Source organism: Anaerococcus sp. Marseille-Q5996, from assembly GCF_946893725.1.
GTDB lineage: Bacteria > Bacillota > Clostridia > Tissierellales > Peptoniphilaceae > Anaerococcus > Anaerococcus martiniensis.
The window spans coordinates 230,686-288,356 of sequence record NZ_CAMPPE010000002.1 but is presented as its reverse complement, the minus strand read 5'-3'; the positions used below and the strand labels follow the sequence as shown (position 1 = coordinate 288,356).

Below are 57,671 nucleotides of genomic sequence, written 5' to 3'. Positions count from 1 at the left end.
ATATCCAGTTCTAAAAGATATTATGGTTAATAAATTAGATGAGAATAATTTGAATAATAATCTTAATATAGTGGAAAATGAATTGGCTATTATATTAGTAATAGGAGTTAATGGGGTTGGAAAAACTACAACAATAGGTAAACTTGCCCATAGTTTACAAAATGATGGAAAATCTGTTATGTTGGCAGCAGCGGATACTTTTAGGGCAGCAGCTATTGAACAACTTGGAGAGTGGGCGGATAAATCAAATGTTGAAATGATTTCCCATAGTGAGGGGGCTGATCCATCTGCGGTAATTTTTGATGCTATAAAGTCAGCAAAGAGTAAAAACATAGATGTTTTAATATGCGATACTGCTGGACGTCTACACAATAAGAAAAACTTAATGAAAGAGCTTGAAAAAATAAATAAAACTATAGATAGCCATGCTGGCAGTGCAACTCGTGAAAATATCCTAGTATTAGATGCAACAACAGGACAGAATGCAGTTAATCAATTAAGAGAATTTAAAAATGTGACTAATATTTCAGGCTTAATACTTACAAAACTTGATGGAACAGCCAAGGGAGGAATTATTTTCCCTCTACAAGTAGAACTTAATGTTCCAGTAAAATATATTGGACTTGGAGAAGGAATTGATAATTTAGAAAAATTCGGCTCAGAATCTTTTGTAGAAGCCATGTTTTAGTATTGATATTTTGATAAATCTATAGTAAAATATTACAGTACTACAAAAATATACACACACTCGGATGGATATTTCGTTGCCAATTGTGGTTAAATGTCCAAAAGAAGAGGGTGGAAGAAGAAAACGGAGGAATATATATGACAGTAGTTTCAATGAAAAAATTACTAGAAGCTGGTGTACACTTTGGACACCAAACAAGAAGATGGAACCCTAAAATGGCTAAATACATCTTCACAGAAAGAAATGGTATCTATATCATCGATTTACAAAAAACAGCAACTCAAATCGAAGATGCTTATGTGATGATTAGAGACATTGTTGCAGATGGCGGAGATGTTTTATTTGTAGGAACTAAAAAACAAGCTCAAGATGCTATCGAACATGAAGCAAAAAGATCTGGCCAATACTACGTATCTAATAGATGGTTAGGTGGTATGCTAACAAACTTTGATACAATTAGAAAAAGTATCGAAAAATTAAAAAGATATGAACAAATGGAAGAAGACGGTACATTTGATCTTCTACCAAAAAAAGAAGTACTACAATACCAAAAGGAAATGGACAAATTAGAAAAAAACCTTGGCGGTATTAAAGATATGGAAAAACTTCCTGATGTACTATTCGTTGTAGACCCAGGTGAAGAGTCAATTGCAATTCACGAAGCTCATATATTAGGAATTCCAGTTGTAGCAATCGTTGATACAAACTGTGACCCAGATGAAGTTGACTTAGCTATCCCAGGAAATGACGATGCTATTCGTGCTGTTAAGCTTATAACATCAGTAATGGCTGATGCAGTTGTTGAAGCAAATCAAGGAAGCGAATTTGATCCATCTGAAGAAGATTTCATAGCTGAAGATGATGAAGAAGAAACTTCAGTAGAAAATAATGAAGAAGTTGAGGAAAAAGAAGAAGCTCCTCTATCAAATGATGAATTAGAAAAAGCAGCAGAAGAAATCGAAACAGCTGCTCATGAAGAAACAGAAGAAAATTAAGGAGATATAAGATGGCAGTAAGTGCAAGTTTAGTAAAAGAATTAAGAGAAATGACAGGCGCTGGAATGATGGACTGCAAAAAAGCCTTAGAAGAATCTAATGGCAACCTCGATGCAGCTGTAAAACTTTTAAAAGAAAAAGGACAAGCTACATTAGATAAAAAAGCAGGCCGTGTTGCAGCTGAAGGTGTTATTGGTTCATACATTCACAACAACAAAATTGGTGTTATTGTAGAAATCAATACAGAAACAGACTTTTCTGCAAATACTGATTCAGTAAAAGACTTTGCTAGAGACCTTGCTATGCACATAGCTGCAGCAAATCCTTTATATATTTCTGAAGAAGATGCAAACGAGGATGATATTGCTGAACAAAGAGAAATCTTAGTAAATCAAGCAATCAATGAAGCTTCAGCAGACATGCCAGAAGATAAGAAAAAAATGATAGCTGAGAAAAAAGTTGAAGGTAGACTTAAAAAATATCTTTCAGAAGTTTGCCTATTAGACCAAGCTTACATCAAAAACCCTGACCAAACAGTAGAAGAATTATTAAGAGAAACAGCTAGCAAAGTTGGAGAAAACATCAAAATCAGAAGATTTGCTAGATTCGAAGTTGGTGAAGGAATTGAGAAAAAAGAAGAAGATTTCGCATCAGAAGTAGCATCACAAATGAATGCATAATTTAGTTTACTCCTTTAGGGATTAAATTAAAATAGAGTATAAATAGTCAGTAGATTACTGGCTATTTTTTATTAAAAATTTTTAAAAGGAATTAATATGTTCAAGAATTTTTCTTGGTTTTTTAAATACGCTAAAAAGAATTATGTTATAGGTTCTATTTCATTAATACTTAGCGATATTATATCATTATTTTTACCATATGTTACGGGAATTCTAATTGATTTAGTATATACTGGAAATCTAACTATGGATAAGTTTATACAGATGATTGCTATATCTATAGTCCTAATTATATTAAAATACGTTACAGCTATTGCCTGGTCATATAATATATTTAAAGCTTCAGCCTTAATGGAATACACATCTAGAGATAAATTGATGAGCAAATTTTTAAAACAATCACAAAGATTTTTTGAAAATAATCCTACCGGCTCACTAATGAGTAAGTCTACTCAAGATGTGAGTCAAGTAGCACAATTTGCGGGATTTGGACTATTGGCTTTTTTTGATGCAGCACTATTTCCATTATTTATAATTGCGATGATGATTATTACTATAGATTTTAAAATGACTATATTCTCTATAATTCCATTTTTTGCATTAGGATTTGGTCTTACTCGCATCATGAAGAGAATATATGCTAGAAGTAAGGCTGTAAATAAATCATTCGATGATTTGACTGATGAAGTTTTAGAAGATGTGCAAGGTATTAGAATTATAAGAGTTTATAACATATGTAATTTACGTGAACAAAGATTTAATAAAAAAGCTCGTGAGTTAGCAAATAACAATGTAGAGCTAGAAAAAGTTAGAGCTTTAATTGAACCTTTTGAAAAAGTCTTAACTTCTTTATCATTTGTAATAGCAGTTGCTTATGGATCTTATTTAATCTCTAAAGGAAGTTTAAGTGTAGGACAATTAGTTTCTTTCACTTATTATCTAAACATGTTGATTTGGCCTATGTTTGCCGTTGGAGAATTTTTAAATCTTCACCAACAAGCCAGCGCTGCTATGGATAGGATATTAGAAATATTAAATTATAAGGAAGAAATTGAAAATTCTGAAAATAAAAAAGAAGTTTTGGACTCTTTAGATATTAAATTTAATAAACATTCATACAAATATCCTTCAAGTAGTGATTATACGCTAAACAATATCAATCTTAAAATTGATAAAGGTTCTTCAATTGGAATAATTGGAAAGACGGGGAGCGGTAAAACTACACTGATTAGACAACTATTAGATATATATAATGTTAATAAGAATTCTATTATAATTGGCAGTGATTCTTACAATAATATTTCTGCTAAATCATTTAAGGATAAGATTGGATACGTACCTCAAAGACATATGATATTTTCTGATACAATTTTAAATAATATTAAATTTTCTAATCCAAACGCAAGTGATGAGCAAGTAAAAAAAGCAATTGAAATTGCTGATTTTAGTAAAGATGTTGATGAATTTTCGGAAGGTTTAGAAACTTTAACTGGTGAAAAAGGAGTGTCTCTTTCTGGTGGCCAAAAACAGAGATTAGCTATTGCTAGAGCAGTAATATCAAATCCACAAATTTTAATTTTAGATGATGCTATGAGTGCGGTAGATGCAAATACTGAACAAAATATTATTAATAATCTAACAAAAATTAGAAAAGACAAAACGACAATTATTATAGCTCATAGGATTAGCCAAGTACAAAACTGCGATCAAATAATTGTCTTAGAGAATGGGAAAATTGTAGACCAGGGTAACCATGAATCACTGATGAGTAGAGATACATGGTATAAAAAACAATACGAAAACCAGATAAGTGGGGGTAATTTGAATGATTAAAAAAGATAATTTTGCATTAAATTTATTAAAATCATACGCAAATAAACAAAAACCTGCTTTTATTAAAGGATTTTTATTTTCTTTTTCTAGAACAATTCTTGAAATAATATCTCCCTTGTTAATCGGATATTTAATTAATAATGTTATCGAAGAAGGTATGTCTAGGGATTCTTTACTTCTAGTTATGGCTTTACTATTTCTTTACTTTATAATAAATGCTCTTGCAGGATACTTTTTAAATAAAACTTATGTTTCCTTTGAAGTTGCTGCAAATAATGTAGCTTTTGATATCCAAAATGATGTTTATAAAAAGGTTAACTCATTTCCCATATCCTATTTTGATAATATACCTGCAGGTAAAATATCATCTAGGATAACGAATGATACTAATAAAGTTAAAAATATGTTCATACTAATTTTTTCTGATATTATAACAGCTTCTATACTAATATTAGGATTAATTATTGTAATATTTGTTACTAATCCTGTTGCTGGATTAATGCTACTTATATTAGCTCCATTAGTATACATTATTACGAAATCATATACTGCCTACACTAGAAGATATACTGGTGAAATTAGAAAAAGCACTTCTGAAATAAACGCTCAAATTAATGAGTATATCCAGAACATGGAAATTATACAAGTCTATAACAAAGAAGATTATATTAAGGATAAATTTAATAAAACTAATAATCATATATTTTCAGAAGCACAAAAGCTAGCAAAAGTTAGATCCTACTCAGGATTTAGAGCGATGGATATAGTTTCTTATATTGCATCTTTAATAGTTTTAATTTATTTTGGTCTAGGACAACTTACTGATTGGTATGAGGTTAGCATTGGAAGTCTTTATGTTATATTTGATTATACGACCAGACTTTTTGATGAGATAAGATTTTCTATTATGAGATTTGGTGAAGTACAAGAATCTATGGCTTCTGCAAATCATATTTTTGAATTATTAAAATTAGAATCTCAGGAAGAATTAACAGAAAATATTGATAATATTGATAAGGAAATAATTTTTGATAACGTTAGATTTTCTTACACAGAAGGAGAAGAAGTTATAAAAGGAATAAGCTTTCAAGTTGATAAAGGTGAATCGATTGCCTTTGTAGGACAAACGGGATCTGGAAAATCTACTCTTATAAACTTATTGCTTAACTTTTATAAAGCAGACAGTGGTAAAATAACAATCGGTGGTAAAGACATTTCTAAAGTGAATAGAGAAGAACTAAGAAAAGATATGTCTGTAATTTTGCAAGATGCTTTTCTATTTAAGGCAGATATTGCACAAAATATTAGTCTAGGTTTAGATTTTAGTGATGAAAAAATAAAAGAATCCTTAAGAGCGGTTGGCGGACAAAGGCTAATTGATAAGGGTATTCATAGCGAAGTCTTAGAAAATGGATCTAATCTATCACAGGGCGAAAAACAACTTATTAGCTTTGCTCGAGCTTATATTAGAAATCCTAAAATACTAATATTAGATGAAGCAACAAGTAATATAGATACAGAAACTGAAACTATTATTCAAGAAGGAATCAACAAATTAAAAGAAAATAGAACAACTTTTATAATAGCTCACAGGTTGTCAACTATTAAGGATGTTGATAAAATAATTGTTTTATCATATGGAAATATAGTTGAATCAGGTAATCATGATGCGTTGATGGATTCGAATGGCTATTATAAACAAATGTATGATAAGCAAATAAAAGAAAATCAGAGTCTTTAGAATAATTCTAAAGACTTTTTCTATTTATTGTTCGTATAATTATCAATTTATGGTATAATTATAAAGGAATGTATTTTCCAAGAATTTAATAGGAGGTGATAATAAATGGATAATCCAATTGTTATAATCATTACTGTCGCCTTCGTATTGTTAGCTTTTATTTTAGGCTTCCTTTATCAAAAGAAATCTAGTGAAAAGAAGATTGGCGCTGCTGATGAACTCAGTCGTCAAATCATCGAAGATGCTAATAGACAAGCAGAAACACTTCGTCGTGAAACTCTTGTTGAAGCAAAAGATGAAATATCTAAACTAAAATTAGAAAATGATAAGAAGTTTAGCAAAAGAAGCGATGAACTCGATAAAAAAGAGGCTCGCTTATTTAAAAAAGAAGAAAGTCTTGACAATAGAGCTTTATTGATTGACAAAAAGGCTGATCAAATCTCTAGTGATCAGAAGAGGTTAAAACAAAAAGAAGACAGCATTGATAAACTGATTGAAGAACAACAGTTGAAATTGCAAAATATTGCAGGCCTAACAAATAGTGAAGCTAAAGAAATAATTCTTAATGACGTTAAAAAAGATACAATCCACGAAACAGCAAAATTAATCAAAGAAGCTGAAGAAAAAATTAAAGCTGAAAGCAAAAAAATGGCTACAGAAATTCTTGCTACTACAATTCAAAGGTATGCTGCAGATCAAGTAGCTGAAAATACTGTTTCAGTAGTAACTTTACCAAATGATGAAATGAAAGGTCGTATAATAGGTCGAGAAGGAAGAAATATCAGAGCCTTTGAACAACTATCAGGTGTTGACTTAATAATAGATGATACACCAGAAGCGGTAGTAATTTCATCTTTTGAACCAGTTCGTAGGGAAATTGCAAAAGTTGCCTTAGAAAGACTTATTCAAGATGGACGTATAAACCCTTCTAGAATTGAAGAAACTTTGCAAAAAGCTGAAGATGAAGTGGAACAAAGAATAATTGAGGATGGTGAACAAGCTGTTGAGGCAGCAGGAGTTCGTAATCTCCACCCACAACTTGTAAGACTTGTAGGTAAAATGAAGTTTAGAACAAGTTATGGTCAAAATATTATGAAACACTCCGTAGAAGTTGCACAACTTGCAGGTATGCTTGCCGAAGAAATAGGCGCAGATCCTCAAACAGCTCGTCGTAGTGGGCTTTTACATGATATTGGCAAAGCTATTGACCAAGAGATGGAAGGTACACACGTAGAGTTGGGTATAGAATACGCAACTAGATATGGCGAAAATAAATATGTTATAAACGCCATTCAATCACACCACGGAGAAGTTGAACCAAATTGTGTAGAATCGATTCTGGTACAAACAGCTGATGCTATATCAGCAGCAAGACCAGGTGCGCGTCGTGAAAGTTTAGAAAATTATATTAAACGTTTAGAAAACTTAGAAGCGATAGCAAATTCTTATGAAGGTATAGAAAAATCATTTGCCCTACAAGCTGGTAGAGAACTAAGAATTATGGTTAAACCAGATAGGATAACAGATGACGAAATGATTGTAATTGCTAGAGAGATTGCAAAACGTATCGAAGAAGAATTAGAATATCCTGGTGAAATTAAAGTAAACGTCTTAAGAGAATCAAATGCGATAGAATATGCAAGATAATTTATTAGAAATACTAATGAAACTTTAAACTAAACTGCCTTAATTGGCAGTTTTTTAATTTGTATAATAGTTAATATAGAAGAGTGAGATTTTATTTTAAAGCGGCATACGAAAATGTACATCTTAAGATTAAAATTTTTTAGTTTGATTATCGGTTTATATGAGAGGAGAGAATCACACTTATAAATTATTGCACAAAATAATAATTTTGTGCAATAATTGTAAATGATTTAAATAGAGGTAAGATTATTATATATGAAGTTAGAATTTACAAAACAATAAGGATTTTTTCAGATGACAAGCACAAAACCTATTATACTAACCGATTACTTAAATTATTTAAAATCAATTCGTGGTCTTTCTCCAACCACTATCAAAGAATATTCCTATGACCTAGAAGTATTTTTTGAATATCAAATCATTAGAAAATTATATTATGGCGACAAGCAATCTTTTAAAAATGATTTTAGCCCTTTAGATACAAATAAAGTAATTAATGCAGATTTTCTAGGATCTTTAAATATAACTGATTTTTACTCATATCTTTCATATTTAGATAACGAAAAAGATGATAATCCTACTACTAGGTCTAGAAAGATTTCTGCTCTTCGCTCATTTTATAATTATCTATATCAAGAAATTGAAGTAATTGATAAAAATGTAACAGTTAAACTTAAAAACCCAAAAATAAGCAAAAGACAACCAGTCTACCTTACCTTAGAAGAAACAGAACGTTTATTAAATGTTATAAACACGGAGAAAAACGACTTTTTAAGAGCTCGTGATCTGGCGATAGTTTTTACTTTTCTTACAACTGGAATGCGTCTATCAGAGCTAGTTAGCATCAACGTTTCAGATATAGAAAATGATCATTTTAAAATTGTTGGTAAAGGAAATAAAGAACGCACTATCTATCTTACAGAAAACGCACTTAAGTTAATTCACCACTATTTAAGGGTTAGGAAAGAATATTTAAATGAATTATATATAGATGCCTTATTTATATCCACTCGTAAGCAACGAATTTCTAATAGAGCTGTGCAATCTACAATAGAAAAATATTTAAAAAAAGCAGGATTTGATACTTCAGTTTATTCAACTCATAAGCTACGCCATACTGCAGCAACCCTTATGTATAAATATGGTAACGTAGATATTAGAGCTTTAAAAGATATACTAGGTCACACTAGTATTTCTACTACTCAAATCTACACTCACCTTGAAGACGAGGATTTAAAAAATGCAGTAAATAAAAACCCTCTTTCAAATTTAGATATATAAAAACTAGGGTACCTATATGTATCCTAGTTTTTTAAAATTGCTTAAAACGCATTTTAGAGCGTGCTTTCCATGGTAATAATTTAAACCACCTTGCAAATATGCCACATACGGTTCTCTAAGTGGTCCATCAGCAGATAGTTCTGAAGTCGATCCTTCGACAAATCCACCTGCAGCCATAATGACCGGATCTTCATATCCAGGCATTGGAAATGGTTCCGGAACTAAATTTGAATCCACAGTCGCTGCTTCTTGGATTGATTTACAGAAAGTAATTACTTTTTCTGAATCTTTAAATATAATGGATTGAACTATATCACTTCTTGGATCATCAACTTTTGGTATTACATTATAACCATAATCTTCAAAAACTTTTCCAAACAATAAGCCTACTTTTATAGCTTCCTTTACTATATGTGGAGCAAAATATAGTCCTTGCAAGACATTTCTTGTAGTACCAAAACTTAAACCTTCATCTTTTCCTATACCAGGTGCAGTTAAAGTGTTGGAGCAATACTCTATTAGCTCAGACTTTCCACATATATAGCCACCTGTTATAGCAATTCCACCGCCTAAATTTTTTATTAAGGATCCTGCTACAATATCAGCACCTACTTCAATTGGTTCTTTATCTTCTGTAAATTCTCCGTAGCAATTATCTACAAATACTATTGTATCAGGATTTACTTTTTTTATTTCTTTTACAGCTTTCTCGATTTCTACAATGGTAAATGCACGTCTTTGAGTATAGCCAGTTGATCTTTGTATTAGAGCTAGTTTTGTATCTTTATCAATGACTTTTGAAATATTTTTATAATCTATTAAATTATTTTCATCTAAAGTTAACTTATCGTATGAAATTCCCTTAGATATTAAATTTCCTTTTTTATCACCTGCAATACCTATAACTTGTTGCATTGTGTCATAGGGATCATCAGTAATAGCCACCATTTTATCACCGTGATTTAAAAGGGCAAATAATACCAATGATAGTGCGTGAGTTCCAGCAACTATGCTAGGTCTTACTAAGGCATCTTCTGATTTAAATATATCTGCAAAAATCTCTTCGACTTTCTGACGTCCAGTATCGGCATATCCGTATCCTGTAGCAGAAATAAAATCTTGGGTATTTAAATTATGTTTATTAAAAGCTTTTAGGACTTTTAATTGGTTAAATTCAGATATTTCTTCCAATTTGTTAAAATCATCACGTAAGCTTTGTTCAGCATCTTTAATTAATTCATCGAATGCTGGATTTAGATTGTAGTGTTCATATATTTCATTAAAATTCATATGTTTCCTTTATAATGCTGATAATAATATCAGCAGCATCGTTTTTATCTATATTATCCATAATAATTTCATGGGTAAATTCGTACTCCAAATAACGTTTCATCCATGTGGTTTGTCTTTTGGCATAGTGCCTAGTATTTTTTTGAATTGAATCTATAAGTTCATCAATATCAATTTCCCCTTTAATAAAAGGAAAAATTTCCTTATATCCAATTGCAGCCATAGATTGAGAATCTTCATTTAAATTGTAATTTTTCACAACTTCAATAAATTCTTCAATTAGACCTTCATCAATCATTTTTATGACTCGATTGTTAATTTTTTCATAAATACCAATTCTATCATTATAATTTAAAAAAAATAATATTGGATTAATATCTTTATTTAGTTCTCTTTCTCCTAGGCGAACTTCTGAGGGTGCCTTGCCAGTAGCTTCATATATTTCTAAGGCTCTGATTATCCTATTTATTTCGTTTGGATGGTATCTTTGAGCAGTTTTTGGATCAATATTTTTTAATTTATTATAAAGATACTCATTTCCCTTTTCATCTGATATTGCTTGTAAATTATCTCGTAGGCTTTGATTTTTAGAAACCTGCCCATAATTCATTTCAAACAAAAGAGAATCAACATAAAATCCTGTACCACCTGCAATAATAGGTACCCTTCCTTTTGAATTTATACTGCGAATTAATTCTTTTGCCCTGGTTGAAAAATCTTCCACACTGAAATTTTGATCAGGATTTATAATATCAAGCATATGGTGGTTTATTCCATCAAATTCTTTTGTTTTATTAGTTCCTATATCCATGTATCTATAAACCTGTTGGCTATCTGCAGAAATTACTTCTCCATCAAAAGCTTTGGCTATTTTTATAGCTATATCACTTTTACCGCTTGCAGTTGGTCCTGTTATAATTATTACATTATCTGTCAAAATATTTCTCCAGTGTGTCTTCTTCTAGTTCTAAGATGACCGTTTTACCATCATAAGATTTAAAGGGATTATCTAGCATAAATAGGTCATTAATAAGTTGCTCAGCCGTTTGTTTATTTATTGTATGACCTTTTCTAAATGAAGTTTCTTTTATTAGCTTATATAACTTTTTATAAAAAACTTCATTTTTTTCTTTAATATCCATATCAATTAAATCCATAATTAAGCTGTCATTCTCTGCATGTTCAAAAAGTTGTGGAACAGCCCTTACAATAATTTGATTTTCTCCAAAGTCTTCAATATCAAAACCCAATGAAGCTAATAAATCCTTCTTGCTTTCATATTGAAACCTCTCATCTACTTTGAGGTTTATAATTAATGGTTCTAATAGGATTTGTGAAACTATTTGTGATTCTTTGATATTCTTTAAGTATTTTTGAAATTTAATAGCTTGGTCAGCTCGTCTGTGGTCGATAAGATATAATTTATTATTATTTACCTTAAATAATGAATATCTGTCAAACATACTAGTTAGGTATAAGAAAGTATTTCCTTCTAAAAATGATCTTTCTTTTATTTTTTCGGTATCTATATTATCCTTACTAATAAATTTAGTATTTTCATTTCTTTCAATATCTATTTTTTTATCAGTATCAAAAAAATCATTTTTTTCTTCATAGGATGCCTTTTCTTCTCTGACAATATTAAATCCACTGTAAGAATCTAATAAATTCTGATAATTTGATAAATCAGGTATAGAATTGTCTTTTTTTTCTGCTATATTTATAGAATTAGGGCTAATATTTTCTCTAAGAGCTTGATGAACTGTATCTTCTATTTGCTTGATTAATTCATCTTCATAATTAAATTTTATAGTCCTCTTGTTCGGATGTACGTTAACATCAAGATTTTTTGGGTTTGTGCTTAAAAATAAGAAAATTGCAGGAAATCTACCTTGGGGAATCAATGACTTGTATTCTTTTTCAATTACTTTTGTAATCAGGCTGCTATCTATTAGTCTATTATTAACATACAAGTATTGAAGATTTCTGCTTCCCCTATAATAATTTGATGAGGAGATAAAACCTTCTATTTTATAGATACTATCTGAACTATTAATTTTGATTAAATTTTCTTTTAAATTTTCATCTAATAAATTAGATATTCTAATATCCAAAGGCTCATTTGCATTTGTTTTAAATTCTACCCTACCATCTTTTATATATTTTAGGGATAAACTATTGTAACCTATCGCAAGAGAATACATAAGTTTAGATATAGCATTTGACTCAGCTAAATCAGATTTTAAAAATTTCTTTCTAACTGGCACATTGTTAAACAAATTCATAACTTCTATACTAGTGCCGTTATTTGTAGCTATGGACGATTCTTCTATATTAGTATTTAAAAATTCTAATTTTTTTCCAACCGGATCATTTTCCGTTTTAGAAATTGCCTGCATTTGACTAACTGTTACTATACTTGCAAGAGCTTCACCCCTAAAACCTAAAGAATATATGTCATAAAGGTCTGAAAAATCTTTAATCTTAGATGTGGTATGCTTTTCAAATGCTAATCGCATCTGATCATTTGCTATTCCCCTACCATCATCAGTAACTCTGATATATGATTTTCCTCCTTTTTTTATTTCAACAACAATATTTTTTGCACCCGCATCAATTGAATTTTCTACCAATTCCTTAACGACAGAAACAGGAGATTCTATAACTTCTCCTGCTGCAATTTGTTCTATTGTTCTATCGTCAAGTTTTATAATTGGCATTATAGTTCATTTATCCTTTCAACTAAAGTGTTTAATTTGTTAATGGCTTCAATTGGTGTTAGTTCATTTATATTTATATTGGCTGAAATTTCCTTTATGTTGTTAATTTTATCATCATTTATCTGAAGTAAAGTATTTTTTATATCAGAGGATTTATCCAAATTAAATACATCACCAGTATCTAGTTTTTCCATAAATTTTTGAGCATTTGTTATAACTTCATCAGGTAGACCACTAAGCTTTGCTACTTCAATACCATAGCTGCGATTTGACTTACCTCTTTTTATTTTTCTAAGAAAAACTAAATTATCATTTTCATTTAAAATTTCTATTTTAAGATTAACAACATTTTCAAGTTCATTTTCCAAAATCGTAAGCTCATGAAAATGAGTTGCAAAAACTGTTTTAAATTGCTTTTTCTTTGAGATATATTCTACTAGGGCCATAGCAATACTTAGACCATCATCTGAAGAAGTACCCCTACCTACTTCATCTAAAATTACAAATGATTTTGATGTGGCATTTTTAAGTATATTAGAAACTTCATTCATCTCTAGCATAAATGTAGATTCACCTTTTGAAATGTTATCGCTAGCTCCAATTCTAGTGAAAACTTTATCGCAAATTCCAATTTTTGCGTAAGATGCCGGAACAAATGACCCCATTTGAGCAAGTATTATAATAATTGCCATTTGTCTCATATAAGTTGATTTACCAGCCATATTTGGTCCAGTAATGATTTGAATGATATTGTTTTTATCACCTATTTTAGTATCATTTGCAATAAATTCATTTTCTTTTAAATTATTTTCAATGACAGGATGTCTTCCATCTTTTATAATTATTTCGCTATCATTAGTTAGTTCAGGTCTTACATAATTATTAGAAACAGCTACTCTAGCTAGGGTATTAAGACCGTCTATATTTGCTATCATTTTAGCAAGGGATTGCAGCATCAAAGTTTGGTTTAATATGGTATCTCTAATATTATTAAATATTTGATACTCTAAATCATTTACCTTGTCTTTGCCACCAAGTATAAGATTAGATAGTTTTTCTAAGCTTTCTGTTGTATATCTTTCTTGATTTTTTAAAGTTTGTTTACGAATATACGAATCAGGTACCTTGTCTATGTTGCTTTTGGTAATTTCTATAGAGTATCCATTATTTTTATTGAATACTATTTTGTAATTTTTTATACCGGTTTTTTCACGTTCACTAATTTCATATTGACTTAGTTTTTCAAGGGCGTTTGTAGATTCGTTCTTTAACCCATCTAGATTTTTATCAAATCCAGCTTTAATAATTCCACCTTCAGTAATTGAAATAGGCGGTTCATCTACTATTGCTTTTTCCAAAATTTCGTACAAATCAATTACATTAGGCAGATTAATACCTAGATTTTTTATATTTTCATCATCAATATTTTCTAAATATGATTTTAAATTCGGTATATTTTTTAGAGAATTTTTAAGAGATATCATATCTCTAGCATTTGCTCTTTTGTATGAAATTTTACCAATAAGTCTCTCTAAGTCGTAAATATCATCTAGAAAGTTAGAGATATTTTGAGATTCAATTGGGTTTTCATAGAAAAACTCGACTATATCTAATCTTCTATTAATCTTTTCAATATCAATTAATGGACGTTCTAGCCATTCATTAATTATTCTTGATCCCATAACAGTATCTGCTTGGTCTAGGATTTTTAAAACTGTATCATCCTTAGTGTTGTTATTTAAATTTCTATGCAGTTCTAAATTTGTACGGGTATTTGCTTCAAGTTCCAAAAAGTTAGAAATTTCTAATACTTCAATATTATTGATATGTTTTAAATTATCATCGTAAAATTTATATATATAATCTAGAAGATTTGCCAAAGATACAATTGATAATCTTTTATTTTTTATTTTACTGAGCTTATCATCTCCTAAATGGTTGATAATTGTTTCGATACTTTTCTCATATTGGCCCCTATTATCGATGTAATTTATATAAATATTTGTATTTTGATTTAAATATCTAGAAAGCTCTCCAAGTTTATAATCCTCATTAATTATTATCTCTGAAGGATTTATTTTCTCAATTTGGTCGATTGATTGTTTTGCTACAAAATCATCTGATCCCTTAAGTTCTATTGTAAATATAGCACCTGTTGATATATCACAATATGATAAAGAAAGTCCAAAACTATTTTGAAAGATAGATAACAGATAATTATTTTCACGGTTTTCAAGGGATTCCATATCAGTAATAGTTCCTGGCGTAATTACACGAGTTATTGCACGTTTTACTAATCCCTTTGCTTGTTTTGGATCTTCTACTTGATCACACAAAGCAACCTTATACCCTTTTTTTACAAGTTTATTTACATAATTATCTATTACATGATGAGGAACACCACACATTGGAGCTTTTTTTTCATGACCACATTCTTTTCCAGTTAATGTTAGCCCCAAAGCCTTGCTAGTTATTATCGCATCATCAAAAAAAGTTTCATAAAAATCCCCTACCCTATATAGGAGCAGAGCATCTTTAAAGTTATTTTTGACATCTACATAATGTTTTAGCATTGGTGTTAGTTTCTCGTATGTAAAATTATCTTTCATATTTTTCCTCTTCTATTAAACATTATACCATAAAAAATGCTCACCCCTGAGGTGAGCATCTACTCTATATCTATAGTCTTAACATTTCTGATCCATGAGGCAGATGAATCTGCACTGGAGTCTATTAATAATAATTTTCCATTAATAGGATTCAAATCAAAAACTGGACTACCATCTATCTTATATACCAAGTAAATCCTTTCAGGCTCTAAGGCAGCAGACATTGAAATTCTTTTTTGCTTTCCATCATTATCTTCGATTGATATAAAAGCTCTATCTTTTAGATTGATATTTAAATCACCTATAATTTTATCAATGGAAACACCTTCAATTTCTACTTTTTCAAGTCCATTGTTAATGTTTACTGTTTTTTTCTCGCCACCTAAATCTCTTATTTCTTTTAAAGTTAGGGAATCTAGTTGGTCTCCACTACCTTTTACAATTAATATTTCATTATCATATTTAGCTATAGCATTTTCTATATTTCTATTGCGTATATAAGCCCCTATAAGAATAATAGATAAAATTGCTATAGATGATATTATAATCCTATACTTGTTTTTCTTTAACTTTTTATTAATTTTTCTTCTATCCATTATCTACCAGTGGAACCAAATCCACCTTCACCCCTATCAGATTCATCCAGATGATCAACAACTTCAATATCGAATTGTTGATACGGTTGTATAACAAGTTGTGCTAATCGATCTCCATTTTTTATAATTTGAGCTTCATCCCCATAATTATAAAAATATATCATAATCTCGCCCCTATAATCAGAGTCAATAACACCAATTGTATTAGCAAGCATCAACTTTCTTTTTACACCTGTGGATGAACGTGGATACACAGCTCCAAAATATCCTTGAGGTATTTGTATTTTGAGACCTGTATCAATCTTTACAGTTTCTTTTGGTTTTATTTCTATATCTTCTTTATTTGAACAATATAAATCTATGCCCGCTGACTCAGCTGTAGCATATCCTGGTATTCTATTATCTGTTACAATTTTTAATTTTTCAGTCATATTATCACCTTCACTAAAGATTAATATACCAATTCTTGGCCAAAATTACAAAGGAAAGTATAGTTAATTTAAGAAAAGAGGTATATATGGAAAAAATAACTCAAAGATTTTTAAAATACATTTCTTATGATACAAAAAGTGACCCAGAAAACGGAGAAAATCAAAAACCTTCTTCACCAGGTCAATGGGATTTAGCTAATGAATTAAAGAAAGAATTAGAAGAATTAGGTCTAGAAGCTACTATCAATGATGAGGCTTTTGTTTTTTCTGAAATCAAAGCAAATACAGACAAAAACTTACCAAAAGTGGGTTTTATCTCACATATGGATACTTCACCAGAAATGCCAGGTAAAATAGATAATCCACAAATAATTGAATACAAGGGTGGAGATATAAAACTAAATGATAAACGTTCATTAACTGTAGAAGACTTCCCAATTCTAGAAGACTTAAAAGGATTAACATTAATAACAACACGTGGAGAAACTCTCCTAGGAGCTGATGATAAGTCAGGTATTGCTGCAATTATGAATATGGCAGAGTATTTTGTAAATCATCCTGAAATTGAGCATGGTGATATAAAAATAGCCTTCACACCTGATGAAGAGATAGGAACTGGAGCTGATACGTTTGACGTAGAGACTTTTGGTGCTGATTTTGCTTATACTATAGATGGTGGATATCTAGGAGAATTAGAATACGAAACTTTTAACGGTGCAGGTGCCAAAGTAAAAATAAAAGGAAAGTCAGTACACCCAGGTTCTGCTAAAGACACTATGATTAATTCTACATCAATTGCTTTTGAGTTTGATAGACTACTAGGAGATGTTAAGCGTCCAGAACATACAGAAGGCTATGAGGGTTTCTATCATTTAATTGGCATAAATGGAGATATTGAAAATACCAATATGGAATATATTATCCGCCACCATGATAGGAATGAATTTGAATCAATGAAAAATCAATTTATTTTAAATAAAGATTATCTTAACAACAAATACGGTGATATTATTGAAGTAGAAATCAAAGACAGCTATTACAATATGGGTGAAATCTTAAAAGATAAACCAGAAATCGTTGGATATGCAAAAACAGCTATGGAAAATTTAGGAATCGAACCAATTATTAGTCCAGTACGTGGTGGAACAGATGGGTCTAAACTATCATTCATGGGCTTACCTTGTCCAAATATTTTTGCTGGCGGGCTAAACTTCCATGGAGTATATGAAATTCTCCCTATTGAATTTTTAGAAAAATCATCAGAAACAATAATTGAAATAGTAAAAGTGATTGCTAAAGATTGTTAAGTATTATATAATGATGTTGGGTATAATATTATAAAATGTATAAAGGAGTTTTTAATATGACTGAAGAAAAAAGATTCGATGAAGAAGAACAAAAAGTAGAAGATCCTAAAACAGGTCAAGAATCAGATTCTAGCCAATATGAAGGTGATGAAGAATTAGAAGATGTTGCTAATAATCTTGATGAAACAGAAAGAAGCAGCGATCCTGATGTAAAATATCATACAGATACAGAATACAGAAACACAGATGTTGATGAAGCTGGATATGTTTCTGGCCCAACAGCTGAAGGTAGAAGAACAAGAGCAGACGAACTTCCAGAAAATCCTTCAGAAGACGCAGAATAATAATTTATTAAAAAAAGAGCCTTCTGGCTCTTTTTTATTCGTTAATTACACGTCTTAGCATGTCTCCTTCTTCTAAAGGTAGGTTTATGGTCATATAAATTTTTTCTTTTGGTTTATTAGCAACTTCAAGCTCTTCGCCTTTGGCATTTCTTATACTATCTATAGTGTATTCAAAGAAATCTTTTGAATTTCCAAATATTTCTATATCTTCACCTGGGAAGAATCTATTTCTTTGTTCAATAATTGCTTGTTTTGTTTCTGGATTGTATTCTAATACTGTACCTATAAAATCATATTTTCTAATGTATGATGAATTTTCATATATTTGATCTTCTCCATCAGGTTTTTTGTGGAAGAATCCTTTTGTGTAATGTCTATGACTAGCTTTTTGTAGTTCATTAAAATATTTTTCTACTGTTTCATCATTATAATTGCCCTCGTAATAAGCATCTATCACCTGTCTATAAGACCTAATTACAGTTGCAACATAAAATGCAGTTTTCATTCTTCCTTCAATTTTAAAGCTATCTATCCCTGCTTCTATTAGTTTATCCAATTCATCGATTAGGCAAAGATCCTTAGAGTTCATTATATAAGTTCCAGACCCATCTTCTTCTATCGGATAATATTCTCCTGGTCTATTTTCTTCTTGGATAGAATATTTCCATCTACATGCTTGAGAACAATCACCCCTATTTGCGTCACGACCTGTCATATAGTTACTTAATAGACATCTACCTGAATAAGAAATACACATAGCTCCATGTACAAAAACTTCTATTTCTAAATCTTTTGGAGTATTGTTTCTAATTTCAATTATTTCTTCTAGTGACAATTCACGAGCTAATATAACTCTCTTTGCCCCCATTTTATGCCAAAAATTAACTGTGGCAGAGTTAGTAACAGATGCTTGAGTTGAAACATGTAGTTCAATGTCAGTTAATTCTTTTGCAATAGAAAATATTCCTGGATCTGAAATGATTAGTGCATCAACACCTATTTCATCTAAATATTTTAAATAATCTTCAAGACCAACCATATCTTCATCGTGGGGTACAATATTCATTGTAATATGAACACGAACTCCATTGCCATGAGCATAATCAACAGCTTTTTTCATAGCATCACGGTCAAAGTTTTTGGCATTTGCACGTAAACCAAAGCTATCTCCTGCCATAAATACAGCATCTGCACCAAACTTAATAGCAGCTTCTAATCTTTCCATATCCCCAGCGGGGGCAAGTAGTTCTACTTTTTTATCTGTCATTTTCTCTCCTTAATACTTAAAGTTAAACCATCACCTATTGGAATTACCGTAGATTGAAAATCATCTCTATCCATAACATAGGCTAGGTAATTTCTCAGTCTTTTTACAATGGTAATCATGCGCTTATCAACATAATCATCATTCAAAACCATTCCCTTAAATAATACGTTATCGGCTATTATAATACCACCATCATTTATAAGTTTAGATGTTTTTTCAAAATATTCGATATAGTGTGCTTTATTAGCATCTATAAAGACAAAATCAAAGCCTTGATGTAAATCATCTAAGGCTTTTTGTGCATCTTTGTTTATTAAATTTATATTTTTATCATTTATTTTAAAATTTTTTTTAGCAATTTCAGCAATTTTTGGATCAAGCTCAATAGTGGTTATTTCTGCATTGGTATATTTTTCAAATACAAGGGCAGAATAGCCTATGGCTGTACCAATTTCTAAAATTGATTTTGGTTTTTGATTTATTAGAATAGTTTTTATAAACTCTTTAGTCTCAACATTCATTATAGGGACATTATTATCCAATGCGTAATTGCGTAAATCTAAAAAATCCCTATCCTCAATTAATTTTTCTAAATACAGACTAGTATGAGGATAATTTATATATTTCATTATTTTCTACTTCTGAAATTACAGGTAAGATCATTGGATCACGGCCTAGTTCATTGTAAAGATAAGATTTTAAATCTTCTCTAATTTGATATTTAATTTGGCTAATTGCTCTAATTTCTTCTTTTTGACATTTTTCAAAAGATCTAATAACTACTTCTTTTGCATTTTCAATAATATCTTGGTTTTCTTTTACATATACAAATCCACGTGATACTATTTCTGGACCTGCTAGAAGAGTTTGTGTATTTCTATCAAATGTAATTGATACTACCATTAATCCATCTTCTGATAAGTGTTTTCTATCTTTTAAAACTATATTCCCAACATCACCTATACCAGACCCATCTACAAGAACATTTCCTGCTTGTATTTTACCTGCTAAATTAGCAGATTTTTTAGTAAATTCTAAAACATCTCCATTTTCTAATATATGAATATTTTGTTTATCCATTCCCATAGAAACTGCAATGTCTTCATGTGTTTGAAGTTGACGAGCTTCACCATGGGCTGGAATTAAGAACTTAGGTGTTGTTAGTTGATACATTAATTTTATTTCTTCTTGGCAAGCATGACCTGATGCATGTACTCTAGCTAAGGATGAATAAATAATATTTACACCAAGTTTGGTTAATTTATTTATAACATTGTTAATTGCTATTTCATTTCCAGGTATAGCAGATGATGAAAGTATTACTGTATCAGTTTCGTTTAAGTGAACTTGTTTATGTTCACTATTTGCCATACGAGTTAATGCTGATAAAGGTTCACCTTGAGTACCCGTCGATAATACAACTATTTCATCGTCAGCATAATTTTTGATATTTTTCATCTCAATTAACGTATTATTTTTAACTTTTAAGTATCCTAGATCACTTGCAATTTTTACGTTATTCATCATGGATCTGCCAGAGAGTGCAACTTTTCTATTGTATTTTTCAGCTGCATATATAATCTGTTGAACTCTGTGTAAGTTTGATGCAAATGTAGCTACAATGATACGTCCAGTTACTTGGCCAAAGATTCTTACAAAAGTATCTCCTACTTCTTTTTCACTAATAGAATATCCTGGTCTTTCAACATTTGTTGAATCACAAAATAGGGCTAAAAGTCCTTTTTTGCCAAGTTCCGCAATTCTTTGAATATCTGTTGGGTCACCATCTATAGGTGTAAAATCCATTTTAAAGTCACCTGTAAATAAAATTGTACCAACTGGAGATTTAACAGCTATAGCACATGAATCTGGAATTGAGTGGCTTACTCTAATAAATTCTAAGCTAAGTTCTCCAACTTTAACTTTATTATTTACGTTAACCATCTTAATTTTATTTGGATTTAACCCGTGTTCTTTAAATTTGTTTTCTAATAAACCTTTAGTTAGTTTAGAGCAATATACATTTGTATCGATTTTTTTTAGAAAATATGGTATAGCTCCTATGTGGTCTTCGTGACCGTGGGTTACAAATATACCGCCTAATTTTCTTTTATTTTCTTCTACATAGGTAAAATCTGGAATTACAATATCAACCCCTAACATTTCTTCATTAGGAAAAGTTAATCCACAATCAATCATAACCATATCGTTGCCGTATTCGACAAGGGTACAGTTCTTACCTATTTCTTGTAATCCCCCTAGAGGAATTACTCTCAGTTTTTTTTCATTTGACATTTTTACTCCTTATTATTTTCTGCAATCGGAGCAAATTCCATAAATTCTTAATGAATAATTTTTTAATTCAAAATCATAATTTTCTTTTAATGAATCCGCCAACTTTTCTTTTGATAAAAATTCATCTTCTATAATTTTGCCACAATTTGTGCAAATCATATGATCATGGTGATCATTGATAGGATCTATAAGCTCATAAGTGTAGGCTTGATCGGTAAATTCTTGTTTGTTTACAATTCCTAATTCTTCAAATAAATTTAAAGTCCTATAAATCGTAGCAATCCCTACCTGTTTATTTTCAGCATGCACCTTTGAAAATAATTCTTCTGGTGTAACATGCTTTGGTGAGCTATCCTTAAGTACATTAAAAATTATTTCTCTTTGCCTCGTAAATTTCTGATTATTATCATCAAAAATTTTGCGAATTTCGTTAGTTTCCATTATCTTCTTCTTTCATTTCTTCATACAAACTAATGATTTCATCTAGTTCTTCTTGATTTTCAATTGATTTAAAGAATACTTCATCTCCGTTATTAATGACTTCCATAATCATTATCAATTCATCATCATTTTGTTGTAAAGCACAGAAATTTTTGTCATCTACTCCGAAAGTATCTATTATATTAAATTCGACTTCATTATTATCTTCATCATATAAAACAATACTATCCATTCTTTCTCCTGTCTAAATATGTTTGTAGAATGAAGCTGGCAGCTATCTTATCGATATGTTCTTTTCTATTTTCTCGTCTGACATCCATATCAATTAAAACTCGTTCTGACTGTAAGGTTGTCATCCTTTCATCTTGATATATGATTTCTTTATCAGTTTGTTTTTTCAATAAATCTACAAAACTCATAACTTTCATAGATTGAGGTCCAATAGAGTTATTCATATTTTTTGGCAGGCCAACTACTATTGTTTCTACATCATTTTCATTTATTATTTCTACAAGTCTTTGTATATCTAGACTAGCTTTTTTTCTTTTGATTGTTTCTAGTGGATTAGCTATCAAAAACATAGGGTCGCTTAAAGCAACCCCAATTGTTTTATCCCCCACATCAAGACCCATTATTCTAGTCATTGATATAATTTTTTAATAATTCTTCTAATATTTCATCTCGATCAACAGCACGTATTAGTTTACGAGCTCCATTGTGAGCAGTAATATATGTTGGATCGCCTGATAGTAAGTATCCTACGATTTGGCTAGATGGTTTATAACCCTTTTCATCAAGCGAATTATAAACAGTAGTTAAGATTTCTCTAATATCTTTTTGATCTTCTCTTTCTGGTTTAAAAGCAATTGTTTCATTTAAGTTATGGTTTTCAGTCATAATAACTCCTTTAAATGATTTCACGTGCTTTGTTCAAAGCATCGTCAACTTTAGAAATATCTTTTCCTCCAGCTTGAGCAAAATTTTTCTTGCCTCCGCCATTACCGCCTGCTATTTGGCTAATTTCTCTAACGATTTTGCCAGCATCATATCTATCAGTTAAATTATCATCAACAGTCACTGTAAAAATTATTTTATTATCTACTACACTTGCAAATACAAGTATTAGATTATCAAAACTATTTTTTAATCTATTTTCATAGTCACGTAGCTCATCCATTGATGCATTATCAAATTTATGAATCAATATATTTAAATTATCTTTATTTTCAATAGATTGCTCTAAATCTTTATAAATATCTTTATTAGATGATGATTTTAATCTCTTAATTTCATCTTTTTGATTTTCAATTTCTTCTTTTAATGAGCTTATTTTTTGTATAATTGCATTTGGTTTTGCATTTAATCTTTCAGCTATTTCATTTAAATCTTGTTTCTGATTTTGTAGTAGCTCATAAACTTTTTTGCCGGTAATAGCTTCAATTCTACGAACGCCTGCTGATACAGATGATTCTGATACTATTTTAAAGATTAATACTTCAGATGAATTATTTACATGGCACCCACCACATAATTCTATCGAATAATCTCCTATAGAAACTACTCTTACTTTATCTTTGTATTTATCTTCAAATAATCCTATAGCTCCCATTTCTTGAGATTCTTTGAAACTAACAATTTGTTTATTAACTGATAGTTGTTCTCTAATCTTTTCATTTACTATATCTTCAATTTTTCTTTTTTCTTCATCAGTTAATGACTCATTAAAAGTAAAATCAAATCTTAGTTTATTTTCATCTACTAAGGAGCCTGCTTGTTTAACACCATCGCCTAATACATCACAAAGTGCTTGGTCAAGTAAGTGGGTTGCTGAGTGATTTCTTGTTATATCATATCTACGTTCTTTGTCTACTTCAAAGACATAGGTTTGATTAATTTCAACTTTTCCTTCTAATACTTCAACAGTATGGAAGTAAACATCATTTTTCTTTTGTACATCAGTTACTTTTACTTTTGTATTATCATTGTAAATATACCCAGTATCAGCTACTTGGCCACCACCTTGAGCATAAAATGAAGTCTTATCGGAAACTACTATACCACTTTGACCTTCATTTAGCGATTGTTTAGATTCACTTTCATCAAATATTTTTGTAATTTGAGCTTCAGTGCTTAAAATATCATATCCTATAAATTCTGTGGGATTAATTCCATCTGTAATGATATTATCTAGTGACCAACCAGAGTCAGATTTACGAGCATTTCGAGCTAATTCTCTTTGATTTTCCATTTCTTCATTAAATTTAGCTTCGTCCAAATCAAAATCTTCTTCATTTAAAATTTCTTTGGTAAGATCAAGTGGGAATCCATAAGTATCGTAGAGTTTAAATGCTTCACTTCCATCAAGGACAGTTTGACCATTACTTTTCATATCATCAATTAATGAATTCAATCTTTCTAGCCCTGAATCAATAGTGTGTTGGAATCTGTCCTCTTCTTCAGTAATTACTTTTATTATATTATCTTTGTTATATATAAGTTCTTCATATTCTACTTTGTAAGCTTCAATAACTTCAGAAACTATTTTAGATAAAAATTCGCCTTCAATACCCAACAATTTACCATGTCTATATGCACGTCTAATAAGTCTTCTTAAAACATAACCACGTTTTTCATTAGATGGTATGACACCATCAGATACTAAGAATGTCATAGCTTTTGCATGGTCTGCAATAACTCTTATAGATACGTCAGATTTATTATCAGCTTTGTATTTTACCCCTGATACTCTTTCAATTTCAGAAATAATGTCTTGGTTAACATCAATTTCAAAAATATTGTCTTTTTCCTGTAGGATCATAGCAATTCTTTCAAGACCCATACCAGTATCTATATTTGGATGAGCAAGTGGAGTATAGTTACCTTCAATATCTCTATTAAACTGAGTAAATACTAAGTTCCAAACTTCAAGAAATCTATCTGAATTATCATTTCCAGGAGCATTATCATTTTCATCAATAGCTCTATGAGCTCCCCTGTCTACATAAATTTCTGAACATGGACCACATGGACCTACCTCTAACTCCCAGAAATTTTCGTCTTTATCTTGTTTTAAAATTCTATCAGGGTTGATGCCAATTTCATCTTTCCATATATTATAAGCTTCTTCATCCTCATAATACACTGTGACCCACAAATCCTCTTGAGCAATTTCTAGTTTACCTGTCAAAAATTCGTAAGCCCAAGTAATAGCTTCTCTCTTAAAGTAATCACCAAATGAAAAATTCCCAAGCATTTCAAAGTATGTTCCATGACGTTCAGTTTTTCCTACTCTTTCAATATCACCGGTTCTAACACATCTTTGTGAAGATGTTGCTCTATTATTTTTCATTTTCTTTTCACCAGTAAAATATTGTTTTAGTGGAGCCATACCTGCATTTATTAACAATAAAGATTCATCATCCTGGGGGATTAATGGGAAAGATTTTAATATAGTATGTCCTTTTTCATCTCCAAAAAAATCAATATATGCTTTTCTAAGATCATTCATTCCTAAATTTTTCATTTATTTACCTCAAGTCTGTTATTTAAAATTACATCTAAAGTTATGGAATCAATTGTATCATTTATCGCTTCATCTATTTTATAAAAAGCAAAATAAGCATTACACTTATCATCGCAATGTCCATCTTGATAGCATCCTGTAACATTCCAGTTGCCTTCCAAAACTCTTATAACTTCTCCAACTGTTATTTTATCTGGATTTCTTGTTAACCTATATCCACCTTTTGGTCCTCTAATGGATTCAACTAATTGTTCGTTTTTTAATATTCTAATTAATTGCTCAAGGTAATTTTCCGAAAGGCTTAATTTTTCGGCAATTTCAGATACTGGTATATAACCCTTCTCCTCATGCTCAGCTAGGTAACAAATAGCCCTTAATCCATACCTACTTCTAGTTGATAATTTCATTTAACCACCTATACTGTTATTAAATCTTGCATGGCTTGGTAAAATTTTTCGCCAATGCCAGTTACATTTTTTATTTCTTCAATTGTTTCAAATTTTTTGGTATCTCTATATTCTATTATAGCTTGAGCTCTTTTATCTCCTATGTTTGGCAGTGTCATTAGCTCTTCTTTGCTAGCTGTATTTATATTTATTTTCCCATTTTCAGATATAGAATCCGGCTTTGAAACTAATTGATCAGTATTTGTAGAATTTTCATTTAAAATTTCATTTTTATTAGGTATGTAGATTTTCATCTGATCTTCTAGTTTCATTGCCAAATTTAGAGAATTACTATCTGCATCTGGACTTAGACCACCAGCTTGCTTTATCAAATCGTCAAGTCTGTCTCCTTCTTTTACCTCATAGACGCCTTCTCTATTTATTTGGCCACTTATATGTACTTTTATATCCTCACTTTGTTGGGCTTTATTTTCATCAATACTTTCAATATTAAAATCATCTTCACTTTCTAGTAAAGAAACCTTATTATCAAGTAAATCAGGAGATTTATCATTTACAAAATTATTCCCTAAAACTACTGCAAGGGCAATAATTAAACCTATTATAATTTTATCTTTATTCTTACTTTCCATTACTGTGATACCAAAAGATTTATAAAAAGATTACTCTTCCCATAAATCATCTATACCGTAAAATTCTCTTTGTCGTTGAGTGAAAATATGGATTATGATATCATCTGCATCCATCAGAATCCATTCGCCTTCTCTAAGTCCTTCTTTAGATAAAAGTGTAAAACCATTTTCTTCTAGTTTTTCTTCTATATAGTCAGCCAAAGCCTTGGTTTGGATAACAGATGTACCTGTAGCTATAACAAAAGTATCAGCTATTGATGAGTCTTTAAGTTCTAAGACATTTACATCTTCTGCTTTTCTATCATCCAAAACTTTTAATATAATATCTAATTTATTCATTTTTCTCCTTAATTAAGAAATTTCTTGCTTCAATTGTAAGTGGATGAATTAAATCATTTTTTTCAATAATAAAATTTATATTGTGGTTTAAAGAAAAGATTATCGCTTCATTTAGATTTTCTTTTGATAATTTTCTTAATTGATTTACGCCTGGATAATCTCTTTTTGGTTCAATAGCATCAGCTAAATATATTATTTTTTCTAAATCTGACATATCAGCCTTTGCAGTTGTGTGATATCTAATCGCATCCAATACTTCAGTATCATTTATATTATACTCTTTTTTTGCAACTTCTGCTCCTAAAAATGAATGCAAAACAGCCTTATATTGTAATTGATAGTTTTCAATACTTTCCCCATATAATTTTAAGTATTTTTCTTCGTTGTATTTGGCGCAATCATGTAAAATTGCAGCACTTTTAACTTTATCAATATCGATGTTATTATTTAATTCTAGAGCAGTTTCCATAACTCTTATGCAGTGTTTATATCTTTTTTCACCGATATCGCTTAACAATTTGTCTTCCCATAAATCAAGATTAAACATATAAGTTGTACTCCTCTATTATTTTTTTAACAGGGTCGGTAACTAGATATTTTATACTTTTATTATCTTTAACCAAATTACGTATTAAGGTAGATGAAATATTGATATTTAAATTATCAATGAGGTAAATTTTAGAATTGTCCTTCTTTATTAATTCAACTTTTTTTACTAAGTCGCTATTCTCATCGATACAAGTTCTAGCAAAAACAATTAGATTTTCATTTAAGATTTTTTCATAGTTTCGCCATGAATCAATAGTCATAAATGAATCCTCACCCATAATGTAATAAAACTCATGTTCTGGATATTTTTTCTTAAAATAGTCCAAGGTTTGATGAGTATATTTTACACTATTATCATTTGCTTCGTATGTCGATAACATTAATTTATCATTGTCTTTGATAGCAGCTTCTACCATCTGAATTCTGATTTTTGTGTCAGTCTTTTTCTTGTTTTGCTTATGTGGCGGATTGGAGCTTGGAAGTACAATTATTTTATCTAAGTCCATAAAATTAAGTGTGTTTTCCATAACAATCAGATGTCCGACATGAATAGGGTCAAAAGTTCCGCCGTAAAGTCCTATTTTCATTTTTATCCTTTAAAGTCCAAATTTATTATCATCGTTTTTTCTGTATATAGTAAATATATTACCCACATGATTAACAAATTCTGCATTTAATTTATCAAGCAATTCACTTAATATATCCTTTGGATCATCCATATTATTATTTAAAATCTTTATTTTAATTAATTCGCGTGCTTCCAATGCTTCATCTGTCGCTTTGATTACATCATCAGTTAATGAAAATTTTCCAATATTAATTACCGGTTTATAATCATGACTTTCAGCTTTAAGCATGGCGCGTTGTTTACCTGTAAGCATTTTTTCTCCTATTCGTAATATTCAAAGACAATGTCACCCACTGCAACACTATCTCCTTCTTCTATTCCCATTTCTTTTAATTTATCAAAAACTTCCATTTCTCTAAGTTTACTTTCAAAATACATTCTAGAATCATAGTCTTCTAAATTTACCCTCTCAAGAAGGTTATCTATTCTTTTACCAAAAACAACAAAAATTTCATTGTCTTTTGCAAATTGAAGGTCATATTCAATTTCTTTATTATAATATTCTTCAAGGAAGTTTTCATCAATATTTTCTATTAAATCGTATTGGGATTCTTCAGATTCTAGTAGTAAATCGTAAGTTGCATCTAGTAAATTCTTAATTCCATCTGTTGTTGCTGCAGAAATTTTAAAAATTTGATATTCATCCTTAAATTCCTCTATGAATTTTGAAGCATTTTCATTAAAGTCTAGATCAGATTTATTTAAGGCTACAATCATAGGCTTTTCAGAAAGTTTATCGTTGTATAGTTTCAATTCTTCGTTTATAAGTCTAAAATCTGCAATAGGATTACGGCCTTCTATCCCTGATATATCTACCAAATGAACTAATACCCTACATCTTTCTATGTGTTTTAAGAAATCATGACCTAAGCCTTGACCTTCGTTAGCTCCTTCAATTAAACCTGGTATATCAGCTACTATAAATGATCTTTCATTATCAATATTTACTACTCCAAGGTTTGGATCAAGAGTTGTAAAATGATAATTTGCAATTTTTGGTTTTGCAGATGTAATTACAGAAATTAATGTTGATTTACCAACATTTGGCAAACCTACTAAACCGACATCAGCTAGAACCTTTAATTCCATAACAAGATCAATTTCTTGACCTTTTTTTCCGTTTTCTGCAAATCTTGGTGCTTGACGAATAGAGTTTTTAAAGTGAACATTACCCCTACCCCCTTTACCACCTTTAGCAATCACAAACTCTTCATTGTCAATTTTAAAATCTTTTATAATTGTATTGGTTTCAGCTTCTCTTAAGATGGTTCCAACTGGGACTTTTAATATTAAATTTTCGCCTTTTTTACCGAATTTTTTGGATTTTCCACCTGGTTCTCCATTTTCAGCCTTATATTTAGTTTTGTATTTAAAATCATCAAGAGTGGATAGGTTTCTAGTAGCTTTTATTATTATGCTACCTCCATCTCCCCCGTCACCACCTGCAGGCCCACCAGTTGGTTCATATTTTTCACGTCTCCAAGCTACAGCTCCATTGCCGCCATCTCCTGCCTTTAGACTTATTTTTGCAAAATCTATCATACAAATTTCCTTTCATATGAAAAAAAGTCTGCCGAAAAGGCAGACTTTATTTTTTAAGCTATATCTTGTTTTGGATAAACAGAAACTTGTTTTCTGTCGCGTCCTTTTCTTTCAAATTTTACAATTCCTTCGCATGATGCGTATAGAGTATCATCTCCACCTCTTTTAACATTGTTACCTGGGTGAATTTTTGTTCCTCTTTGTCTAACGATGATTGTTCCAGCATTTACAAATTGACCATCAGCTCTTTTTGTACCAAGTCTTTTGCTTTCTGAATCTCTACCGTTTTTAGAAGAAGATACCCCTTTTTTACTAGAAAATCTTTGTAAGTTAATATTTAAAATCATTTATATCTCCTTATATTATAGTTTTGTAAGCTTCTACAAAGTCACTATAACTTTGTGTTAGTGTCCAAATACCTGTGCTAAAAGTATTTAAAATTACTTCTGAATCGTGAGATGGATTTTCTACTAATAGTTTCATAGTTTCTTCATCATCACTAAATTCTACCTCATAATCGTAACTATCAAGAGAATTTACAGTTGTATAAGCTAGCATAGATACTGCTGCGCAAACTATATCTTTACCGTGTTCATCATAGTCTGCATGGCCAGTAATTTCAAATCCTTTGAAAATGTCTTTGTTATAGATTAAATTTACTTTAATCATTAGTTAGCAGAGATGCTATCAATTTTAACTAAAGTATAAGGTTGTCTGTGACCTTGTTTTTTTCTATACATTTTTTTAGGTTTGTATTTGAAAACTACAATTTTTTTGTCTTTGTTTTGATCTTCTACTGTTGCAGAAACTTTAGCGTTTTCTACAGTTGGTGCTCCAACTTTTACATCGCTATCATTAGCAACTAATAGTACTTCATCAAATTCAACAGTTTCGCCAACTTCGTAAGGAAGTTTTTCAACTCTTACTAAGTCCCCTTCTGATACTTTATATTGTTTGCCACCTGTTTTGATAATTGCGTACATGGGCTCCTCCTTGTTCTTAGATTCTCGCCAGCTTAGGTGATCAGTACCCACACTGAGCGGTTTACCATTAAATGATACTATCTTAGTAACTATTTGTCAAATAAAAACTTATATTTCTATAATTTCTATTGTCTCTAGTGCCTCATCTACTAATCTTTCAATATTGAGATTTTCTTCTGATCTTTCGATATATTTGAGTTTTGGTTTTGTAACTGGCTTATCTGGAGCAAAGATAGAACAACAATCATCATATGGCTCTATGGACTTATCATAAGTTCCAATATCAATAGCAGTATTAATTATATCTTGTTTATCTAGACCGATTAATGGGCGTAATATTGGATAATTGGCTGACTCTTCAATAACAGAAATAGATTCCAGCGTTTGGGATGCTACTTGACCTAGTGATTCTCCTGTTATAAATGCCTTAAATCCATATTTATCTGCAAGCTTATTCGATATTCTCATCATAAATCTTCTAGACAAAATAGTTGTTTCGCGTCTATCACAATTTGTTGCTATTTCCTTATAAATATTTGCTAGATTTATTGAAAAAACTTTAAGAGGACCTGTATATTGCGACATTAGTCTAGCTAAGTCTTCTGCTTTTTGGTGGGCTTGTTTAGAAGTAAAAGGATAAGAGTGAAAATGAACGGCATTAACCATCATTCCACGTTTTGCCATCATAAATCCTGCCACAGGTGAATCTATACCACCGGAAAGTAATAGTAAACCTTCACCGCTACTTCCTATAGGTAATCCTCCTAGGCCCTTGTGTCTTTTTGTATAGACATAAGCATTATTTTTTATATCAACATATACTTTAAAGTCTGGATTATGAATATCAACTGATAAATTTTTATATTCGTCTAAAAGCAAGTCTCCTAGATGTGCATTAAGTTTAGGTGAATCATATTCAAAAGATTTATCAACTCTAGTAGTTTCAACTTTAAAAGTATAATTTTTATCTTTATAATCTTTATTTATGGTATACTTTGCCGCTTGAAAAATATCATCAATATTTTTATTTACTTTATAAACTTCATCTATATAAGCAATACCAAATACTTTTTCTATTTCCTTTACCAAAGCATCAAACTTATTTTCGTCAGCTTTGATATAAAGCTTAGCACTTTCTACATAGGTATCTTCATAACCTATATTTTTAATATTTGCTAGAATATGTTTGCGTGCATTATCAAAAAAATATTTTCTATTGGATCCTTTTAAAAAAAGTTCTCCAAAGCTAATTGCTAAAAGTGATTCCATTACATAACCCTTCTTATTTCATCAATTGATTCTTTTAAAATTTTGACAGTATCTTCTAGTTCTTCTTTTGTATTTTCTCCCGCAAAAGAAAATCTAATAACTCCATCGCTATATTTATCATCTACATCTAAGGCTTCTAAAATCCTATTATTATTTCCTTTTGAACAAGCTGATCCGCTAGATACATATATATCATTATCCTCAAGCATATGAAGTAGGACTTCTGATTTTATATTTGCAAATCCTACACTTAATATATAAGGAGAATAATTTTCATCTGGAGTGTTAAATATATAATCACTTATATTTTTATCGATTAGTTTTCTCATGTATTTATTTAAATCGTCGACATAATTAAACTCATCAGCATCAATTTGTTCTTTTAATGCAGTTGCCATTGCATAAATAGCAGGATGATTATCAGTACCGCTGGATACAACTTGTTGGTGTCCTCCATGTAGTACAGGTTTTATTTTTTGAAGGATTTCTTTCCTAACGTAAAGCCCTCCAACTCCCTTTGGTCCGTGAAATTTGTGTGCAGAAAAACTCATTAAATCAACTTTAAGCTCATTTACATCACATAAAATTTTTCCCAATGCTTGTGTAGCATCTATATGAATTAAGATATTTTTATCAAATGATTTTACAATATCGCTTATTTTTCCGATGTCTTGAATAGTTCCTGTTTCATTGTTAGCATAAATAATTGAAACTAATTTAACATCATTTTGCAATTTATCTTCCAAATCTTTTATGTCAATAAACCCATATTGATCATTTTTTAGGAAAATAACTTCTTTAAAAATATTTTTTTTAAAACTGTCATAAACTGATGAATGTTCAATTGAAGAAGTTATTGCAATATTATTTTCTCCACTTAATGATGAAATTACAATATTATTTGCTTCGGTTGCACCCTTTGTAAAATATATTTCATCTGGATTTGATCCTATTACGCTAGAAATAATTTCTCTAGATTCTCTTAAAAGATTACTAGATTTTAGTCCAAAACTATGAATTGATGATGAATTTGCAAATGCTTTATCCTCTGCGAAAGCACGAGCTTGCTGAGCATTTTTATAAATTTTTGTTGTTGCTGCATTGTCTAAATATATCATATAAACCTCATAAAACTTACATATTATTAATAACTTATAACCTAATTATAACATTATATTGGTTAAATTTAAGATGGCAAATAAAGTATAATAGTAATATGATTACTTATAAAAAAAGATATTTTCCAGAAAATTTAAATAAAGATGAAATAATCTTAGATATTGAAACCACAGGTCTTGATCCATTACGTGATAATCTCGTCTTACTCGGATTTATAGTTTTTGAAGGCGAAAAATCCTATATTATTCAGTATTTTGCTGAAGATAATTTTGAAGAAGTAAGACTTCTTAAAATCTATTTAAAAATGACTGCGGATAAAACAATTATAACTTACAATGGTGATAAATTTGATATTCCATTTTTAAATATCAGATTGGATAAATATGGTTTGGAACCAATATTTCCAGCTACTAAGGATATATATAAAACTATTTCTTCCCATAGAAAATATTTTACCTTCGAATCTATGAGATTAATGGATATGGAAAAACATATAGGCATTTTTAGAAATGATCCTAGTAGATACAAGGTTATTAGCAAACTTACAGAAGACATTAAAAAAAGGGATAAACCAAGGCCAATTATGATTCATAATGAGAATGACCTGATTGCTACTGAAAAGCTAGCTAACATAAATGATTATTTCACTAGGGAACTTTCTACTAATCTAGATGGATACATTATTAACTTAAAATCAGTTTGCATAAATAACGATATTTGTCAAATAATCTTAGAATCTACAAGAACGTTAACTGAATCTTATTTTTCGTCTATTAATTACGAATTAAGGACAAGTTCTAATACTATAGAAATTAATATTCGGATTTTATATGGGAGATTTGATGAAAAAAATACCGGTTTTGTTACTTTAAATACTTTTAACTTAGAAAATGAAAGTCTAATGACCGTTGACCCAAATTTACTAATTATTAGAGAGAATTACCTTTATAACTATAAAAATATTTTAAATCTAAGCAAAAAAATAATTGAGAATCATTTATAGATTCTCAATCTGCCAGTCTATGGGTTCTTGACCTATAGATTTTAAAAAGTTATTTGTTTTTGAAAATGGCTTAGATCCAAAAAATCCCCTATGAGCAGATAATGGAGATGGATGGGTAGACTTTAATATCAAATGATTTGGATTTGTAATAAACTTTTCTTTTGATTGGGCATTCCTGCCCCATAAGATAAATACTATTGGCTTTTCTCTCTCATTTAATTTTTTTATAATATGATCAGTAAGTATTTCCCATCCAATTTTTTGATGGGAATTTGCCTGATGAGCTCTTACTGTTAGGGATGTATTTAATAGCAATACTCCCTGCTTAGCCCATTTTTCTAAATTTCCATTGTTTGGAATGTAGGTTTTGATGTCTTCATGCATTTCCTTATAGATATTTACCAAAGATGGTGGAGTTTTCACACCTTTTTGCACTGAAAAAGCATAACCGTGTGCTTGACCAGGACCATGATAGGGATCTTGTCCTAAAATTACTACCTTAACATCTCGATAGGCTACTGATTTTAGTGAATTAAAAATGTCATACATATCAGGATAAACTGTGTGGTTCTTATATTCTCCAATCAATTTTTTTCTAAGATTTTGATAATACACCTTATCCCATTGATCTGCTAAAATTATATCCCATTCATTTCCAATATTTACTGTCATATATTTTCGCTTTCTTCAAAAAATATTAGGTAAATAATCATTAAAAAACTGCCAAGAGTGACAAATATATCAGCTATATTAAAAACCGGGAATTTTACAAAAGCAAATTCTATAAAGTCTACAACATACCCTTGGAATAATCTATCATAAAAATTACCAATAGCTCCAGATATAATCATTGCAAGAGCAATATTTAAAATTTTATGGTTTTTTTTGTAATTTTTTTCGAAATAATATACTAAAACCGCAACTATTACTAGTGTTAATATTATAAAAAATAACCTACTATCTTGGAGAATACCAAATGCTGCACCCCTATTTTCAAGGTATGTAAAATTTAATAGCTTACCTTGATAAGGATTTTCTATAAAATTGTTTATTGCGTAAGATTTGCTTAATCTATCTAAGATTAAACCTAAAATTATAAATACTATATATGCTGTCATTTTAACTTCCTATATGTAATGTGAGAATTGCCTTTTTTACTAGTTCCTGTAACTTCATCAAATATAAATCTACCTTCTCTTCTAATGGATATCATAGAATTTTCATTTATGATTTTACTTGGATCATCAATTATTTCGTAGTTAACTTTTACAAGCTTTGCCTTTACTAAGTCCTTAGCCTTAGTTCTAGATGTATTTATAAACTCAGATATTAGATTATCTAACCTTAATGATGAAACAAAACCGCTATGATTGGTGAAATCATCCAATTTTATATCCAAAGTATTATTTTCTTTAAATTCTATATTTATACTTTGTCTTTTTATTTTACTTAAATTATATTTTACAAAACTTGCTTCATCTTTTAATATAGCAAATTCACAATGGTTATTTTCAGTTACAATGTCTCCTATCGATTCACGGTCCAAATTTAGGCTCATTAGTGAACCTAGAACATCAGGGTGACTTAAGCCATCGTGGTCAAATTTTAAAATGTTTATATAATTTGATTCTATAATTGGCTCATAAAAGAAATTGGCGATAAATATTTTGCGCTCTGCCAAATCATTACCGCCTATAAATTTTATATCTATTTTGTTTTTATTTGCAATAGATTCTATAACTTCTTGCTCAAAAGGGTCCAAAAAAAAGCTATACTCTTCCATATTTTTATAATACGCTCTTTCCAATATAGCTATAGCTTTTTTTATTGAGGATTTTTTACTCTTATCATTTATAAAATCTAAGTTATAATCCAAACTCATATAAATTTATTTAAATTATGAACTTATAATTGATTATAGTTTCCATCTGATATTTGATCAGTTACAGTGCTGTCAACTTGTACACCCTTTGGACTGATAACAAAAATACCCTTTGTTACTCTCTCAACTGTACCATCTAAGGCATATACTGCTCCTGATACAAAATCAAATATTCTTTGTCTCATATCAGCATCAACCATTTCTAGATTTAAAACAACAACTTTTTTATCAAGTATATCATTTATAACACTTGGAGCATCTGTTTCATAATCAAGAGGCTCTTGAATTGAAATTCTCATTGATGATTTGTTTGTAAAATTATTTTCTGTCATGCTAACTATATTATCTCCTCTTTTTGATGATCTTTTATAACTATCCGATGAACTACTATTAGAATAAGAATCTGTATCATAGCTACTAGAATCAAAAGCATATGATGAATTTGATTTGCTATATCCACTTTCGTAAGTTACAGAATCATTTTTTTCTAGTGTGTCATCATCTAATAAATTTGTATACGCTTCTCTAGAAGATGATTTGCTTTCTACTTCATCATCATTGTAATAAAGCTGTTCGTCATCGTAATCATCATAATTGTCGTCAATGCCAATAAAATCTTTAAACTTTTCAAACATAATATTCCCTTTACTATATATATTTAGTTCTATTATAACTTAAAATTAGAAAAATTTAAATTATAAAATTAGAATTCGCTCTTTAAAGTTCTACCCATAAGTGATGCTACAGAATCATTTGGATCTTTATTTTCGTATAAAATTTTGTATATTTCTTTGGTGATTGGTAAATCTAAATTATATTGATTAGCCAGTTGATTTAATGCTTTAGTTGTTGGAATTCCTTCTACAACCATATTTACTTCATTTATAGCATCTTGCATATTTTTGCCTTGACCAATTAGAAGTCCAGTCCTATAATTTCTCGAATTTATACTGGTTGCTGTTACTATCAAATCACCTACTCCAGCTAGGCCATTTAAAGTTTTTGGATCAGCATTAAATTTTTCAAGCAGTCTATTCATTTCGTTTATTCCACGTGTGATAACTGCAGCCTTGGTATTATCTCCATAGCCTAAACCATCTAGGATTCCAATTCCAAATGCTAAAGTATTTTTTATAGCTCCGCCTAACTCTACACCCAAAAGATCTTCTGAAGTATAAACCCTAAACCAATCACTATTGAATATTTCTTGAATTTCTTTTGCAAGTTTTAAATCATTACTAGCACAAACAATAGCTGTTGGCATTTTTTTAATAACCTCTTCTGCGTGTGATGGACCACTTAAAATAGCATAAGAATTATCTTTTCCCAGTTCTTGGTAAAAAATCTCTGAAATCCTATTATGACTTTCCAGTTCTAGTCCCTTTGAGAGATTTACATAGACATTTTCTTTATTAAAATACGTCTTAAATTCTTTTATAACAGATCTAGTACTTTGAGTTGGAATACCATTTACTATGAATCTATTCTTAAAAAGTAGTTGAATATCGCTAGTTGCTTTAATATTTTTTGGCAAGTCAAAATCTTTTAAATATTTTCTATTTTTATGATTGTTATTAATAAATTCTGTATCTTCAGGATTTCTAGCATACATCAAAACATCGTATTTTTCAGATAATAAATATGCTATAGCTGTTGACCAGGATCCTGCTCCTAAAATTGAGATTTCCATAATTAAAATATTTTAGACTCCTCATGATTTATTATTCTGTTAATGTTAGCCCTATGTTTATAAACGATCAGTGCACATATTATAAGTACAGCATAAAAAATATCAGAAAGACCAAAGTAAAAATATCCTATAAAAATTGCACTTATAGCTGCTAATATAGAACCTAAGGAAACCATCCTACTAAATAGCACGACAAGGATAAATATTCCTACTAATATTAAAACAAATTTAATATCTATATAAAGTAAGGCTCCAAAGGATGTAGCTACTCCTTTTCCACTTTTGAAATTTAAGAATACACTGTACATATGTCCTAGCACAACAAAAACTAGACTTACTGCTACTGCATGTTCTACATTCAATTTGTCAGCAATAAGTACTGCGATAAAGCCTTTTAATGCATCACAAATAAGTGTTGCTATACCAGCCTTTCTCCCAAAATTTCTTAAAGCATTTGTGCTACCAACATTACCAGAACCTAAGTTTCTAATATCCATATTAAAAAAATATTTTCCAATTAGATAGGCATTTGGAATAGACCCAAGTATATAAGAAATAACGGCAACGACAAATATCATTTATCTGAACCTCTTTCTTTTAAAACAAAGCTAAATGGAACTCCAATCAGATTATAGTTTTTTCTAATCTGATTTTCTAAATATCTCATATATGAAAAGTGCATTATTTCTCTATCATTTATTGAAAGCATAAATTTAGGAGGCGCTGTTCCAACTTGAGACATATAATATATTTTTAGTCTCTTACCCTTATCTTGAGGAGGTTGGTTTAGCATGATTGCATCTTGTAAAATATTATTTAAAACTCCAGTAGATATTCTAGTATGATAGTTATTATCCACTATTTCAATCATATCTAAAAGTGTATCAATTCTTTGATTTTTGAGTACTGATATAAACACTATTGGTGCATATAAAGCAAATCCTAATTTATTTCTAATATCTGCTTCCATGTTTTTCATGGTATTGGTATCTTTTTCAACTATATCCCACTTATTTACTGCTATTATTATAGCTTTTCTTTGGTTATGGGCATAGCCAGCGATTTTGGTATCTTGTTCTGTAACTCCAACTGTTGCATCTATTAAAAATAAAACTATTTCCGCACTATCTACAGCATCAAATGTACGTTGGTTTGCATAATATTCTATATTTTCTTTTACTTTTGATTTTCTACGAAGTCCTGCTGTATCAATTAAAACATAATTCTTATCATTGTAGGTCCAGTAAGAATCCACTGCATCACGTGTAGTACCAGCAACATCAGTAACAATCATTCTCTCATCTTCTAGGAGGAGATTTACTAATGAAGACTTACCAGCATTAGGTTTACCTATTATTGCAATTCTTGTTTCATCTTCTATTTGCTCAAAAGCTTCAAAATCTATATTTTCTACAACTTTATCTAGTAGATCACCCAGCCCCTTGCTTTGTTCAGCAGATATAATTGCTAAATCATCAAAACCCAAAGAGTAGAAATCATATATATGATCTGGGGTTTTGTGGCTGTCAACTTTGTTTGCAACAATTATTACTTTTTTGTGATAGCGGCGTATTACATCTGCTATTTCTGCATCATGTGGACTTAAACCCTCTTTACCGTCTACTACAAAAAGAATTAAATTTGTTTCTAGTAAGGCTTTTTCGACTTGGGATTTAATTTCTTGATTCATCATTTCCTTATTAGAAATATCAAGACCACCAGTGTCTACTAGCATGAATTCATCGCCTTGCCACTCTACTTTATCGACTATTCTATCACGGGTAACACCACTAATGTCTTCTGTTATCGATTTTTTCTTACCGACAAGTCTATTAAATAATGTTGATTTTCCTACATTAGTTCTTCCGACTAAAGTTACTATTGGCATTGGCATAATTAATTACCATATACGGGAAATTTGTTTGTTAGGTCTAAAACTTCCCTTTTAATTTGTTCTAAATCTTCACTTTTATCAATAGTTCTTGAAATAAGTTCGATTATTTTTCTAGATTCATTTACACCCATACCTCTGGATGTGATTGCAGCAGTACCGATTCTTAGACCACTCGTAACTTGTGGTGATAATTGCTCATTTGGTATTGTATTTTTATTTGTAGTGATGTTTACTTGATCCAGCAAGTCTTGGGCTTCAGCACCTGTAATGTTTTTATTTGTAAGGTCAATTAATATTAAATGGTTGTCTGTACCATCTGAAATCATTTTGAAACCATAATCTCTTAAAGCTTCTTCCATAGCCTTTGCATTTAATTTTATATTTTTAGCATATTCTTTCCATGATGGATCTAAATTTTGTTTAAATCCTAAAGCTTTTGCTAAAATGATGTGCTCTAAAGGTCCACCTTGTGATCCTGGAAAAACTGATTTGTCAATAGCTTTTGCAAATTCTTCTTTACAGAGAATGATGCCTGACCTAGGCCCTCTTAAAGTTTTATGAGTTGTAGATGTGACTACATCACAATATGGAAATGGATCTGGATGTTCACCAGCCACTATTAGTCCTGCAATATGTGCGATATCAGCCATTAAAATTGCGCCAACCTCATCAGCTATTTCTCTAAATTTGCTAAAATCGATTTCGCGAGGATAAGCACTTGCACCACAAACTATTAGCTGTGGTCGTATTTGACGTGCTTTTTCTAGTACTTCTTCATAATTAATTCTACCGGTTTGGTTATCAACACCATAATGATAGAAATCATAAATTTTACCAGAAAAATTCACTTTAGAACCATGTGTCAAGTGACCACCTTCTGTAAGATTCATAGCCAAAACTTTATTGCCTGGCTTTATAAGAGCAGAATAAGCTGCAAAGTTTGCGTTTGATCCTGAATGTGGTTGAACATTTGCATGATCGCAATTGAATAATTCTTTTGCTCGATCGATAGCAATTTGCTCGATAGTATCTATATTTTCACATCCACCATAATATCTTTTTTCTGGATAACCTTCAGCATATTTATTAGTTAAAACACTTCCTGCTGCTTCTAATATATATGGTTTAACATAGTTTTCTGAAGCAATAAGCTCTATATTATCTTCTTGTCTGTGAACTTCTTTTTCTAAGGCTTGGTATAAATCAATATCAAATTCTTTGATTAATGAATAATCCATTAGATTTTCCTCACTTTCATCACATTATTATTAGAAAGGTTTTTATCAATTCCTTTAATAATCATAAATGATATGGCAAAAAATATAACAACTGATATAAGAGTAAGTAAATTTATGTCATATCCAGTATTTTTAAGAAAAATGTTTGGTAATAGGGCCCCAACAACCATCATAAAAACTGGTAATAAATAAACATATATTGAGTATTTTGTAATATCAGAAGAATGTGATTCTAATATAACCTTATCTCCCTTATCAATGTTATCTGTGGAATAAACTTCTATTATAGTTTCTTCTTTTTGCCCGCAGGTACCTTTGGCTTGACAAGAGCCGCAGGCTTCATTACGAGTTACACTTATTAATAATTTTCCCTTATTATTTTCTAGGACTGTTCCTTGCTTAATCATCATTGTCATTTATATCACTCCTTACACTGATTCCAAGCTCATCTAAGGCTTTATCATCGACAATTGTAGGTGCTTCAGTAAGTGGACATGTTGCAGATTGAGTTTTTGGGAAGGCTATTACATCTTTAATATTATCTGTTTTAGCAAATAGCATTAATAATCTATCTAGACCATAAGCAAGCCCTGCATGTGGTGGTGTACCATATGATAAGGCTTCAATAAAGAAACCAAATTTATTTTGGATATCTTCCTCACTTAAGTTTAGGGCTTCAAAAATTTCTTTTTGTAGGTCTGAGTTATTTATTCTAACTGATCCCCCACCCATTTCATCACCATTTATTACAATATCATAAGCTTGTGTTCTAACCTTTTCTGGATGTGTTTTTAAAAGTTCAATATCATCTTCATTTGGCATAGTAAAAGGATGGTGTTGGGAAACGTATCTATCTTCCTCTTCGTTATACTCAAACATAGGGAAGTTTACTACCCAGGTTAGGGCATATTCTTTTTCATATAGATCATTGTCTTTAGCAACTTTGTTTCTTAAAGCCCCTAGACCTTCTAAAACTTTTTTATCTTTATCAGCTGCAATTAAAATTAGGTCATTATCTTCAATTTCTAATTTTTCTACCATATTATTTAGAATATCATCTGATAAGAATTTACTAATTGATGAATTTACTTCTTCGCTGTATTTAATATAAGAAAGCCCACCTAGACCATAGTGTTTAACGAAGTCTGTTAATTTGTCTAATTGTTTTCTAGAATATTTATCTGCTAGATTTTTAAAGTTAATTGCTCTTACTGATTTGCCTGCAGATGTATTGTTAGCAAATACTTTAAAATCGCTATCTTTCCAGATTTCAGAAATATTTTGAATTTTGTAACCAAATCTTAAGTCCGGTTTATCAGACCCATATGACTCCATAGCTTCACTATAATCCATTCTTGGAATAGGAAGTGTTAACTCATAGTTTGTATATTTATCAAATAATTCTTTGATAAGTCCTTCATTTACCGCAATTACATCATCTTGGCTAGCAAAAGATAATTCCATATCTAGTTGAGTAAACTCTGGTTGGCGGTTAGCCCTTAAATCCTCATCTCTAAAGCATTTTACTACTTGGAAATATCTATCTAATGAACCAATCATTAAAATTTGTTTTAGAAGTTGTGGTGATTGAGGAAGGGCATAGAATTCACCTTGGTTAATTCTAGATGGTACAAGATAGTCCCTTGCTCCTTCTGGAGTCGGTTTTGTTAAAAATGGAGTTTCTACTTCTGTAAAGTCATTTTCATACATATACTCTCTTATAGTACGCACAATATCAGATCTAAGCTTTAGATTTTTTTGAACAGAAGCCTTTCTCATATCAAGGTACCTATATTTTAATTTTAGATTTTCAGCTACATCATCATCGTCTTTTATGTATATAGGTGGGGTATTTGCCTTATCTAGGATATTGATTTTTTCTGCTACAATTTCTATATCACCTGTCGGCATATCTGGGTTTTTGGATTCTCTCTCCCTTACTGACCCTTTTACCTCAACTACATATTCTTGACCTAAGTGGCTGGCTAGGTCGTGATTTTCTTTATCTTCTTCACGAACTACTATTTGAGTAATACCAGTTTTATCTCTTAAATCGAAAAATACTAGAGAACCTAAATTTCTTTTTTTGGCTACCCAGCCCATAAGGACTACTTCTTGACCTATATTTTCACTTCTTAATTCGCCACACATATGGCTTCTTTTAAATTCCATATACTCTCCTTATATTAAGAATGGATTATTATTAAATTCATAATCCAAACTTGTTTGCTCACCGTGTCCTGGGTAAACTACTATGTTTTGATTTAATACCCTATATTTTTCATTTATGGAGTCAATCAAAGTTTCATAATCTCCGCCTGGAAAATCTGTCCTTCCAATGTTTCCCCTAAATAAGGTATCCCCTGAAAATAAATAATCACCAATTAAATAACTTATTGAGTCTAGGCTATGTCCAGGAGTTTTTAAAGCCTTTATTTTAAAATCTGTAAATATTTCATTGTCGGTTAAAAAATTATCTATAGGCACATTTAAATCATCATAGTCATATGCCAGATTGTAATATTTGTCATTTGCAATATCTCTGGATTCACTAGATGCAAATACATCTACATTATATAAATTTTTATAATATTCTAAACCTAAAACATGATCAAAGTGAGTATGAGTCTGTAATATAGAATCAATTATAATGTTATTATCTTTTATATATTTTGTAACCAAATCATTTTTTATTACTGCATCTACTATAAATCCATGTCCATTTTCACTAACGACATATAAATTTGTTAGAACAGGTCCAAGGGGAAATCTCATAATTTCCATTTATAGAATCCTTTCACTGTCAATAAGAATTGTTGTAGGACCATCATTTACAAGACCAACTTCCATATGGGTTTGAAACTTACCAGTTTCTACTTCAAAACCATCTGCTATAAGCTCATTTTTCATTATTTCATAGAATTCATTAGCTTTTTCTGGCCTAGCTGCCTCTATGAAGGATGGTCTGTTTCCTTTTCTCACATCTCCAAATAGAGTAAATTGTGAAACTAGGAGTATTTTTCCCCCTACATCGCTTATTGATAAATTCATTTTCCCATCTTTATCTTCAAAAATTCTAAGTTTTTCAATTTTTTTCTTTACGTAGGCAAGATCATCCATAGTATCAGTATCTTTTACGCCTAGGAAAACCAAAAAACCCTTATCAATTTTTGAAATTTCTTCGTTATCTACTTTTACATTTGCATTTTTTACTTGTTGTATTACTGCTCTCATTAATTATTAACCCTATATACGCTATAAACTGTATTTAGCGATTTTAATTTCGCCATAACATCATCTAACTGTTCCAAACTCTTAACTTCAACTGTTAAATCAATTATTCCCTCTTCGCCTTCACTAAGTCTTGCATTCATTCCAGCTATATTTACATTAACTGTAGAAATCATCTTTGTAATATCATAAATTACAGACGGTGAATTTGCTGCTATTAGTTGTATTTTTACAGGGAATTTATCAGTTGCTTCATTTTGCCAGTAAACATCGATCAGTCTTTCTGGAGCGTGACTATTTATAATATTTGGGCAAGTTTTGGTATGAACTGAAATTCCATTTCCTTTTGTGATAAATCCAATAATTGGATCGCCAGGAACTGGTGTGCAGCATTTTGCAAATTTTACTTCTATATCATCGTCAAAGTCACTAACCCTAACTTCTCCTTTGGAAGCTACTGGTTTTTTATCCTCATTTTTTATCTCGACTGGAGTGCTTATAGCTTGTTGCTTTTCTTCTAATTCTTTCTCTTTTTTTATGAGCTTTTGAATAATTTGCTCACTAGTAATTCTACCGTAACCTACGGCCGCATACATCTCATCTTGGGTAGGAAATCCTAACTCATTTGCAATTTCATCAACCCATTCGTCTTTTAGAAGAGACTTATAACCTTCCCTATGTTTTTTAATATCTCGGATAATCTGAGTTTTACCAATTTCGATATTTTCTTCTTTACCATTTTTCTTAAAGAATTGTTTAATCTTAGTTTTTGCTTGATTACTTTTTACTATATTTAACCAATCTTTGCTTGGTCCTGCTGAATTTTTACTAGTAAGTATTTCAATAACATCACCTGTTTTTAATTTTTGAGTTATTGGTACTATTGAGCCATTTACCTTTGCTCCTATACACTTATTTCCAACTTCTGTGTGCACTTTATAAGCAAAATCTATTGCACAAGAGCCTAATGGAAGAGAATATATTTCCCCGGCTGGAGAATAAACATAAATTTCCCTTGAGAAGAAGTCTGTTTTTAGAGTTTCCATAAACTCTTTGCTATCTGAGTCTGCCCCGCCTTCATTTTGCCATTCCATAATACGTCGCAAAAACTCCATTGCATCATCAAAATCAGATCCCTTTGAATTATTTTCCTTATATCTCCAGTGGGCAGCTACCCCATACTCACATTCTTTATGCATTTGACGGGTACGAATTTGTACCTCAAAAGGCCTAGAATCTTCTCCAAAAACTGTAGTATGAAGTGACCTATATCCATTTGGTTTTGGCTGACCAATATAGTCCTTTATCCTATTTGGAATAGGTCTCCATAAGGAGTGTACTTTTCCTAATACTTCATAGCATTCTGCTATTGTATCTACCAAGACTCTAACAGCGGTCAAATCGTATATCTCCTCAAATTCAATATCATTTCTCTTCATTTTTTTATATATTGAATATAGAGACTTAGGTCGACCACTGATTTCAAAATTAATTTTGCTATCCTCTAGTTCTGATGTTAAGTTTTCAATTATTTCATTGATATAGGCTTCTCTTTCACGTCTTTTTTGTGAAACCATTTCGGCTAGCTCATAGTATCTTTCCGGCTCCTGGTATCTAAAGCATAAGTCTTCTAATTCCCATTTTACAGAATATATTCCAAGTCTGTGTGCTAATGGAACGTAGATTTCTAGAGTTTCTGTTGCTGTTTGAACTTGTTTTTCGCGGGTCTTATATTCCAAAGTACGCATGTTGTGAAGTCTATCAGCAAGTTTTATCAAAACTACCCTAACATCATTGGACATGGCCATAACCATTTTTCTGATGTTTTCAGCTTGTTTTTCCTCTCTAGAACTATAATTTAAATTTTTAAGCTTGGTAACCCCATCTACAAGAAAAGTTATTTCTTGACCAAATTCTTCTTCCATTTCTTCATATGTTATGGATGTATCTTCCAAAACATCATGCATAAGTCCAGCACAAATAGTTTGATCATCAAGTTTCATATTTGAAATGGTTTTTGCTACTGCTATTGGGTGGATGAAGTAATCTTCACCAGAGTTTCTTTTTTGCCCTCTATGATTGAGTTCCCCAAAATAATATGCTTTTTTTATTAATTCCAAATCAGCGTTTGGATTATTTTCTAGGATTACTTCCTTGAGTTTTTCAAATTCTAAATCAAAATCTGTTGCCATATTTACCTCATCTAATATCAATAAGCTTTAACTGAAGATTTCTATTGCCTCTAAACTCATTTATATCTGGGTAATAGACTACATCAATTTTTTTTCCTTCTATTTGACCATTAAATTTGTCTCGCAAATATTCATAATCATCTACTGCATTAAATTTAATAGCATTTACATATACGCCATTCTTGTGGAGGGAGACTTTCATAGTTTTCTTATCTTTGCCTATCATTGCGATTTGAGTTATATCTACGCTCTTATCAGCAAAAATAGGTTTTTCAAAGTCTTTGCCAAATGGCTGAAGTTTTTCTAAGCTCTCTGCAAATTCTAATGAAAGTTTAGAAATATCAATTGCCTTATCAATGTTTATTATTTTTTGTTTTTGTGTATCAGTCAATGATGAATTATCATTTAAAAATTTTCTTAAATCATTAATTCTATCTATATTTATAGAAAGTCCACAAGCCATTGGATGACCACCAAATGATTCCAAATTTTCCTTAAAATTTAAAACTTCTTGGTAGATATTATAAGTTTCAATAGATCTTCCAGATCCCTTTGCAAGACCTTCAGTATTAGAATTTGTAAGAATGATAGTTGGTCTATAATATTTTTCTTTTATACGTCCTGCAACAATCCCACATATTGATTCGTTTATAGATGGTTCATAGACTACTATCACATCATCTTCAAAATATTTATTTTCTTCTATGGTTGCGAGGCACTTATCTAGCCCTTCTTGAGTTAGATTTTTTCTTTCGTTATTAAGTTCGACTAATTCTTTAGCAAGCTCATAGATCCTATCAATATCTTCTTCCATCAATAATTCTATAGCCATTTTTGCAGATGATAGTCTACCTGTTGCATTCATAGTTGGACCCAATATAAAACCTAAGGTGTAGACATCAATTTCTTTAGACCAAGAACTTTCTTCAAGAACCGCTTTAATTCCAAGCTTCTCAGTATAATTTAATCTTTTAAGTCCTTCTATTACGAATATTCTATTTTCATCAGTAAGAGAAACTATATCACAAACAGTTCCCATGGCTACATATTCTAAAAGTCCGTAAAGATAATCAAAATCTCCGTCAAGTTTTTGAAATAGAGCAGTCATTAATTTAAAACAAACCGCAGCTCCACATAAATCTTTGAACGGATAATCCTGGTCTATTCTTTTAGGATTGATAACAGCATCTGCTTCTGGTAAAAGCTGGCTGGCCCATTCACCATTATTTGAAGTTTCTATCTCATGGTGGTCGGTGACAATTACATTTAATCCAGCCTTTTTTAATTCTTTTACTTGATCAAATCCAGTGATACCATTATCACATGTTATGATTAAGCTAACATTGTCTGCTATAGCTTTTTCCACCATGCCAGATGATATTCCATACCCTTCTTTTACTCTTTGCGGGATGTCATAGCTAATGTTGTCATAATAAAAAAGTAGACCGTCAAGGAGAGTCATTACAGAAGCTATACCATCTTGGTCATAGTCACCAAAAATTCTAATTTCTCCCCCTACTTTCATAGTTTCAATAATTACACTTACAGCTTTGTCCATATCTCTTAGCAAAAATGGATCATGTAATTTATCCAAACTTGGATTTAAAAACATTTCTAACGTTTGTTCACCCACTATGTCCCTATTTGCTAAAATTAAAGCTTCAAGTTTGGTAATATTATTATGTTTTAAGTTATTTATATAATTTTCTTTTTTGTTATATATAAACCAATTGCTCATTGCTTCACCATCCCTAATAGGAAAATTATACCATTTTTTAACTTTTTATAAAATAAAAGAGGCATTTCTGCCCCTTTTTAAATGATATTTTCAACTTCAGATTTTTTTATCTTAATTTTACTTATACTATCAAATGTACCAGACAAAATTGTCACTACTTCTCCATCTATATCAGTAACTTCACCAATTATTCCTGTATAAGTAACAATTTTTGAACCTATTTCTAGATTATCATATACATATTCTCTATTTTTCTTTCGCTTTATATCATCTTTTATAGATGTCTCATAAAATCCAAATAATAGGATAATTAATATTATATATTCAAGTCTCATTTAATAGCCATATTTTTGATAAAATTCTTCTTTGTATTCTAAGAACCTATCTTCCATAATTGATTGCCTTATATTTTCACACATTTTTAAAAGGAAATATAAGTTATGGTAGGTTAATAGCCTTGCACCTAGAATTTCATTTGCATTTATCAGATGTCTAATATAGGCCCTAGAATAATTTTTACAAGTATAACAATCACATTCGTGATCTAGAGGGGTAAAATCCTCTTTATAAGTTGCATTTCTTACTACAAGTCTTCCTTGTGATGTAAGGGCTGTTCCATTTCTAGCAATTCTTGTTGGTAGCACACAGTCTGCCATATCAATTCCTGCTTCAAATGACTCAAATAAATAATCTGGAGTTCCAACCCCCATATTATATCTAGGTTTGTCATAAGGAAGTAGTGGAGTAGTAAAGTTTAAAATATCAATCATTTCCTCTTTAGTCTCTCCTACAGATAGACCACCAATAGAAAAACCATCAAAATCCATAGCAGTGGTCTCTAGGGCAGATTTTTCTCTTAAATCCTTATATAAACCACCTTGGACAATACCAAATAGAGATTGGTCTGGATGTGAGTGTTCCTTATGATAATCAAGTCCTCTTTTTGCCCAGCGAATAGTACGTTCCATGGATTGCTTTACATAATCATAATCAGCTGGCGCTTCTACACACTCATCAAAACTCATCATAATATCAGAATGTATATCATTTTGAATAGAAATAGCCTTTTCAGGAGTAAATAGGTGTTTTGAACCATCAATATGAGATCTAAATTCTACACCATTTTCATTTATTTTTCTATTTTCTGCTAAAGAAAATACTTGGAATCCTCCACTATCTGTAAGTATTGGCCTATCCCAATTCATAAATTTATGAAGACCACCAGCTTTTTTCATAATATCCATGCCAGGTTTTAGATATAAGTGGTAGGTATTTCCCAAAATTATTTTGGCATCCATCTCTTTTAATTCTTCGACTGTCATGGTTTTTACAGTTCCAAGAGTACCTACTGGCATAAAAATAGGTGTTGGTATGTCCCCATGGGCAGTGTGGATTACACCCACTCTTGCGTTTGAGTTTTTATCTTTTTTTATAACTTCAAATGTTAATCCCAAAATGTCTCCTTAATGAATAAACATGGCATCGCCAAAGCTAAAAAACCTATATTTTTCCTTAACGGCATAGTTATAAGTATCTAAAATCATATCTTGTGATGTAAATGCTGCTACAAGCATAACTAAAGTTGACTTTGGTAAGTGGAAATTAGTAATAAGAGCATCAACAACCTTATATTCAAATCCCGGATAGATAAATATATCAGTCCAGCCAGAATCTTTTGTAATTTCACCTTTGTTTTTATAAACTGTTTCTAAAGTTCTAATTGTTGTAGTCCCTGTGGCAATCACTCTTTTGCCATTTGAATGAGCTTCATTAATTATATCTGCAGTTTCTTGGCTAATACTATAAAATTCACTATGCATCTTGTGGTCGTTTACATCATCAACACTTACAGGTCTAAAAGTACCCAATCCTACATTTAATGTAAGATAGGCTAATTTAATTCCTTTTTTTTCTATTTGTTTTAGAAGTTCTTTAGTAAAATGTAGGCCTGCAGTTGGTGCTGCTACTGAACCTGGATTCTTTGAATAAACAGTTTGGTATTCTTCTGGCTCATCTAGGTCTTCTTTTATATAAGGTGGGAGCGGCATATTTCCAAGTTTATCTAAAATTTCATTAAAAATCCCTTCATAGAAAAACTCAATTATCCTGTTACCATCTTCTTTTATATCCCTAACTTCTGCTGATAATTCTTCAGAAAAAATAATTTTAGTCCCTATTTTCATTTTTTTGCCAGGACGCACTAAACATTCCCAAGTTTTTCCTTCTATATTATGGAGTAAAAATACTTCTATAGACTCTTCCTTATCTACTCTGTGACCAAACAGTCTAGCGGGTATAACCCTAGTATCATTCATTACTAAAACATCACCAGGATTTAAATAGTCGATAATATCATAAAAAAATTTATCTTCTTTTTCCCCAGTTTGTTTATCGAGTACTAAAAGTCTTGCATGGTCTCTTTTTTCAGCTGGATGTTGGGCTATTAGTTCTTCTGGTAAATAATAATCAAAATCGTCTGTTTTCATTTAATCCTCATATACTAATCCATAGTGGTCATAGGCATTTCGTGTCAAAACACGACCTCTAGGAGTTCTTGATAAAAAACCTATTTGCAACAAATATGGTTCGTAAACATCTTCTATAGTAACATTTTCAATACCTGTAGAAGCTGCTATAGTATCTATTCCTACAGGGCCTCCATTAAAGTTATCATACATGGTCATTACAATTTTTTTATCCATTGTATCTAGACCCATGTCATCTATTTCAAGTAAATTTAAACCTTCTTTACTTGTTTGCCAGTCTATCTTGCTTTCTTTTCTAACAATAGCATAGTCGCGAACTCTTTTTAAAAGTCTATTTGCAATTCTTGGTGTACCTCTAGATCTTTTTGCAATCTCATAGGCACCCTCATCATCTATTTCAATATCTAGGATACCTGCAGAACGTTTAATAATAGTTGTTAAGTCATCTGCATCATATAAGCTTAATGAAAGTAATACTCCAAACCTATCTCTTAAGGGTGCTGATAATTGACCAGCCCTTGTTGTTGCACCTACCAAAGTGAATTTTTCTAAGTCAATCCTAATTGATTGGGCATTTGGTCCTTTTCCTACTATTATATCCAAAACAAAATCTTCCATAGCAGAGTACAAAATTTCTTCAACAGATCTGTTTATTCTGTGGATTTCATCTATGAATAAAACATCGCCATGTTGAAGATTTGTAAGAATACTTGCAAGATCTGAAGGACGCTCTATGGCCGGACCACTTGTCACTCTTAAATTTACACCAAGTTCATTAGCAATAATTGATGAAAGTGTAGTCTTACCAAGCCCAGGTGGTCCTTGGAGCAAAACGTGGTCTAATGGTTCTTTTCTTGATAGAGAAGATTTTATAAAAATATCTAGTTTTTCTTTTACCTTATCCTGTCCAATATAATCTTTTAGCCATTTAGGTCTTATTGAATTTTCGTTAGTTAAATCCTCTTTTAATTCGTTAGACCCAACTATTCTTTCATTTTCATCATACATGATTTGCCCCTAAATAAGTCTTTTTAAGCTTTCTTTTATCAATTCTTCAAGTGATAGGTCCATATCTTTTAATTCTAACAATACATTAGAAATATCATTTTGAGCATAACCTAAATTTATTAGCGCTTCTTTTGCTACATCTAAATCTTCGTTTGCAGGAAGATTAACAGATTTATCTGATTTTTTAGCTAATGGCATAAGTTTTACCTTATCCATTAATTCTAAAATAATCCTACTGGCAGTTTTTTTGCCAACACCCTTTGCTCTTGTAAGTGCATCTATATCATTGTTTGCAATAGCAAGCTTAATATCTTCTACTCCTAGGGAAGATAATATTGTTATGGCATTTTTTGGGCCTATTGAAGAAACAGATGTTAAAAGTAAAAACATTTCTAATTCTTCTTTTGAGTAAAAACCATATAGGCTCATATCATCTTCCCTTACTTGAAGAGATGTATATATTTTATATTCATTATTTAATTCAATTAGCGCAAGAGTTGATAAAGAAGTTTTGATTTGATAACCCATATTATTATTTTCTATTATAAAATCTTCTTCATTTATCGTCCTTACATCACCGATAATATATGAAATCATTAATTCATCCTAAAGTTTTCTTTAAATCTCTGACTTAAAGCATGACAAAGAGCAACAGAAAGTGCATCTGCTGCATCATCTGGCTTTGGTATTTGCTTTAAATTCAAAAGAGTAGTTACAGTTTTTTGCATTTGGCTTTTTGTAGCCCTACCATACCCAGTTATAGCTTGCTTTATTTGCAGTGGTGTGTATTCGTAAATTGGTAGTTTATTTTGTTGGGCACATAAAACTTGGATACCCCTAGCATGACCAACTGTTATGGCTGTTTTTACATTTTGATTGAAAAATAATTCCTCAATTGCAAATTCATCTGGCTGAAATTCTTTTATGATTTCATCCAGATTGTCATACAAAATTTCTAATCTTTCTGGGGTTTTTGTCTTGCTAGATGTTGTAATTACACCGTTTTCTATTACTTTAACCTTATTTCCATCAAAATCAACCACGCCATAACCCATGATTGCAATTCCTGGATCTATTCCTAATATTCTCATAATTTTAAAAATAAAAAGAGCTTAAATAAGCTCTATTGATATCTTTCTAATACTTCTCTTAACAATCCTCTATAATAATATTCCGCATAAATATCTACAATTGATTTATATAAATAAGATTGGGATTTTTCATAAATTTTCTTTGTTTGACTTATGGTTATATCTTCTGTATAAATGCTACTAGTATCAAATCTAAGTTGTTTGTGTGTAGTATGATCTAGGGTGTATATTTTAGATTTTATTTTCAAATCACAGTATATGCCCATATTTTCCTTTAATTTTGATACTAAGTTTTTATCATTATAAATATTTGATTTGTATTTATCTCCCAAATCAAGAATTTTTGCATCAGATTTGTTTAATGTTGGATATATATTATCCATCAAAAAACTAACGCCCAAATCATTTATCAAATCACATTCCAAATCATCAATCATTTTTTTGTCTTTAAAGGCCCTATACTGAGCCTTTACACATATCCAAAATTCATATCTATTAAGATCGTCTTTTATTAAATTTTCTAATGTTGAAATTATTTGGTCAATATCGCTTAGATTCCAAAAATATTTTTTAAGATTTTTCATCACATAATCTTTTACATAGTAATCATTTTTGGAGAACTTTACAAAGTTTTTATCATATAATAAAGACATAAGTGTGTTAAATGAGTATATATCTTCATTTATTAAAAAATTGTATTCAAGTTTTTCAATTATAGGATATTGTTCATTTACTTCTGCCTTCATTCCTTATACCTCGTGTAACTATTCTAACATATATGACAATAAATTTATTTAGATATATTTATCCACAGAATAAAAAAAACTAAATTATTCGTAAAAATATACAGTAAGTGTTTATTAATGTATATTAAACTTACAATTTAGCTTATAAGATTTTTAAAATAAAATTTTATTCATCAAAATTTTTAAAACTTTTTAAAACTTGCCTTCATATCACTCAGTTTAAAACTATAATTCACATCTTTTCTTTCTATATCAATAACTGTTTTTTCACGTAGTTCATTATCGGTGTAAAGCTTATTGATTAATTCAAAAGAAGGGTTTATAGCGTGAGGATTTCCTACCATTTGAAACATGGTTAAGTCACCATTTGTGTCCCCATAAGCATATGAAGCATCTAAATCTAGATTATACTTCTTTGAAAGTTCCATCACAGCACCTAGTTTACTTCTATTATCCCACATAGGAGTCACTTTTCCTGTAAAGGTACTGTTTTGATCAAATTCATATAGGGTTGAAATACTTTCGTCTGCCCCATAAATTTCTCCAAAATGCTCTACTAAAAACATGGGAGATCCTGATATAAAAAATATTTTATATCCATTTTCTTTATGAAACTTCACTGCATTTTTTGTTATTCTATAAACCTTATTTTTGTTCTGTTCTATAACAATATCTGAATACTTATCAATAGTTGCCCTATCAATTCCTGCAAGAGTTTGCTGATATACAAGGGAAGCCTTATCTAGATAATCTTCGTATGCACCAAGTCTATTTTGATATTTGTCAAATAAAGGTCCAATTTCTTCTGTCCATGCTTTTTTGTCGATAATGCCATCAGCAGTTAAAAGTAAAAAATGTTCTATCAGTAAGCTATTTCTAAAAAGTGTACCATCTATATCAAAAAATGCTGCTTTATCCATACGTACTCCTTGACTTAGTCTTCAGATTCAAATGTAATTATATCTTTGTCTTTTAATTTATTTTTCCTATTAGCTTTTACTTTTCCATCTGGATTGGCTTTTATCTTTTTTGTATTAAACTTACTAAGCTCATCCTTTGAATTGTTATTAGTCTTAGTTTTTTTAGCCACTCTCGCTTTTTCTATATTATTAGACTTTTTCTTTCTAATATTTCTTGGTTTTTGAGCTACATATACTTCATTTTTCTCCATGCTTGCGCTAGTTTTTCTTATAGAATTAGTTAAATCAATTATAAAGCATGTAAATAATCCAACTAAGGCACTAGTTCCTAAAAATACTGCTATCCAAGTTATGTCTAAACCTCTTGGTGATGTAAATATTTTTAAAGAATAAATTAATAAAGCCAATGCTCCAATACCTAATATCAAAGATGGTAAAAATTTTGGAAATTTCTTTTTTGTTAAAAAATGAATAAGGACGGTTATTATAATATTCATCACAACAACTATAGGTAAGATATTTAATTTTGATGAATACTGAGTGATAAGATTAATCAAACCTGTCATTAGAACTCCTTATTTGTCTTTACTCTTGTTACTTCAAAAGAGCTTTTGTTTATATCTAAGATGAAAAACCCAGGATTATCATCTCTTGGCATACTTACTGACCCTGGATTAAGTATAGTAACTCCATCTTTTAAAGTAGTTATGCATTCGTGGGTATGGCCATGGATTGCTATATCACAATCTAGTTCTTTTGCTTTTTCTATGATTTTGTCTTCTCCATAATAAACATCATATCTATGACCATGTGTGAGAAAAATTCTTAAGTCATAAACTTCAATCACCTTATCAAAAGCTTCATTTGAAGAGTAATCATTATTTCCTGTAACAACTTCATAATTTATACCCGTTTCATAGCCAATACTTTCAACATCACCAACTCCATCTCCTGCATGTATTAACAAATCGATGTCATCGTGGCTTAAAATGTAATCGCTTATTTGGCTATAAATCCCATGAGTGTCACTTGTTACTAATACTTTCATTATTGTTTCTTTCTTAAATATTCTTTAAATTGGCTAAAGGCCTTTGACCTATGAGAAATTTTGTTTATTTCTTCTTTAGTCATCTCTCCAAGAGTAATATCAAAATTATCCGGCATGAAGATTTGATCATAGCCAAAATCATAATCTCCACTTTCTTGACTTGTAATGGTACCCGGAAGTTTACCAAAAAAGTAGTGGTCATCCCCGTTTTCATCTATAAAGCAAAGACAAGTTTCAAAATATGCTCTACGATCGATTTTTTCTTCTAATTCACTTAATAATTTATCTCGATTTTCTTTATAAGTGGGATTTTGATTTGCATATCTGTGGGAATATACCCCTGGTCTACCGTCTAATGATTTTACAAATAATCCAGTATCATCTGCTATTGTTGCTTTATTTATCAAATCAAAAAGTGCTTTTGCTTTTTTATAGGCATTTTCTTTTAAGGTTTTGCCATTTTCTTCAACCTCGTAGTTTTCTATTCCAAAATCCACTGGGGTCTTTAAATCTACTTCATCTAAGATGAGTTTTACTTGATTAACTTTATCGATATTACCGCTTGCGAATACTATTTCCATAATTTCTCCTAGAAATATGATAACATTTTAAAAAAACACTTTCAATAAATTAATTTCCACCAATTATTGTATTTGAGTTAACAAAGGTCTGCTCTAGACTTTTAGCATTGGTTCCGATTTGTTGGTCAAAGGAAATAAAGCTAGTAGGATTTGGTGTTGGTATTGAGAAAAATGGATTCTTTTCAATATTTCCATCATTTATCCTATGAAATAAAATTTCATCAGCTGTTTGTATAATTAAATATTTTGTATTAGGAATCAGCTTATAATCTTTTTCTTGTGGATTTATATTTCTAACTTGATCTCGGCTAACGAATAAATCTGAAGATGTATTTTCTTCGATATAGTTTCTTACAGGAATTTGACTAGAAGCTGTTTTTTGACTTTCCTCAGTATAAATTGAAGTTTGGATACTCCATTCTCCATTATCTCTTACCAAGCCAAAATTCGTATTTTCTATTATTAAATCGTTGGGATCTATTTTTGAGTCCTTATTTGTTGCTTCATTTATAACCATGTTCTTAAACTGATCGTAGGCATCCTGCTCACCAGTAAATTCTTCTATAGATACTAATTTATTATCCTCAAGCTCGTTAGTTCCTAAAACTCCATACTGTGTAATGGTATTGTCAAATAAGGGTGTTGTATATGAAAAAGAAATAAAATTCATATCAACATAATTTAATCTTATATCCATATCAAAGTCTTTAAAGCTGTAACGATTAATATTATCTTGCTCGTCCATTTCATTTTCTAGTCTAGCAGGAAAAGCTTCAATTTTATCAAATAATTCAGTTACACTACTTTTAGGTGACCTAACTTTCCAATATTCGTTTTGTCCGCGTAAAAAAATATCATAAGCTTTTTTATAATGTACTTTTCCATTTGGGTTTATGTTTACATAATAAGTGTAATAGTCGTAATCCTGTTTTCCATCAGATAAATCTATTCGTTCCCTTACCCCTAATAGCAAACTTGTATCTTCAACTGCATTTTGATCGGATTTTAAATTAACACGTTCCTTATTAGCAAGTGTTGTATATTTGTCTATTATCTCTGGGTCAACAGTTTTTGAAAATCTAGATAGGTATACAATTTTATCATCAGCAATAAAAAATATTTCATCTTCACTTCTTTGTATAAAATCTCTTGCAAAAAATTGCCCTTCAGATGCATTGACTACTATTGCTGATTCTTCTTTTTCTATTTTTTCAAAATCATAACCTCTATTAGCTAAATAATCATATAAATTTACATATTTTGAAGTAAATGTGGGAGGAAAAGCATATTCATCATTCATGGCCACTAGATTTTTATCTATATATAGTTTTTCACCAATTTGTATATCTGAAATTGGATTATTATTTGTTATATCCTCAATTTTACTTACTTGCCAAGTCCCCTCTAAAATAGGACTAGAAGTTTCTGGTGCTTTTATTAAATCACTTAATTCTTCAGGATTTGAATTGGTACAAGATGTAAGAAAAATTGCTATTATTAACCCTAATATAAATTTAATTCTCTTTGTCATCTTCTAACCTCGGTATTTCTACTATGACAGATGTTCCTGACCCATACTTACTTTTTATTGTTAGTTTTCCATCATGAGCCTTTATGATCTCTTCACAAATTGAAAGTCCCAAACCTGTCTGAGACTTTGATGAGCTACCCTTGTAAAATTTACTTGAAACAAAGGCAATTTCATCTTCTTTTATGCCTTCACCATTATCCTTAATAGTTACCGAAACATTATCATCGATCTGATCT

At 30.4% G+C, this 57,671-nt stretch carries 63 protein-coding genes (2 of these 63 only partly in view); 10 read left to right on the top strand and 53 right to left on the bottom strand.

Annotated elements, in window-relative coordinates; genetic code table 11:
* The 7 genes from ftsY to OC526_RS03895 all read left to right on the top strand — a co-directional run.
* Positions 1–688, top strand: partial view of a signal recognition particle-docking protein FtsY gene (ftsY, locus tag OC526_RS03925; RefSeq protein ID WP_262122285.1) — the 3' portion only. The gene continues 653 nt to the left of window position 1, outside the view; the window shows 688 of its 1,341 coding nt (coding positions 654–1,341); the start codon falls outside the window, past its left edge; it ends in the stop codon at positions 686–688.
* 137 nt (positions 689–825) lie between these two features.
* Positions 826–1,683 carry a 30S ribosomal protein S2 gene (gene rpsB, locus OC526_RS03920; RefSeq protein WP_262122284.1) on the top strand — a complete coding sequence of 286 codons (858 nt, stop codon included), beginning with the start codon at positions 826–828 and terminating at the stop codon, positions 1,681–1,683.
* A gap of 11 nt (positions 1,684–1,694) precedes the next feature.
* Positions 1,695–2,363: a translation elongation factor Ts gene (tsf, locus tag OC526_RS03915; RefSeq protein ID WP_262122283.1), complete on the top strand. Its 669-nt coding sequence runs from the start codon at positions 1,695–1,697 to the stop codon at positions 2,361–2,363.
* Between the two features lie 96 nt (positions 2,364–2,459).
* Positions 2,460–4,196 carry an ABC transporter ATP-binding protein gene (locus tag OC526_RS03910; RefSeq protein WP_262122282.1) on the top strand — a complete coding sequence of 579 codons (1,737 nt, stop codon included), beginning with the start codon at positions 2,460–2,462 and terminating at the stop codon, positions 4,194–4,196.
* Positions 4,189–5,937 (top strand): ABC transporter ATP-binding protein, encoded by a 1,749-nt coding sequence (locus tag OC526_RS03905; protein WP_262122281.1) that lies wholly within the window; start codon positions 4,189–4,191, stop codon positions 5,935–5,937. The genes OC526_RS03910 and OC526_RS03905 overlap by 8 nt, the downstream gene beginning before the upstream one ends.
* Before the next feature lie 105 nt (positions 5,938–6,042).
* Complete coding sequence (gene rny / locus OC526_RS03900; protein ID WP_262122280.1) at positions 6,043–7,584, top strand: ribonuclease Y; 1,542 nt, start codon at positions 6,043–6,045, stop codon at positions 7,582–7,584.
* Positions 7,585–7,878: 294 nt separating this feature from the next.
* A complete protein-coding gene (locus OC526_RS03895) occupies positions 7,879–8,865 on the top strand; it encodes a tyrosine recombinase XerC (protein ID WP_262122279.1) in 987 nt (328 codons plus the stop codon).
* A gap of 12 nt (positions 8,866–8,877) precedes the next feature.
* Here the strand turns inward: OC526_RS03895 and OC526_RS03890 are convergent, their stop codons facing one another.
* From OC526_RS03890 to dut, 6 genes are read right to left on the bottom strand one after another with little or no spacing between them, the layout of a single operon-like run.
* Positions 8,878–10,155, bottom strand: coding sequence for an aminotransferase class I/II-fold pyridoxal phosphate-dependent enzyme (locus OC526_RS03890; RefSeq protein WP_262122278.1), 1,278 nt, complete (start codon positions 10,153–10,155; stop codon positions 8,878–8,880).
* Complete coding sequence (miaA, locus tag OC526_RS03885) at positions 10,145–11,092, bottom strand: tRNA (adenosine(37)-N6)-dimethylallyltransferase MiaA (protein WP_262122277.1); 948 nt, start codon at positions 11,090–11,092, stop codon at positions 10,145–10,147. The genes OC526_RS03890 and miaA overlap by 11 nt, the downstream gene beginning before the upstream one ends.
* Entirely contained in the window at positions 11,082–12,875 is a 1,794-nt protein-coding gene (mutL, locus tag OC526_RS03880) for a DNA mismatch repair endonuclease MutL (protein ID WP_262122276.1), read from the bottom strand. The genes miaA and mutL overlap by 11 nt, the downstream gene beginning before the upstream one ends.
* Positions 12,875–15,484, bottom strand: a complete 2,610-nt coding sequence (mutS, locus tag OC526_RS03875) for a DNA mismatch repair protein MutS (RefSeq protein WP_262122275.1) — start codon at positions 15,482–15,484, stop codon at positions 12,875–12,877. Before mutS ends, mutL begins: the two co-directional genes overlap by 1 nt.
* A gap of 59 nt (positions 15,485–15,543) precedes the next feature.
* Positions 15,544–16,080, bottom strand: a complete 537-nt coding sequence (locus tag OC526_RS03870; protein ID WP_262122274.1) for a hypothetical protein — start codon at positions 16,078–16,080, stop codon at positions 15,544–15,546.
* Complete coding sequence (gene dut, locus OC526_RS03865) at positions 16,080–16,511, bottom strand: dUTP diphosphatase (RefSeq protein WP_262122273.1); 432 nt, start codon at positions 16,509–16,511, stop codon at positions 16,080–16,082. Before dut ends, OC526_RS03870 begins: the two co-directional genes overlap by 1 nt.
* Before the next feature lie 86 nt (positions 16,512–16,597).
* Here dut and pepT point away from each other — a divergent pair, with 86 nt between their 5' ends.
* Both pepT and OC526_RS03855 read left to right on the top strand, forming a co-directional pair.
* Positions 16,598–17,818: a peptidase T gene (pepT, locus tag OC526_RS03860; RefSeq protein ID WP_262122272.1), complete on the top strand. Its 1,221-nt coding sequence runs from the start codon at positions 16,598–16,600 to the stop codon at positions 17,816–17,818.
* Between the two features lie 56 nt (positions 17,819–17,874).
* A complete protein-coding gene (locus OC526_RS03855; RefSeq protein WP_262122271.1) occupies positions 17,875–18,162 on the top strand; it encodes a hypothetical protein in 288 nt (95 codons plus the stop codon).
* A gap of 34 nt (positions 18,163–18,196) precedes the next feature.
* Here OC526_RS03855 and OC526_RS03850 read toward each other — a convergent pair whose 3' ends face one another.
* The 20 genes from OC526_RS03850 to OC526_RS03755 form a co-directional block, all read right to left on the bottom strand.
* A complete protein-coding gene (locus tag OC526_RS03850; protein ID WP_262122270.1) occupies positions 18,197–19,429 on the bottom strand; it encodes a peptidase U32 family protein in 1,233 nt (410 codons plus the stop codon).
* A complete protein-coding gene (locus OC526_RS03845) occupies positions 19,426–20,058 on the bottom strand; it encodes an O-methyltransferase (RefSeq protein ID WP_262122269.1) in 633 nt (210 codons plus the stop codon). Before OC526_RS03845 ends, OC526_RS03850 begins: the two co-directional genes overlap by 4 nt.
* Positions 20,030–21,724: a ribonuclease J gene (locus OC526_RS03840; RefSeq protein WP_262122268.1), complete on the bottom strand. Its 1,695-nt coding sequence runs from the start codon at positions 21,722–21,724 to the stop codon at positions 20,030–20,032. The genes OC526_RS03845 and OC526_RS03840 overlap by 29 nt, the downstream gene beginning before the upstream one ends.
* A gap of 12 nt (positions 21,725–21,736) precedes the next feature.
* Positions 21,737–22,165 carry a Fur family transcriptional regulator gene (locus tag OC526_RS03835; RefSeq protein ID WP_262122267.1) on the bottom strand — a complete coding sequence of 143 codons (429 nt, stop codon included), beginning with the start codon at positions 22,163–22,165 and terminating at the stop codon, positions 21,737–21,739.
* Complete coding sequence (locus OC526_RS03830; RefSeq protein WP_262122266.1) at positions 22,155–22,397, bottom strand: DUF1292 domain-containing protein; 243 nt, start codon at positions 22,395–22,397, stop codon at positions 22,155–22,157. The genes OC526_RS03835 and OC526_RS03830 overlap by 11 nt, the downstream gene beginning before the upstream one ends.
* Positions 22,390–22,809: a Holliday junction resolvase RuvX gene (gene ruvX / locus OC526_RS03825; protein WP_262122265.1), complete on the bottom strand. Its 420-nt coding sequence runs from the start codon at positions 22,807–22,809 to the stop codon at positions 22,390–22,392. Before ruvX ends, OC526_RS03830 begins: the two co-directional genes overlap by 8 nt.
* Positions 22,802–23,062: an IreB family regulatory phosphoprotein gene (locus OC526_RS03820; protein WP_262122264.1), complete on the bottom strand. Its 261-nt coding sequence runs from the start codon at positions 23,060–23,062 to the stop codon at positions 22,802–22,804. Before OC526_RS03820 ends, ruvX begins: the two co-directional genes overlap by 8 nt.
* A gap of 10 nt (positions 23,063–23,072) precedes the next feature.
* Complete coding sequence (gene alaS / locus OC526_RS03815) at positions 23,073–25,688, bottom strand: alanine--tRNA ligase (RefSeq protein WP_262122263.1); 2,616 nt, start codon at positions 25,686–25,688, stop codon at positions 23,073–23,075.
* Entirely contained in the window at positions 25,685–26,095 is a 411-nt protein-coding gene (locus tag OC526_RS03810; protein WP_262122262.1) for an RrF2 family transcriptional regulator, read from the bottom strand. The genes alaS and OC526_RS03810 overlap by 4 nt, the downstream gene beginning before the upstream one ends.
* An 8-nt stretch (positions 26,096–26,103) precedes the next feature.
* Positions 26,104–26,727: a helix-hairpin-helix domain-containing protein gene (locus tag OC526_RS03805; protein WP_262122261.1), complete on the bottom strand. Its 624-nt coding sequence runs from the start codon at positions 26,725–26,727 to the stop codon at positions 26,104–26,106.
* Between the two features lie 30 nt (positions 26,728–26,757).
* On the bottom strand, positions 26,758–27,066 hold the full coding sequence (rsfS, locus tag OC526_RS03800; RefSeq protein ID WP_262122260.1) for a ribosome silencing factor: 309 nt from the start codon (positions 27,064–27,066) through the stop codon (positions 26,758–26,760).
* Positions 27,059–27,613 carry a bis(5'-nucleosyl)-tetraphosphatase (symmetrical) YqeK gene (gene yqeK, locus OC526_RS03795; RefSeq protein WP_262122259.1) on the bottom strand — a complete coding sequence of 185 codons (555 nt, stop codon included), beginning with the start codon at positions 27,611–27,613 and terminating at the stop codon, positions 27,059–27,061. Before yqeK ends, rsfS begins: the two co-directional genes overlap by 8 nt.
* Positions 27,606–28,202, bottom strand: coding sequence for a nicotinate (nicotinamide) nucleotide adenylyltransferase (gene nadD / locus OC526_RS03790; protein ID WP_262122258.1), 597 nt, complete (start codon positions 28,200–28,202; stop codon positions 27,606–27,608). Before nadD ends, yqeK begins: the two co-directional genes overlap by 8 nt.
* A gap of 9 nt (positions 28,203–28,211) precedes the next feature.
* Positions 28,212–28,496: a ribosome assembly RNA-binding protein YhbY gene (yhbY, locus tag OC526_RS03785; RefSeq protein WP_262122257.1), complete on the bottom strand. Its 285-nt coding sequence runs from the start codon at positions 28,494–28,496 to the stop codon at positions 28,212–28,214.
* Positions 28,497–28,504: 8 nt separating this feature from the next.
* Positions 28,505–29,785: a GTPase ObgE gene (gene obgE, locus OC526_RS03780; RefSeq protein ID WP_262122256.1), complete on the bottom strand. Its 1,281-nt coding sequence runs from the start codon at positions 29,783–29,785 to the stop codon at positions 28,505–28,507.
* 53 nt (positions 29,786–29,838) lie between these two features.
* Complete coding sequence (rpmA, locus tag OC526_RS03775; RefSeq protein ID WP_316043768.1) at positions 29,839–30,132, bottom strand: 50S ribosomal protein L27; 294 nt, start codon at positions 30,130–30,132, stop codon at positions 29,839–29,841.
* Positions 30,133–30,142: 10 nt separating this feature from the next.
* Complete coding sequence (locus OC526_RS03770) at positions 30,143–30,454, bottom strand: ribosomal-processing cysteine protease Prp (RefSeq protein ID WP_101540040.1); 312 nt, start codon at positions 30,452–30,454, stop codon at positions 30,143–30,145.
* Positions 30,454–30,768 carry a 50S ribosomal protein L21 gene (gene rplU, locus OC526_RS03765; protein ID WP_262122255.1) on the bottom strand — a complete coding sequence of 105 codons (315 nt, stop codon included), beginning with the start codon at positions 30,766–30,768 and terminating at the stop codon, positions 30,454–30,456. The genes OC526_RS03770 and rplU overlap by 1 nt, the downstream gene beginning before the upstream one ends.
* Positions 30,769–30,876: 108 nt before the next feature.
* Positions 30,877–32,037: a tRNA uracil 4-sulfurtransferase ThiI gene (gene thiI, locus OC526_RS03760; protein ID WP_262122254.1), complete on the bottom strand. Its 1,161-nt coding sequence runs from the start codon at positions 32,035–32,037 to the stop codon at positions 30,877–30,879.
* On the bottom strand, positions 32,037–33,155 hold the full coding sequence (locus OC526_RS03755; protein ID WP_262122253.1) for a cysteine desulfurase family protein: 1,119 nt from the start codon (positions 33,153–33,155) through the stop codon (positions 32,037–32,039). The genes thiI and OC526_RS03755 overlap by 1 nt, the downstream gene beginning before the upstream one ends.
* 98 nt (positions 33,156–33,253) lie before the next feature.
* Between OC526_RS03755 and OC526_RS03750 the strand changes: the two genes are divergently transcribed.
* On the top strand, positions 33,254–34,159 hold the full coding sequence (locus tag OC526_RS03750; protein WP_262122252.1) for a ribonuclease H-like domain-containing protein: 906 nt from the start codon (positions 33,254–33,256) through the stop codon (positions 34,157–34,159).
* Here the strand turns inward: OC526_RS03750 and OC526_RS03745 are convergent.
* The 27 genes from OC526_RS03745 to OC526_RS03615 form a co-directional block, all read right to left on the bottom strand.
* On the bottom strand, positions 34,154–34,831 hold the full coding sequence (locus OC526_RS03745) for a uracil-DNA glycosylase (RefSeq protein ID WP_262122251.1): 678 nt from the start codon (positions 34,829–34,831) through the stop codon (positions 34,154–34,156). The genes OC526_RS03750 and OC526_RS03745 overlap by 6 nt on opposite strands.
* Positions 34,828–35,277, bottom strand: a complete 450-nt coding sequence (gene lspA, locus OC526_RS03740; RefSeq protein ID WP_262122250.1) for a signal peptidase II — start codon at positions 35,275–35,277, stop codon at positions 34,828–34,830. Before lspA ends, OC526_RS03745 begins: the two co-directional genes overlap by 4 nt.
* A complete protein-coding gene (locus OC526_RS03735) occupies positions 35,274–35,942 on the bottom strand; it encodes a YlmH/Sll1252 family protein (RefSeq protein WP_316043767.1) in 669 nt (222 codons plus the stop codon). The genes lspA and OC526_RS03735 overlap by 4 nt, the downstream gene beginning before the upstream one ends.
* A gap of 122 nt (positions 35,943–36,064) precedes the next feature.
* A complete protein-coding gene (locus tag OC526_RS03730) occupies positions 36,065–36,676 on the bottom strand; it encodes a cell division protein SepF (RefSeq protein ID WP_262122248.1) in 612 nt (203 codons plus the stop codon).
* Positions 36,677–36,744: 68 nt separating this feature from the next.
* A complete protein-coding gene (locus tag OC526_RS03725; RefSeq protein ID WP_262122247.1) occupies positions 36,745–37,731 on the bottom strand; it encodes an NAD(P)H-dependent glycerol-3-phosphate dehydrogenase in 987 nt (328 codons plus the stop codon).
* 2 nt (positions 37,732–37,733) lie between these two features.
* The gene (plsY, locus tag OC526_RS03720) at positions 37,734–38,309 is read right to left on the bottom strand and encodes a glycerol-3-phosphate 1-O-acyltransferase PlsY (protein ID WP_262122246.1); all 576 of its coding nucleotides are present in this window, start codon (positions 38,307–38,309) and stop codon (positions 37,734–37,736) included.
* Positions 38,306–39,625, bottom strand: a complete 1,320-nt coding sequence (gene der / locus OC526_RS03715; RefSeq protein WP_262122245.1) for a ribosome biogenesis GTPase Der — start codon at positions 39,623–39,625, stop codon at positions 38,306–38,308. Before der ends, plsY begins: the two co-directional genes overlap by 4 nt.
* A 2-nt stretch (positions 39,626–39,627) precedes the next feature.
* Complete coding sequence (gene glyA / locus OC526_RS03710) at positions 39,628–40,863, bottom strand: serine hydroxymethyltransferase (RefSeq protein WP_262122244.1); 1,236 nt, start codon at positions 40,861–40,863, stop codon at positions 39,628–39,630.
* Positions 40,863–41,279, bottom strand: a complete 417-nt coding sequence (locus OC526_RS03705; protein WP_262122243.1) for a SoxR reducing system RseC family protein — start codon at positions 41,277–41,279, stop codon at positions 40,863–40,865. Before OC526_RS03705 ends, glyA begins: the two co-directional genes overlap by 1 nt.
* Positions 41,263–43,035 (bottom strand): aspartate--tRNA ligase, encoded by a 1,773-nt coding sequence (gene aspS, locus OC526_RS03700; protein ID WP_262122242.1) that lies wholly within the window; start codon positions 43,033–43,035, stop codon positions 41,263–41,265. Before aspS ends, OC526_RS03705 begins: the two co-directional genes overlap by 17 nt.
* A 9-nt stretch (positions 43,036–43,044) precedes the next feature.
* Positions 43,045–43,647, bottom strand: coding sequence for an MBL fold metallo-hydrolase (locus OC526_RS03695; protein ID WP_262122241.1), 603 nt, complete (start codon positions 43,645–43,647; stop codon positions 43,045–43,047).
* Complete coding sequence (gene dtd / locus OC526_RS03690; protein ID WP_262122240.1) at positions 43,648–44,097, bottom strand: D-aminoacyl-tRNA deacylase; 450 nt, start codon at positions 44,095–44,097, stop codon at positions 43,648–43,650. It lies immediately after the preceding gene.
* Complete coding sequence (locus OC526_RS03685) at positions 44,097–46,286, bottom strand: RelA/SpoT family protein (RefSeq protein ID WP_262122239.1); 2,190 nt, start codon at positions 46,284–46,286, stop codon at positions 44,097–44,099. The genes dtd and OC526_RS03685 overlap by 1 nt, the downstream gene beginning before the upstream one ends.
* Before the next feature lie 7 nt (positions 46,287–46,293).
* Positions 46,294–48,024, bottom strand: coding sequence for a single-stranded-DNA-specific exonuclease RecJ (gene recJ / locus OC526_RS03680; protein ID WP_262122238.1), 1,731 nt, complete (start codon positions 48,022–48,024; stop codon positions 46,294–46,296).
* Between the two features lie 77 nt (positions 48,025–48,101).
* Complete coding sequence (locus tag OC526_RS03675; RefSeq protein ID WP_262122237.1) at positions 48,102–48,359, bottom strand: preprotein translocase subunit YajC; 258 nt, start codon at positions 48,357–48,359, stop codon at positions 48,102–48,104.
* On the bottom strand, positions 48,360–49,478 hold the full coding sequence (gene tgt / locus OC526_RS03670) for a tRNA guanosine(34) transglycosylase Tgt (protein ID WP_262122236.1): 1,119 nt from the start codon (positions 49,476–49,478) through the stop codon (positions 48,360–48,362). It abuts the gene before it with no gap.
* Positions 49,479–49,487: 9 nt separating this feature from the next.
* A complete protein-coding gene (gene queA, locus OC526_RS03665) occupies positions 49,488–50,510 on the bottom strand; it encodes a tRNA preQ1(34) S-adenosylmethionine ribosyltransferase-isomerase QueA (RefSeq protein ID WP_262122235.1) in 1,023 nt (340 codons plus the stop codon).
* Positions 50,511–51,518: a Holliday junction branch migration DNA helicase RuvB gene (gene ruvB / locus OC526_RS03660; RefSeq protein WP_262122234.1), complete on the bottom strand. Its 1,008-nt coding sequence runs from the start codon at positions 51,516–51,518 to the stop codon at positions 50,511–50,513. It lies immediately after the preceding gene.
* A gap of 9 nt (positions 51,519–51,527) precedes the next feature.
* On the bottom strand, positions 51,528–52,115 hold the full coding sequence (ruvA, locus tag OC526_RS03655) for a Holliday junction branch migration protein RuvA (protein WP_262122233.1): 588 nt from the start codon (positions 52,113–52,115) through the stop codon (positions 51,528–51,530).
* Entirely contained in the window at positions 52,115–52,609 is a 495-nt protein-coding gene (ruvC, locus tag OC526_RS03650) for a crossover junction endodeoxyribonuclease RuvC (protein WP_262122232.1), read from the bottom strand. The genes ruvA and ruvC overlap by 1 nt, the downstream gene beginning before the upstream one ends.
* Before the next feature lie 32 nt (positions 52,610–52,641).
* Positions 52,642–53,355, bottom strand: a complete 714-nt coding sequence (locus OC526_RS03645; protein ID WP_262122231.1) for a hypothetical protein — start codon at positions 53,353–53,355, stop codon at positions 52,642–52,644.
* A 182-nt stretch (positions 53,356–53,537) separates the two neighbouring features.
* Positions 53,538–54,275 carry an HAD family hydrolase gene (locus tag OC526_RS03640; RefSeq protein WP_262122230.1) on the bottom strand — a complete coding sequence of 246 codons (738 nt, stop codon included), beginning with the start codon at positions 54,273–54,275 and terminating at the stop codon, positions 53,538–53,540.
* Between the two features lie 14 nt (positions 54,276–54,289).
* Positions 54,290–54,841, bottom strand: a complete 552-nt coding sequence (locus OC526_RS03635) for a hypothetical protein (RefSeq protein ID WP_262122229.1) — start codon at positions 54,839–54,841, stop codon at positions 54,290–54,292.
* Positions 54,841–55,323: a YfcE family phosphodiesterase gene (locus tag OC526_RS03630; protein ID WP_262122228.1), complete on the bottom strand. Its 483-nt coding sequence runs from the start codon at positions 55,321–55,323 to the stop codon at positions 54,841–54,843. The genes OC526_RS03635 and OC526_RS03630 overlap by 1 nt, the downstream gene beginning before the upstream one ends.
* A complete protein-coding gene (gene rdgB, locus OC526_RS03625) occupies positions 55,323–55,904 on the bottom strand; it encodes an RdgB/HAM1 family non-canonical purine NTP pyrophosphatase (RefSeq protein ID WP_262122227.1) in 582 nt (193 codons plus the stop codon). The genes OC526_RS03630 and rdgB overlap by 1 nt, the downstream gene beginning before the upstream one ends.
* A 49-nt stretch (positions 55,905–55,953) precedes the next feature.
* Positions 55,954–57,435 (bottom strand): hypothetical protein, encoded by a 1,482-nt coding sequence (locus tag OC526_RS03620; RefSeq protein ID WP_262122226.1) that lies wholly within the window; start codon positions 57,433–57,435, stop codon positions 55,954–55,956.
* On the bottom strand, positions 57,419–57,671 hold the final stretch of the coding sequence (locus OC526_RS03615) for a sensor histidine kinase (protein ID WP_262122225.1). It continues 1,196 nt past the right edge of the window; the window shows 253 of its 1,449 coding nt (coding positions 1,197–1,449); its start codon lies beyond the right edge, outside the window; the stop codon is at positions 57,419–57,421. Before OC526_RS03615 ends, OC526_RS03620 begins: the two co-directional genes overlap by 17 nt.

Excerpts from the sequence above, each read along its gene's own strand:
- rpsB (WP_262122284.1), top strand. The coding sequence starts at position 826 with ATGACAGTAGTTTCAATGAAAAAATTACTAGAAGCTGGTGTACACTTT.
- tsf (WP_262122283.1), top strand. The coding sequence starts at position 1,695 with ATGGCAGTAAGTGCAAGTTTAGTAAAAGAATTAAGAGAAATGACAGGC.
- OC526_RS03910 (WP_262122282.1), top strand. The coding sequence starts at position 2,460 with ATGTTCAAGAATTTTTCTTGGTTTTTTAAATACGCTAAAAAGAATTAT.
- OC526_RS03905 (WP_262122281.1), top strand. The coding sequence starts at position 4,189 with ATGATTAAAAAAGATAATTTTGCATTAAATTTATTAAAATCATACGCA.
- rny (WP_262122280.1), top strand. The coding sequence starts at position 6,043 with ATGGATAATCCAATTGTTATAATCATTACTGTCGCCTTCGTATTGTTA.
- OC526_RS03895 (WP_262122279.1), top strand. The coding sequence starts at position 7,879 with ATGACAAGCACAAAACCTATTATACTAACCGATTACTTAAATTATTTA.
- OC526_RS03890 (WP_262122278.1), bottom strand. The coding sequence starts at position 10,155 with ATGAATTTTAATGAAATATATGAACACTACAATCTAAATCCAGCATTC.
- mutL (WP_262122276.1), bottom strand. The coding sequence starts at position 12,875 with ATGCCAATTATAAAACTTGACGATAGAACAATAGAACAAATTGCAGCA.
- mutS (WP_262122275.1), bottom strand. The coding sequence starts at position 15,484 with ATGAAAGATAATTTTACATACGAGAAACTAACACCAATGCTAAAACAT.
- OC526_RS03870 (WP_262122274.1), bottom strand. The coding sequence starts at position 16,080 with ATGGATAGAAGAAAAATTAATAAAAAGTTAAAGAAAAACAAGTATAGG.
- dut (WP_262122273.1), bottom strand. The coding sequence starts at position 16,511 with ATGACTGAAAAATTAAAAATTGTAACAGATAATAGAATACCAGGATAT.
- pepT (WP_262122272.1), top strand. The coding sequence starts at position 16,598 with ATGGAAAAAATAACTCAAAGATTTTTAAAATACATTTCTTATGATACA.
- OC526_RS03855 (WP_262122271.1), top strand. The coding sequence starts at position 17,875 with ATGACTGAAGAAAAAAGATTCGATGAAGAAGAACAAAAAGTAGAAGAT.
- OC526_RS03850 (WP_262122270.1), bottom strand. The coding sequence starts at position 19,429 with ATGACAGATAAAAAAGTAGAACTACTTGCCCCCGCTGGGGATATGGAA.
- OC526_RS03845 (WP_262122269.1), bottom strand. The coding sequence starts at position 20,058 with ATGAAATATATAAATTATCCTCATACTAGTCTGTATTTAGAAAAATTA.
- OC526_RS03840 (WP_262122268.1), bottom strand. The coding sequence starts at position 21,724 with ATGTCAAATGAAAAAAAACTGAGAGTAATTCCTCTAGGGGGATTACAA.
- OC526_RS03835 (WP_262122267.1), bottom strand. The coding sequence starts at position 22,165 with ATGGAAACTAACGAAATTCGCAAAATTTTTGATGATAATAATCAGAAA.
- OC526_RS03830 (WP_262122266.1), bottom strand. The coding sequence starts at position 22,397 with ATGGATAGTATTGTTTTATATGATGAAGATAATAATGAAGTCGAATTT.
- ruvX (WP_262122265.1), bottom strand. The coding sequence starts at position 22,809 with ATGACTAGAATAATGGGTCTTGATGTGGGGGATAAAACAATTGGGGTT.
- OC526_RS03820 (WP_262122264.1), bottom strand. The coding sequence starts at position 23,062 with ATGACTGAAAACCATAACTTAAATGAAACAATTGCTTTTAAACCAGAA.
- alaS (WP_262122263.1), bottom strand. The coding sequence starts at position 25,688 with ATGAAAAATTTAGGAATGAATGATCTTAGAAAAGCATATATTGATTTT.
- OC526_RS03810 (WP_262122262.1), bottom strand. The coding sequence starts at position 26,095 with ATGAAATTATCAACTAGAAGTAGGTATGGATTAAGGGCTATTTGTTAC.
- OC526_RS03805 (WP_262122261.1), bottom strand. The coding sequence starts at position 26,727 with ATGGAAAGTAAGAATAAAGATAAAATTATAATAGGTTTAATTATTGCC.
- rsfS (WP_262122260.1), bottom strand. The coding sequence starts at position 27,066 with ATGAATAAATTAGATATTATATTAAAAGTTTTGGATGATAGAAAAGCA.
- yqeK (WP_262122259.1), bottom strand. The coding sequence starts at position 27,613 with ATGTTTAATCTTGATTTATGGGAAGACAAATTGTTAAGCGATATCGGT.
- nadD (WP_262122258.1), bottom strand. The coding sequence starts at position 28,202 with ATGAAAATAGGACTTTACGGCGGAACTTTTGACCCTATTCATGTCGGA.
- yhbY (WP_262122257.1), bottom strand. The coding sequence starts at position 28,496 with ATGCTTACAGGTAAACAACGCGCCATGCTTAAAGCTGAAAGTCATGAT.
- obgE (WP_262122256.1), bottom strand. The coding sequence starts at position 29,785 with ATGATAGATTTTGCAAAAATAAGTCTAAAGGCAGGAGATGGCGGCAAT.
- rpmA (WP_316043768.1), bottom strand. The coding sequence starts at position 30,132 with ATGATTTTAAATATTAACTTACAAAGATTTTCTAGTAAAAAAGGGGTA.
- OC526_RS03770 (WP_101540040.1), bottom strand. The coding sequence starts at position 30,454 with ATGATTAAAGTAAATTTAATCTATAACAAAGACATTTTCAAAGGATTT.
- rplU (WP_262122255.1), bottom strand. The coding sequence starts at position 30,768 with ATGTACGCAATTATCAAAACAGGTGGCAAACAATATAAAGTATCAGAA.
- thiI (WP_262122254.1), bottom strand. The coding sequence starts at position 32,037 with ATGGAATCACTTTTAGCAATTAGCTTTGGAGAACTTTTTTTAAAAGGA.
- OC526_RS03755 (WP_262122253.1), bottom strand. The coding sequence starts at position 33,155 with ATGATATATTTAGACAATGCAGCAACAACAAAAATTTATAAAAATGCT.
- OC526_RS03750 (WP_262122252.1), top strand. The coding sequence starts at position 33,254 with ATGATTACTTATAAAAAAAGATATTTTCCAGAAAATTTAAATAAAGAT.
- OC526_RS03745 (WP_262122251.1), bottom strand. The coding sequence starts at position 34,831 with ATGACAGTAAATATTGGAAATGAATGGGATATAATTTTAGCAGATCAA.
- lspA (WP_262122250.1), bottom strand. The coding sequence starts at position 35,277 with ATGACAGCATATATAGTATTTATAATTTTAGGTTTAATCTTAGATAGA.
- OC526_RS03735 (WP_316043767.1), bottom strand. The coding sequence starts at position 35,942 with ATGGAAGAGTATAGCTTTTTTTTGGACCCTTTTGAGCAAGAAGTTATA.
- OC526_RS03730 (WP_262122248.1), bottom strand. The coding sequence starts at position 36,676 with ATGTTTGAAAAGTTTAAAGATTTTATTGGCATTGACGACAATTATGAT.
- OC526_RS03725 (WP_262122247.1), bottom strand. The coding sequence starts at position 37,731 with ATGGAAATCTCAATTTTAGGAGCAGGATCCTGGTCAACAGCTATAGCA.
- plsY (WP_262122246.1), bottom strand. The coding sequence starts at position 38,309 with ATGATATTTGTCGTTGCCGTTATTTCTTATATACTTGGGTCTATTCCA.
- der (WP_262122245.1), bottom strand. The coding sequence starts at position 39,625 with ATGCCAATGCCAATAGTAACTTTAGTCGGAAGAACTAATGTAGGAAAA.
- glyA (WP_262122244.1), bottom strand. The coding sequence starts at position 40,863 with ATGGATTATTCATTAATCAAAGAATTTGATATTGATTTATACCAAGCC.
- OC526_RS03705 (WP_262122243.1), bottom strand. The coding sequence starts at position 41,279 with ATGACAATGATGATTAAGCAAGGAACAGTCCTAGAAAATAATAAGGGA.
- aspS (WP_262122242.1), bottom strand. The coding sequence starts at position 43,035 with ATGGAATTTAAAAGAAGCCATATGTGTGGCGAATTAAGAAGTGAAAAT.
- OC526_RS03695 (WP_262122241.1), bottom strand. The coding sequence starts at position 43,647 with ATGGAAATTATGAGATTTCCCCTTGGACCTGTTCTAACAAATTTATAT.
- dtd (WP_262122240.1), bottom strand. The coding sequence starts at position 44,097 with ATGAGAGCAGTAATACAACAAGTAAAAAATGCAAATGTAAAAGTAGAT.
- OC526_RS03685 (WP_262122239.1), bottom strand. The coding sequence starts at position 46,286 with ATGGCAACAGATTTTGATTTAGAATTTGAAAAACTCAAGGAAGTAATC.
- recJ (WP_262122238.1), bottom strand. The coding sequence starts at position 48,024 with ATGAGCAATTGGTTTATATATAACAAAAAAGAAAATTATATAAATAAC.
- OC526_RS03675 (WP_262122237.1), bottom strand. The coding sequence starts at position 48,359 with ATGAGACTTGAATATATAATATTAATTATCCTATTATTTGGATTTTAT.
- queA (WP_262122235.1), bottom strand. The coding sequence starts at position 50,510 with ATGAAAACAGACGATTTTGATTATTATTTACCAGAAGAACTAATAGCC.
- ruvB (WP_262122234.1), bottom strand. The coding sequence starts at position 51,518 with ATGTATGATGAAAATGAAAGAATAGTTGGGTCTAACGAATTAAAAGAG.
- ruvA (WP_262122233.1), bottom strand. The coding sequence starts at position 52,115 with ATGATTTCATATATTATCGGTGATGTAAGGACGATAAATGAAGAAGAT.
- ruvC (WP_262122232.1), bottom strand. The coding sequence starts at position 52,609 with ATGAGAATATTAGGAATAGATCCAGGAATTGCAATCATGGGTTATGGC.
- OC526_RS03645 (WP_262122231.1), bottom strand. The coding sequence starts at position 53,355 with ATGAAGGCAGAAGTAAATGAACAATATCCTATAATTGAAAAACTTGAA.
- OC526_RS03640 (WP_262122230.1), bottom strand. The coding sequence starts at position 54,275 with ATGGATAAAGCAGCATTTTTTGATATAGATGGTACACTTTTTAGAAAT.
- OC526_RS03635 (WP_262122229.1), bottom strand. The coding sequence starts at position 54,841 with ATGACAGGTTTGATTAATCTTATCACTCAGTATTCATCAAAATTAAAT.
- OC526_RS03630 (WP_262122228.1), bottom strand. The coding sequence starts at position 55,323 with ATGAAAGTATTAGTAACAAGTGACACTCATGGGATTTATAGCCAAATA.
- rdgB (WP_262122227.1), bottom strand. The coding sequence starts at position 55,904 with ATGGAAATAGTATTCGCAAGCGGTAATATCGATAAAGTTAATCAAGTA.
- OC526_RS03620 (WP_262122226.1), bottom strand. The coding sequence starts at position 57,435 with ATGACAAAGAGAATTAAATTTATATTAGGGTTAATAATAGCAATTTTT.